Annotated in this window: 52 protein-coding genes, 1 tRNA gene and 2 pseudogenes (2 of these 55 only partly in view); 42 read left to right on the top strand and 13 right to left on the bottom strand. The window is 62.3% G+C overall.

What is annotated here, in order from left to right:
• Positions 1 to 685, top strand: partial view of a YheT family hydrolase gene (locus tag EUB48_RS20040; protein ID WP_142820829.1) — the 3' portion only. Its footprint begins 302 nt before the window's first position; only the last 685 of its 987 coding nucleotides appear in the window; its start codon lies off the left edge, out of view; the stop codon is at positions 683 to 685.
• 22 nt (positions 686 to 707) lie between these two features.
• A complete protein-coding gene (locus EUB48_RS20035) occupies positions 708 to 1,250 on the top strand; it encodes a DUF2946 family protein (protein ID WP_142820828.1) in 543 nt (180 codons plus the stop codon).
• 108 nt (positions 1,251 to 1,358) lie between these two features.
• Here the strand turns inward: EUB48_RS20035 and EUB48_RS20030 are convergent, their stop codons facing one another.
• From EUB48_RS20030 to EUB48_RS20015, 4 genes are all read right to left on the bottom strand, one after another.
• Entirely contained in the window at positions 1,359 to 2,219 is an 861-nt protein-coding gene (locus EUB48_RS20030) for a c-type cytochrome (protein WP_142820827.1), read from the bottom strand.
• Positions 2,220 to 2,291: 72 nt separating this feature from the next.
• Positions 2,292 to 3,728: an efflux transporter outer membrane subunit gene (locus EUB48_RS20025; protein WP_142820826.1), complete on the bottom strand. Its 1,437-nt coding sequence runs from the start codon at positions 3,726 to 3,728 to the stop codon at positions 2,292 to 2,294.
• Positions 3,725 to 6,901, bottom strand: coding sequence for an efflux RND transporter permease subunit (locus tag EUB48_RS20020; RefSeq protein ID WP_142820825.1), 3,177 nt, complete (start codon positions 6,899 to 6,901; stop codon positions 3,725 to 3,727). Before EUB48_RS20020 ends, EUB48_RS20025 begins: the two co-directional genes overlap by 4 nt.
• 12 nt (positions 6,902 to 6,913) lie before the next feature.
• On the bottom strand, positions 6,914 to 8,143 hold the full coding sequence (locus EUB48_RS20015) for an efflux RND transporter periplasmic adaptor subunit (RefSeq protein ID WP_142820824.1): 1,230 nt from the start codon (positions 8,141 to 8,143) through the stop codon (positions 6,914 to 6,916).
• Between the two features lie 168 nt (positions 8,144 to 8,311).
• Here EUB48_RS20015 and EUB48_RS20010 point away from each other — a divergent pair, with 168 nt between their 5' ends.
• From EUB48_RS20010 to EUB48_RS19900, 23 genes are all read left to right on the top strand, one after another.
• Complete coding sequence (locus EUB48_RS20010; protein ID WP_210411665.1) at positions 8,312 to 8,950, top strand: TetR family transcriptional regulator; 639 nt, start codon at positions 8,312 to 8,314, stop codon at positions 8,948 to 8,950.
• Positions 8,951 to 9,130: 180 nt separating this feature from the next.
• Positions 9,131 to 9,646, top strand: coding sequence for a 3-hydroxyacyl-[acyl-carrier-protein] dehydratase FabA (gene fabA / locus EUB48_RS20005; protein ID WP_077560637.1), 516 nt, complete (start codon positions 9,131 to 9,133; stop codon positions 9,644 to 9,646).
• A gap of 11 nt (positions 9,647 to 9,657) precedes the next feature.
• Positions 9,658 to 10,878, top strand: coding sequence for a beta-ketoacyl-ACP synthase I (fabB, locus tag EUB48_RS20000; protein ID WP_142820823.1), 1,221 nt, complete (start codon positions 9,658 to 9,660; stop codon positions 10,876 to 10,878).
• Positions 10,879 to 10,947: 69 nt separating this feature from the next.
• Positions 10,948 to 11,023, top strand: a tRNA-Arg gene (locus EUB48_RS19995).
• A gap of 177 nt (positions 11,024 to 11,200) precedes the next feature.
• Positions 11,201 to 12,424, top strand: a complete 1,224-nt coding sequence (locus tag EUB48_RS19990; protein ID WP_142820822.1) for a tyrosine-type recombinase/integrase — start codon at positions 11,201 to 11,203, stop codon at positions 12,422 to 12,424.
• 91 nt (positions 12,425 to 12,515) lie between these two features.
• Positions 12,516 to 13,598 (top strand): IS630 family transposase, encoded by a 1,083-nt coding sequence (locus tag EUB48_RS19985; RefSeq protein ID WP_142819806.1) that lies wholly within the window; start codon positions 12,516 to 12,518, stop codon positions 13,596 to 13,598.
• Positions 13,599 to 13,706: 108 nt separating this feature from the next.
• Positions 13,707 to 14,381, top strand: coding sequence for a hypothetical protein (locus EUB48_RS19980; protein ID WP_142820821.1), 675 nt, complete (start codon positions 13,707 to 13,709; stop codon positions 14,379 to 14,381).
• Between the two features lie 95 nt (positions 14,382 to 14,476).
• The gene (locus tag EUB48_RS21880) at positions 14,477 to 14,776 is read left to right on the top strand and encodes a helix-turn-helix transcriptional regulator (protein ID WP_142820820.1); all 300 of its coding nucleotides are present in this window, start codon (positions 14,477 to 14,479) and stop codon (positions 14,774 to 14,776) included.
• Between the two features lie 9 nt (positions 14,777 to 14,785).
• Complete coding sequence (locus EUB48_RS19970) at positions 14,786 to 15,112, top strand: hypothetical protein (protein WP_142820819.1); 327 nt, start codon at positions 14,786 to 14,788, stop codon at positions 15,110 to 15,112.
• Positions 15,109 to 15,315 carry a hypothetical protein gene (locus EUB48_RS19965; protein WP_142820818.1) on the top strand — a complete coding sequence of 69 codons (207 nt, stop codon included), beginning with the start codon at positions 15,109 to 15,111 and terminating at the stop codon, positions 15,313 to 15,315. The genes EUB48_RS19970 and EUB48_RS19965 overlap by 4 nt, the downstream gene beginning before the upstream one ends.
• Before the next feature lie 741 nt (positions 15,316 to 16,056).
• Positions 16,057 to 17,391, top strand: a complete 1,335-nt coding sequence (locus EUB48_RS19960; RefSeq protein ID WP_142820817.1) for a replicative DNA helicase — start codon at positions 16,057 to 16,059, stop codon at positions 17,389 to 17,391.
• Positions 17,388 to 17,570 carry a hypothetical protein gene (locus tag EUB48_RS19955; protein WP_142820816.1) on the top strand — a complete coding sequence of 61 codons (183 nt, stop codon included), beginning with the start codon at positions 17,388 to 17,390 and terminating at the stop codon, positions 17,568 to 17,570. The genes EUB48_RS19960 and EUB48_RS19955 overlap by 4 nt, the downstream gene beginning before the upstream one ends.
• 172 nt (positions 17,571 to 17,742) lie before the next feature.
• Positions 17,743 to 19,239 carry a sigma-54 interaction domain-containing protein gene (locus EUB48_RS19950; protein WP_142820815.1) on the top strand — a complete coding sequence of 499 codons (1,497 nt, stop codon included), beginning with the start codon at positions 17,743 to 17,745 and terminating at the stop codon, positions 19,237 to 19,239.
• An 88-nt stretch (positions 19,240 to 19,327) separates the two neighbouring features.
• On the top strand, positions 19,328 to 21,619 hold the full coding sequence (locus EUB48_RS19945; RefSeq protein ID WP_142820814.1) for a DEAD/DEAH box helicase family protein: 2,292 nt from the start codon (positions 19,328 to 19,330) through the stop codon (positions 21,617 to 21,619).
• A gap of 33 nt (positions 21,620 to 21,652) precedes the next feature.
• Positions 21,653 to 23,134, top strand: a complete 1,482-nt coding sequence (locus tag EUB48_RS19940; RefSeq protein ID WP_142820813.1) for a type I restriction-modification system subunit M — start codon at positions 21,653 to 21,655, stop codon at positions 23,132 to 23,134.
• A complete protein-coding gene (locus EUB48_RS19935) occupies positions 23,131 to 24,318 on the top strand; it encodes a restriction endonuclease subunit S (RefSeq protein ID WP_142820812.1) in 1,188 nt (395 codons plus the stop codon). The genes EUB48_RS19940 and EUB48_RS19935 overlap by 4 nt, the downstream gene beginning before the upstream one ends.
• Positions 24,315 to 28,304, top strand: coding sequence for an N-6 DNA methylase (locus EUB48_RS19930; RefSeq protein ID WP_142820811.1), 3,990 nt, complete (start codon positions 24,315 to 24,317; stop codon positions 28,302 to 28,304). Before EUB48_RS19935 ends, EUB48_RS19930 begins: the two co-directional genes overlap by 4 nt.
• A 37-nt stretch (positions 28,305 to 28,341) precedes the next feature.
• Positions 28,342 to 29,868, top strand: coding sequence for a P-loop domain-containing protein (locus tag EUB48_RS19925; RefSeq protein ID WP_210411664.1), 1,527 nt, complete (start codon positions 28,342 to 28,344; stop codon positions 29,866 to 29,868).
• Between the two features lie 178 nt (positions 29,869 to 30,046).
• Positions 30,047 to 30,871, top strand: a complete 825-nt coding sequence (locus EUB48_RS19920; protein WP_244618274.1) for a terminase small subunit — start codon at positions 30,047 to 30,049, stop codon at positions 30,869 to 30,871.
• Between the two features lie 117 nt (positions 30,872 to 30,988).
• Positions 30,989 to 31,441, top strand: coding sequence for a MarR family winged helix-turn-helix transcriptional regulator (locus EUB48_RS19915; RefSeq protein ID WP_142820808.1), 453 nt, complete (start codon positions 30,989 to 30,991; stop codon positions 31,439 to 31,441).
• A 53-nt stretch (positions 31,442 to 31,494) separates the two neighbouring features.
• Complete coding sequence (locus tag EUB48_RS19910) at positions 31,495 to 32,064, top strand: isochorismatase family protein (protein ID WP_142820807.1); 570 nt, start codon at positions 31,495 to 31,497, stop codon at positions 32,062 to 32,064.
• A gap of 1 nt (position 32,065) precedes the next feature.
• Positions 32,066 to 32,395 carry a hypothetical protein gene (locus tag EUB48_RS19905; protein WP_142820806.1) on the top strand — a complete coding sequence of 110 codons (330 nt, stop codon included), beginning with the start codon at positions 32,066 to 32,068 and terminating at the stop codon, positions 32,393 to 32,395.
• Positions 32,392 to 33,642, top strand: a complete 1,251-nt coding sequence (locus tag EUB48_RS19900; RefSeq protein WP_142820805.1) for an MFS transporter — start codon at positions 32,392 to 32,394, stop codon at positions 33,640 to 33,642. The genes EUB48_RS19905 and EUB48_RS19900 overlap by 4 nt, the downstream gene beginning before the upstream one ends.
• 531 nt (positions 33,643 to 34,173) lie before the next feature.
• Here the strand turns inward: EUB48_RS19900 and EUB48_RS19895 are convergent.
• On the bottom strand, positions 34,174 to 35,445 hold the full coding sequence (locus EUB48_RS19895) for an IS256 family transposase (RefSeq protein ID WP_142818696.1): 1,272 nt from the start codon (positions 35,443 to 35,445) through the stop codon (positions 34,174 to 34,176).
• A gap of 171 nt (positions 35,446 to 35,616) precedes the next feature.
• Here EUB48_RS19895 and EUB48_RS19890 point away from each other — a divergent pair.
• Positions 35,617 to 35,874: pseudogene (locus EUB48_RS19890) on the top strand (IS630 family transposase); the annotation flags it as partial.
• Between the two features lie 25 nt (positions 35,875 to 35,899).
• On the opposite strand, the gene EUB48_RS19885 reads toward EUB48_RS19890, so the two are convergent.
• The gene (locus EUB48_RS19885; protein WP_142820803.1) at positions 35,900 to 36,802 is read right to left on the bottom strand and encodes a competence protein CoiA family protein; all 903 of its coding nucleotides are present in this window, start codon (positions 36,800 to 36,802) and stop codon (positions 35,900 to 35,902) included.
• A 103-nt stretch (positions 36,803 to 36,905) separates the two neighbouring features.
• Between EUB48_RS19885 and EUB48_RS21875 the strand changes: the two genes are divergently transcribed.
• The 4 genes from EUB48_RS21875 (at position 36,906) to EUB48_RS19870 (ending at position 40,422) form a co-directional block, all read left to right on the top strand.
• Entirely contained in the window at positions 36,906 to 37,028 is a 123-nt protein-coding gene (locus tag EUB48_RS21875; protein WP_274595959.1) for a hypothetical protein, read from the top strand.
• 118 nt (positions 37,029 to 37,146) lie between these two features.
• Positions 37,147 to 38,640, top strand: coding sequence for an IS21 family transposase (gene istA / locus EUB48_RS19880; RefSeq protein ID WP_142817645.1), 1,494 nt, complete (start codon positions 37,147 to 37,149; stop codon positions 38,638 to 38,640).
• A gap of 65 nt (positions 38,641 to 38,705) precedes the next feature.
• Positions 38,706 to 39,461: an IS21-like element helper ATPase IstB gene (gene istB, locus EUB48_RS19875; protein ID WP_244618273.1), complete on the top strand. Its 756-nt coding sequence runs from the start codon at positions 38,706 to 38,708 to the stop codon at positions 39,459 to 39,461.
• Entirely contained in the window at positions 39,424 to 40,422 is a 999-nt protein-coding gene (locus EUB48_RS19870) for a hypothetical protein (RefSeq protein WP_142820802.1), read from the top strand. Before istB ends, EUB48_RS19870 begins: the two co-directional genes overlap by 38 nt.
• A 395-nt stretch (positions 40,423 to 40,817) precedes the next feature.
• On the opposite strand, the gene EUB48_RS19865 is transcribed toward EUB48_RS19870, so the two are convergent.
• A complete protein-coding gene (locus EUB48_RS19865; protein ID WP_142820801.1) occupies positions 40,818 to 41,261 on the bottom strand; it encodes a universal stress protein in 444 nt (147 codons plus the stop codon).
• 106 nt (positions 41,262 to 41,367) lie between these two features.
• On the opposite strand from EUB48_RS19865, the gene EUB48_RS19860 reads away from it, so the two are divergent.
• The 9 genes from EUB48_RS19860 (at position 41,368) to EUB48_RS19820 (ending at position 49,053) form a co-directional block, all read left to right on the top strand.
• Positions 41,368 to 43,668 (top strand): heavy metal translocating P-type ATPase, encoded by a 2,301-nt coding sequence (locus EUB48_RS19860; RefSeq protein ID WP_142820800.1) that lies wholly within the window; start codon positions 41,368 to 41,370, stop codon positions 43,666 to 43,668.
• Positions 43,668 to 43,805 (top strand): cbb3-type cytochrome oxidase assembly protein CcoS, encoded by a 138-nt coding sequence (gene ccoS, locus EUB48_RS19855; protein WP_142820799.1) that lies wholly within the window; start codon positions 43,668 to 43,670, stop codon positions 43,803 to 43,805. The genes EUB48_RS19860 and ccoS overlap by 1 nt, the downstream gene beginning before the upstream one ends.
• An 80-nt stretch (positions 43,806 to 43,885) precedes the next feature.
• On the top strand, positions 43,886 to 45,322 hold the full coding sequence (gene ccoN, locus EUB48_RS19850; RefSeq protein WP_142820798.1) for a cytochrome-c oxidase, cbb3-type subunit I: 1,437 nt from the start codon (positions 43,886 to 43,888) through the stop codon (positions 45,320 to 45,322).
• A gap of 11 nt (positions 45,323 to 45,333) precedes the next feature.
• Positions 45,334 to 45,960, top strand: a complete 627-nt coding sequence (gene ccoO, locus EUB48_RS19845; protein ID WP_142820797.1) for a cytochrome-c oxidase, cbb3-type subunit II — start codon at positions 45,334 to 45,336, stop codon at positions 45,958 to 45,960.
• A 19-nt stretch (positions 45,961 to 45,979) separates the two neighbouring features.
• Positions 45,980 to 46,117, top strand: a complete 138-nt coding sequence (locus tag EUB48_RS19840) for a cbb3-type cytochrome oxidase subunit 3 (RefSeq protein WP_142820796.1) — start codon at positions 45,980 to 45,982, stop codon at positions 46,115 to 46,117.
• A gap of 25 nt (positions 46,118 to 46,142) precedes the next feature.
• Positions 46,143 to 47,060 (top strand): cytochrome-c oxidase, cbb3-type subunit III, encoded by a 918-nt coding sequence (ccoP, locus tag EUB48_RS19835; RefSeq protein ID WP_142820795.1) that lies wholly within the window; start codon positions 46,143 to 46,145, stop codon positions 47,058 to 47,060.
• A gap of 34 nt (positions 47,061 to 47,094) precedes the next feature.
• Positions 47,095 to 48,549, top strand: coding sequence for a cytochrome c oxidase accessory protein CcoG (gene ccoG, locus EUB48_RS19830; protein WP_142820794.1), 1,455 nt, complete (start codon positions 47,095 to 47,097; stop codon positions 48,547 to 48,549).
• 9 nt (positions 48,550 to 48,558) lie between these two features.
• Positions 48,559 to 48,783, top strand: a complete 225-nt coding sequence (locus tag EUB48_RS19825) for a FixH family protein (RefSeq protein WP_142820793.1) — start codon at positions 48,559 to 48,561, stop codon at positions 48,781 to 48,783.
• A gap of 33 nt (positions 48,784 to 48,816) precedes the next feature.
• Entirely contained in the window at positions 48,817 to 49,053 is a 237-nt protein-coding gene (locus EUB48_RS19820) for a hypothetical protein (protein WP_142820792.1), read from the top strand.
• Between the two features lie 26 nt (positions 49,054 to 49,079).
• On the opposite strand, the gene fnr is transcribed toward EUB48_RS19820, so the two are convergent.
• Entirely contained in the window at positions 49,080 to 49,799 is a 720-nt protein-coding gene (gene fnr, locus EUB48_RS19815; RefSeq protein WP_142821414.1) for a fumarate/nitrate reduction transcriptional regulator Fnr, read from the bottom strand.
• A gap of 191 nt (positions 49,800 to 49,990) precedes the next feature.
• On the opposite strand from fnr, the gene hemN reads away from it, so the two are divergent.
• The 3 genes from hemN (at position 49,991) to EUB48_RS19800 (ending at position 52,574) form a co-directional block, all read left to right on the top strand.
• Positions 49,991 to 51,373 carry an oxygen-independent coproporphyrinogen III oxidase gene (gene hemN / locus EUB48_RS19810; protein ID WP_142820791.1) on the top strand — a complete coding sequence of 461 codons (1,383 nt, stop codon included), beginning with the start codon at positions 49,991 to 49,993 and terminating at the stop codon, positions 51,371 to 51,373.
• A gap of 9 nt (positions 51,374 to 51,382) precedes the next feature.
• Positions 51,383 to 52,060 carry a sulfite exporter TauE/SafE family protein gene (locus EUB48_RS19805; RefSeq protein WP_142820790.1) on the top strand — a complete coding sequence of 226 codons (678 nt, stop codon included), beginning with the start codon at positions 51,383 to 51,385 and terminating at the stop codon, positions 52,058 to 52,060.
• Positions 52,061 to 52,169: 109 nt separating this feature from the next.
• The gene (locus tag EUB48_RS19800; RefSeq protein ID WP_142820789.1) at positions 52,170 to 52,574 is read left to right on the top strand and encodes a ribonucleotide reductase subunit alpha; all 405 of its coding nucleotides are present in this window, start codon (positions 52,170 to 52,172) and stop codon (positions 52,572 to 52,574) included.
• A 43-nt stretch (positions 52,575 to 52,617) separates the two neighbouring features.
• Here EUB48_RS19800 and EUB48_RS19795 read toward each other — a convergent pair whose 3' ends face one another.
• The 5 genes and pseudogenes from EUB48_RS19795 to EUB48_RS19775 form a co-directional block, all read right to left on the bottom strand.
• The gene (locus tag EUB48_RS19795; RefSeq protein WP_142820788.1) at positions 52,618 to 53,415 is read right to left on the bottom strand and encodes a peptidylprolyl isomerase; all 798 of its coding nucleotides are present in this window, start codon (positions 53,413 to 53,415) and stop codon (positions 52,618 to 52,620) included.
• Between the two features lie 12 nt (positions 53,416 to 53,427).
• A complete protein-coding gene (gene narI, locus EUB48_RS19790; protein WP_142820787.1) occupies positions 53,428 to 54,162 on the bottom strand; it encodes a respiratory nitrate reductase subunit gamma in 735 nt (244 codons plus the stop codon).
• A complete protein-coding gene (gene narJ / locus EUB48_RS19785; RefSeq protein WP_142820786.1) occupies positions 54,159 to 54,866 on the bottom strand; it encodes a nitrate reductase molybdenum cofactor assembly chaperone in 708 nt (235 codons plus the stop codon). Before narJ ends, narI begins: the two co-directional genes overlap by 4 nt.
• Positions 54,867 to 54,869: 3 nt before the next feature.
• Positions 54,870 to 56,385: pseudogene (gene narH, locus EUB48_RS19780) on the bottom strand (nitrate reductase subunit beta).
• 20 nt (positions 56,386 to 56,405) lie between these two features.
• A protein-coding gene (locus tag EUB48_RS19775; RefSeq protein WP_142820785.1) for a nitrate reductase subunit alpha crosses the window boundary here: on the bottom strand, positions 56,406 to 57,151 show its 3' portion. 3,037 nt of this gene lie beyond the right edge of the window; only the last 746 of its 3,783 coding nucleotides appear in the window; its start codon lies beyond the right edge, outside the window; it ends in the stop codon at positions 56,406 to 56,408.

Below are 57,151 nucleotides of genomic sequence, written 5' to 3'. Positions count from 1 at the left end.
CGAGATCAACCTGGCGCCGCGCGCCTACCACTCGGGCGACTTCGAGGAGATTGACTGGATCCTGCGGCGCCTGCATGCGTGCCAGCAGGCCGGCGGCGGCGCCATCATGGCGGCGGGGGTCTCGCTCGGCGGCAATGTGCTGCTGCGCTGGGCCGAGGAAATGGGCGCGCAGGCGGCCAGCGTGGTCGCCGCGGTGGCCGCAGTCAGCGCGCCGCTGGATCTCGCGGCGAGCGGCCGCGCCATCGGACGCGGCTTCAACCGGCAGGTCTACACGCGCATGTTTTTACGCACCATGGTGCCGAAGGCGTTGAAGAAGCTGGCGCAGCATCCAGGCCTGTTCAGCCGCGAGCACCTGCTGGCGGCGCGCGACCTGTATGACTTCGACAATGTCTTCACGGCGCCGCTGCACGGCTATCGCAATACCGACGACTACTGGGCCCGCGCCTCGGCCAAGCCGCATTTGCGCAAGATCCGCATTCCCGCGCTGATCGTCAACGCCCGCAACGATCCGTTTGTGCCGATCGGCTCGCTGCCGCGCGCGCAGGAGGTCTTTGAGCCCGTCACCCTGTGGCAGCCCGCGCAGGGCGGCCATGTGGGCTTTGCCGCGGGGCGCCTGCCGCCGGGCCATGTGCACACCATCCCGCAAGTCGTCGGGGGCTGGCTGGCGTCACGGCTCGGCCAGTGATATGGTCAGTTGGTGAAGCACCATGGATGACATCGTCAAACAAGCGCTGGCCAAGTGGCCCAATGTTCCCAGCTGCTATGGCTGGCTCGGGCTGGACGCGCGCGGCCAGTGGTACATGCGCGACGATCGCGTCCAGGCGGCCGGGCCGTTTGCGGGCGGCACGCCGGCCTCCAGAGGCTCCGTGCTCCGGCACGAAAAACTGCTCGAATTCATCGACCGCAACTACGAGGCCGATGCGCACGGCCAGTGGTTCTTCCAGAATGGCCCGCAGCGCGTGTACGTGGAGCTGGAGGCGACGCCGCTGATCTGGCGCGTGAATGCCGACTTCTCCATCGCCGCGCACACCGGCCGTGCGGCCCGCATGCAGCGCTGCGTGCTCGACGAGCAGGGCCACCTGTACCTCGAAGCCGACCTCGGCTTTGGTCTGGTGCATACACTCGACATGGGGCTGGCGGCCGATGCGGTGGAGCAGGGCTTGTGGGTGCCGCAGGAGATGGCAGCGCACGAGCTGCCGGGGCGCTTTGGCTATGTGTGCAGCCCCGCGGCCCGCCAAAAATCCGGTTAACTATAAAAATAATAGCTAACTGTCATTGATGGATATGGGTTTCTGGTCCATTTGACCATAAGAAAAGCCGGTCGAAGACCGGCTTTGTCAGGCGGTGCGGCGCGCGGCTTACTTGGCGGCGTTGACCATGTAGGCCACGGTGGCCTTGATTTCCGCGTCGCTCGCGTTGGAGCCCCCCCTGGGCGGCATGGCGCCCTTGCCCGCGATGGCCGTGGCCACCAGCGTGTCCATGCCGGTCGCAATGCGCGGCGCCCAGGCGGCCTTGTCGCCAAACTTGGGCGCACCGGCCACGCCCGTGGCGTGGCAGGCGAAACAGGTTTCCTTGTAGCGTGTCTCGCCCACATTGGCGGCCGCCGCGGCCGGTGCTGCAGCGGCCACTGCCACCGGGGCGGCAGGTGTCGGGGCAGCTGCTGGCGCTGCAGCAGCCGGTGCCGCCTGGGCTGGCGCGGCCTCGGCCGTCGCCGCCGGGGCAGCCTGGGGTTCCGGGAAGTGGCCACCCGCGGCGCTCGTCATGTACACCACGGCGCGGCCGATTTCCAGGTCTTCGAAGTCACCGCCGCCCTGCGGGCTCATGGCGCCCTTGCCGTGCAGCGCCGAGTTCAGCAGCGCGTCGTAGCCCTTGGCAATGCGCGGCGCCCACGCGGTGGCGTCACCAAACTTGGGGGCACCGGCCACGCCGGCCGTGTGGCAGGTGGTGCACTGCGCCTTGAACACTTCTTCGCCGGTTTTAAGCACGCGGTTGGCATCGCGGACCTCGACCGTGCCGACCTTCTGGATACGCTCGTTCGCCGATTTTTCGGCGTTCACGGTGCCGGCGGCCAGCATGTTGGCCGACGTCACGTAGTAAACAATGCCGATGATGGTGAAGATCGGAACCACGAAGGCGAAAAACACCGTGATCAGGAGCTGCTTGGGGTTCTTGATCGGGCCGGTGTGGACCGTGTCGTCGGCGTGACTGTTGTCGCTCATGGCGTCCTCAAAAGATCAGGGGCTGTGAAATCAGCGTTTGATTATACCGACCGCCCTTTGGGCAAAGCCGCTTCATGGGCTGGCTGCGCGCGTGTCGGCGCCCGCCGCCTCGGTCCAGCCGCCGCCCAGCGCCTTGTACAGCAGAACCTGGTTTTGCAGTTGCAGCAGGCGCGTCTGCACCACGGCCTGCTGCGCCGCAAACAGCGAGCGCTGCGCGTCCAGGTTGTCCAGGTAGCTGGCCACACCGTTGCGGTAGCGCAGGTCGGACAGCTGGTAGCGCACCGACTCCGCCTGGGCCTGGGCCTGCTGCGCGCGCAGTTGCTCGCCGAGCGTGGCGCGGCCCGCCAGCGCGTCGGCCACCTCGCGGAAGGCGCTCTGGATGGCCTTTTCGTACTGCGCGAGCGCAATTGCACGGCCTGCGTTGGCCGACTCGAGTCCGGCTTGCCGGCGCCCGGCATCGAAAATCGGCAGCAGCAGCTGCGACGCCAGGGTCCAGCCGTACGTGCCCGACTGGAACAGCCCCGACAGCTGGGTGCTGGCCGAGCCAGCCTGTGCGGTCAGCGTGATCTGCGGGAAGAAGGCCGCCCGCGCCGCGCCGATATTGGCATTCGCCGCGATCAGCTGCTGCTCGGCCTGGCGCACGTCGGGGCGGTTGATGAGCACGCTCGAGGGCAGGCCCGCCGGCAGATCCGTCAGCTGGGCCGCGTCGGCGAGCTGCGGCGGCGCCGCGGGGTTGAAGAAGCCCTCGGGCAGCGGCTGGCCCAGCAACAGCACCAGGGCGTTTTCGTCCTGCGCGCGCTGCCTCTGCTGCTGCGCCAGCGCCACCTGCGCGCCCTCGAACAGCGATTCGGCCTGGCGCGAATCGAGCTCGGATGCGGCGCCATGCTCGAAGCGCAGCCGCATCAGCTTCAGCGACTCCTCGCGCGTGGCCAGGGTCTGGCGCGTCAGTTTCAGTAGCTCTTCGTCGGCCAGCAGGTTCAGGTAGCCGTTGGCCACCGAGGCAATCAAACTGATCTGGGCGGCTTTGCGGCCCTCCTCGGTCGCGAGGTACTGCGAGCGCGCCGCCTCTTTCAGGCTGCCGAGCCGGCCGAAGAAATCGAGCTCCCAGTTCGAAATCCCCAAGCCGGCGCTGTAGACGTTGATGGTGCCGTCCCCGACTGCCGCGGGGGTGCGCGCCGCGGCGAGGCCGACGGTCGGGAACTGGTCCGCACGCTTGATCTGGAACTGTGCACGGGCCTGCTCGATGTTCAGCACCGCCACGCGCAGGTCGCGGTTGTTGGCCAGTGCCAGCCCGATCAGCTGGCGCAGCCTGGGGTCGGCGAAAAACGTCTGCCATGGCACGTCGGTCGCGGCCGTTGTGCCCACGGCCGCGGCCGGTTCGCCGGGCTCGGCCGGCCAGGTGGTCGCCACCGGGGCGGCAGGCCGGTGGTAGGCCGGGATCATGGAGCAGCCGCCGAGCAGCGTGGCCGCCAATGTCAGGGCCAGAGGGGTCAGGATCGGGTGTTTCATGGCTGCGAGCCTTCCTGTACAGGCGCGGCGGGTGTGCTGGTGCCCAACTGTTCGTGGGCGTACATCTTGCGTTGGCGCTCGCTGCCCTTGAACAGGCCCCTGACCGCGACGAAAAAGACCGGCACGAACAGCACCGCGAGCGACACCGCGGTGATCATCCCGCCGATCACCGCCGTGCCGATGGCGCGCTGGCCGGCCGAACCCGCGCCGCTCGCGATCGCCAGCGGCAGGGTGCCCAGGATAAAGGCTACCGAGGTCATGATGATCGGGCGAAAGCGCAGATGCGCCGCTTCAATCGCGGCCTCGACGGCACTCTTGCCGCGCGCCTGCGCGTCTTTGGCGAACTCGATGATCAGGATCGCGTTTTTCGCCGACAGCCCGATGATCGTGATCAGGCCGACCTGGAAGTACACGTCGTTCGAATAGCCGCGCAGCAGGGTGCCGAGCACGACCCCGAGCACGCCCAGCGGCACCACCAGGATCACCGACAGCGGAATCGACCAGCTTTCGTACAGGGCGGCCAGGCACAGGAACACCGAGAGGATGGCGAAGCCGTACAGCAGGTAGGCCTTGGAGCCCGCGAGGCGCTCCTCGCGCGACTGGCCGGTCCACTCGAACGCGAAGCCGGGCGGCAGTTTCGCGGCCAGTTGTTCCATCTCGTCCATGGCCTGGCCGGTGCTGTGTCCGGGCGCGGCATCGCCCGAGATGCGCATCGTCGGGTAGCCGTTGTAGCGGATGGTCTGCATCGGGCCGGTGATCCAGCGCGTCGTGGCAAAGGCCGACAGCGGCACCGCCTGGCCCTGACTGTTCAGCGCGTTGATGCGCAGCAGATCGTCGGGCTGCATGCGCTCGCGCGCATCGGCCTGCACCACCACGCGCTGCAGCCGCCCGGCATTCGGGAAGTCGTTCACATAGGCCGAGCCGAGCGCGGTTGAGAGTGCCGCATTCACCGCATCGAAGCCCACGCCGAGCGCACTGGCCTTGTCGCGGTCCACATCGAGTTGCAGCTGCGGCGCGTCTTCCAGGCCGTCGGGCCGCACCCCCGCGAGGATCTTGCTCTGCGCCGCCATGCCCAGCAACTGGTTGCGCGCGGCAACCAGCGCCGCGTGGCCATTGCCGCCACGGTCCTGCAGGCGGAAGGTGAAGCCGGTGGCGTTGCCGAGTTCGGAGATCGGCGGCGGACTGAGTACGAAGATGAAGGCATCGCGCACGCCCATCAGTGCGCCCATGGCCCGCCCCGCAAGGGACTGCGCGGAATGCTGCGGGCCATCGCGGTCGCTCCAGTCCTTCAGGGGGACGAAGGCCAGGCCGGCATTCTGGCCGGTGCCCGAGAAGCTGAAGCCGAGCACGCTGACCATGCTCTGGACTTCGGGCTGACGCAGGAAGAAGGCTTCGGCCTGCTTCATGGCCTGCAGCGTGCGCCCCTGGGTTGCGCCCGGCGGCAGCTGCACGTTGGCGATGATGTAGCCTTGGTCTTCATTCGGCAAAAAGGAGGTCGGCAAACGCGCGAACAGCAGACCGGCCACGGCGGCGATCGCCACGTACACCAGCATGAAGCGGCCGGCGCGGCGCAGGATGCGCGTGACCCAACCCTCGTAGCCCTTGGCGGTCGACTTGAAGCCGCGGTTGAACCAGCCGAAAAAGCCGCCCTTTTCCAGGTGATGCCCGGCCTCGACCGGCTTGAGCAAGGTGGCGCACAGTGCCGGTGTCAGCGACAGGGCCATGAAGGCCGACAGCGCGATCGCCGACACCATCACGGCCGAGAACTGCCGATAGATGTTGCCCACCGCGCCGCCAAAGAAGGCGAGCGGCACGAACACCGAGATCAGCACGACGGTGACGCCGATGATGGCGCCGTAGATCTGGCCCATGGCCTTTTTGGTCGCCTCGCGCGGCGGCAGGCCTTCCTCGCTCATGATGCGCTCGACGTTCTCGACCACGACAATCGCATCGTCGACCACGATGCCGATCACCAGCACCATGCCGAACATGGTCAGCACGTTGATCGAAAAACCCATGGCCAGCAGCGCGCCGAAGGTGCCGAGCAGCGACACCGGCACGACGATGGTCGGAATGATCGTGTAGCGGATGTTCTGCAGGAACAGGAACAGCACCAGGAACACCAGCACCACTGCCTCCAGCAGCGTCGTGGCGACCTGAATGATCGAGATCTTTACGAAGCGCGAGCTGTCATAGGGAATCGAGTACTTCACGCCCGGCGGAAAGTAGCGCGACAGCTGTTCCATGCGCGTGCGCACGGCCTTGGCCGTGGCCAGCGCGTTGCCGGTCGGCGAGAGCTGCACGCCGATGCCGGTGGAGGGTTTGCCGTTCAGGCGTGCCGAGGTCGCATAGGTCTGGGCGCCGAGTTCGATGCGGGCCACGTCCTTCAGGCGTACCGCCGACCCGTCGGCGTTGGCGCGCAACACGATGTTGCCGAACTGTGCGGCCGATTCGAGCTGGCCCTTGACGACCACGGTGGCAAAGATCGACTGGCCCGGCACGTTGGGCAGGTCGCCGATGGTGCCCGACGACACCTGCGCGTTCTGCGCCTGGATCGCCTGCGCCACGTTGGTCGTGGAGAGGTTGAAGCCGACCAGCTTGGCCGGATCGATCCAGATGCGCATGGCACGCTCGGTGCCGAACAGCTGGGCCTGGCCGACGCCGGGCAGGCGCTGGATCTCGGGCAGCACGTTGCGCGAGGCATAGTCGCCCAGCGCGATGGGATCGAAGCGGGGGTCGTCGCTCGAGAGGATCGTGAACAGCAGGAAGTTCGAGCGTGACTTGTCGACCCGCACGCCCTGCTGCGTGACCGCCAGCGGCAGGCGCGGCGTGGCGCGGCTCAGGCGGTTTTGCACGTCCACCTGCGCCAGGTCGGGATTGGTGCCGGCCTCGAAGCTCAGGGTGATGGAGCCGGTGCCGTCGGCCTGGCTGACCGACTCCATGTAGATCAGGCCGGGCGAGCCGTTCATCTCGCGCTCGATCACGCTGATGACCGCGTCTTCGAGCGTCTGCGCCGAGGCACCGGGGTAGGCCGTGCTGATCACGATGGTTGGCGGCGCCACCGGCGGGTACTGTGCGATCGGCAACTGTGTGATCGCGACGCCGCCGATCACCAGGATGAACAGCGCGATGACCCACGCAAAAATGGGCCGGTCAATAAAAAACTGGGGCATGAGCGGCGCCCCTTATTTGGTGGACGCGGCGGACGCCGGCGCGCTGGCAGGTTTGGCCGCGGCCTGCCACGGGACGGCCTTGACGGTTGCATTGGGGCTCAGCTTCTGGAAGCCGTCCACCATGACCTGCTCGCCAGCCTTGAGTCCGCTTAGCACCACCCACTGCGCACCCTGCGCATTGCCGATCTTGACCGGGCGCGGGCTGACCTTGCCGTCGCTGGAGACCACCATCACGCTGTCACCCTGGTTCGATCGCGTCACCGCCTGTTGCGGCAGCAGCACCGCGTCGCCGGCCTGGGCCTGCTCCAGCCGCACCCGCACATAGAGTCCCGGCAGCAGCACGCCGCCGGGATTGGGCACTTCGGCGCGCAGCATGATCTGGCCCGTCGTGGGGTCGACCGTCAGGTCCGAGAACAGCAGCCGGCCGGGCCGGGCGTATTCGGTGCCGTCTTCCAGCACCACGCGCACACTGGCCGCCGCACTGCCGCTGGCGCGTTTGAGCCGTCCATCGTCCAGCGCCTTACGCAACTTCATGACCTCGCCGGCAGACTGGGTGAAGTTCACATACACCGGGTCGATTTGCTGGATCACGGCCAGCTGCGTGGCCTCGCCCTGTCCGACCAGCGCGCCCTCCGTGACCAGTGCGCGGCCAATGCGCCCGGAGATGGGCGCGGTCACGCTGGCGTAGTCAAGGTTGATTTTGGCGGTCTGCACGGCCGCCTTGCCGGCGGCGACGTCGGCCTCGGCCTGCTTTTGCCCCGCCACGGCATTGGCGTAATCCTGCTTGCTGACCGCATTGGCTTCCACCAGCGGTTTGTAGCGCTCGGCCAGTGCCGCGGCTTGCGCCAGATTCGCCTGGGCCTTGCCCAGTGATGCCTGCGCGCTCTGGTAGGCCGCGGCGTAGGGTGCGGCATCGATGCGGAACAACAGCTGGCCCGCCTTCACGTCGCTGCCCTCGACAAACACGCGCTTTTGCAGGATGCCCGCGGCCCGGGCCCGGACCTGCGCGACGCGCGAGGCTTCGAGCCGGCCCGGCAATTCGGTGACCAGCCCCACATTGCCCGGGGTGACCGTGACCACGCCCACCTCGGTCGGCGGCGGTGCGCCGGGGGCTGCATTGGCCGACGTACTGCTCTTGCCGCAACCGGTCAACAGCAGGGCCAGCAGCAAGCTGCCCGACAGCAACAGACGACTCGTGGGAGTCAGCAACGAATCAGGCTTGGCGAGGCGCAGGGCAGGCATGCGATTCCTTTGGTGAGAGGGGGCCCGATCGGGGCCGGAGCCGGGTTATTTTGGCAGCAGCACAGGTACAGAGCAGGCAAGCCGGTGCGGCGATCGATACAATCCAGGATTACATACATCCGTGAATGTATGTTCGAGGGTCGTGAGTTTAACCGAGAGGGTTCCATTTTGGCTCGCCGCACCAAAGAAGAGGCGCTCGCCACCCGCCATCGGCTACTGGACGCCGCGGAGTTGCTGTTTCAGGCCCAGGGGGTGTCGCGCACCTCGCTGAACGACATCGCGCTGCAGGCGGGTGCCACGCGCGGTGCCATTTACTGGCATTTCAAGGACAAGGCGGATCTGTTCAACGCCATGATCGAGCGCGTCACGCTGCCCCTGGAAGAATCGTTCCAGCGCATGGGGCAGGGCACGGAGCTGGACCCGCTGCACGACATTCGCGGAGCCATGCTCGACGCGTTGCGCCGCACAGCCACCGACGCACAAACGCGCAGGGTGTTCGAGGTGGCCACGCACAAGGTCGAGTATGTGAACGAGATGCGCGCGGTGCGGCTGCGGCACCTCGCGGTGCGCGATGAGTGCGTGGCCCAGCTTGCGCACGGTCTGCGCCAGGCGGCCAAAATACGCGGCCAGCGCCTGCCCGTGCCCGCGGCGGCGGCGGCGCGCGGCCTGCACGCCATGATCGACGGACTGATCGGCAACTGGCTGCTCGAGCCGGCGGCTTTCGATCTGCCCAAAGCGGGCCGCCATGCACTCGACGCCTATCTGGCGGGCCTGGGTCTGTCGCCGCACCCAGCCGGCGCGCGTTGAGCGCAGCGCCGGGGCCCAATCGACCCCCCATCAATAAGGGATAATCGGCGCCAGCCTGCTGCAGACCACGCGGGTGCAGTCCGCAGGAGGGTGCCAGCCCAACTTCCTGGCAAACGCGGGCTGACTTTCCCGGGTATTTTGCGAAGCGGCAAACTTTAAATGATCAAGGCGACAGGCCATATGGAAAAGCAGCACAGTTTTACGCGCGAAGAATTGTTGAAGTCCGGCCGGGGCGAGCTGTATGGCCCGAAGAATGCGCAATTGCCGCTGCCCAACATGTTGATGATGGATCGCATCACCCTGATTACGGATCAGGGCGGTGCTTATGGGAAAGGCGAAATCGTTGCCGAACTCGATATCCACCCCGATTTGTGGTTTTTTGCCTGTCATTTCCAGGGAGATCCCGTCATGCCTGGCTGCCTGGGCCTGGATGCGATGTGGCAACTGCTGGGGTTTTATTTGTGCTGGATGGGCGGCCCGGGCAAAGGCCGCGCCCTGGGCGTCGGGGAAGTCAAATTCACCGGGCAAGTGCTGCCCACCGCGAAAAAAGTCATCTACCGGATCAATATTAAAAGAGTGGTCATGCGCAAGCTGGTGCTGGGCATCGCCGACGCCACCATGGAGGTGGACGGCAAGGTTATTTACGAGGCCGCTGATCTGCGCGTTGGCTTGTTCACTTCCACGGAAAGCTTTTGAGGACACCAACGATGAAACGAGTCGTCGTCACCGGACTGGGCATTGTTTCCAGCATCGGGAATAACCGCCAGGACGTTGTCGATTCCTTGAGGCAGGGGCGCTCGGGCATTGTATTTTCCGAGGTGTACCGCGACATGGGCTTTCGCAGCCATGTCCATGGCCCGATCAATATCGACCTCGATCAATTCATCGACCGCAAAATCAAGCGTTTCATGGGCGATGGTGCGGCATTCAACTACATTGCCATGCAGCAGGCCATCGATGATTCCGGGCTGGGTGAATCCGAGGTATCGAATTTCCGCACCGGCCTGGTGATGGGCTCGGGCGGCCCTTCGACCTCCAATTTGGTCGAAGCGGCCGATATCCTGCGCGCCAAGGGTATTCGCAAAGTGGGTCCTTACATGGTGCCACGGACCATGTCCAGTACCACCACGGCCTGCCTGGCCACGCCGTACAAAATCAAGGGCGTGAACTACTCCATCAGCTCCGCCTGCGCCACCAGCGCGCACTGCATAGGCCATGCGATGGAATTGATCCAGATGGGCAAACAGGATGTGGTGTTCGCGGGGGGCGGCGAGGAAGTGCACTGGACCATGTCGCTGCTGTTCGACGCCATGGGCGCGCTGTCGTCCAAGTACAACGACTCGCCTGCCACGGCGTCACGCCCCTACGATGAAACCCGGGACGGGTTTGTCATCTCCGGCGGCGGCGGTGTGCTGGTGATGGAAGAGCTGGAGCACGCCAGGGCGCGCGGCGCCGAAATTTATGCGGAGCTGACCGGTTATGGCGCCACCTCCGATGGCTATGACATGGTGCAACCTTCGGGCGAGGGCGCCGTGCGCTGCATGCAGCAGGCCATGGCCACGGTTACGGGCAAGATCGATTACATCAATGCGCACGGCACCAGTACGCCGGTCGGCGATACCCGGGAACTCGAAGCTCTGCGGGCCGTGTTCGGCAAGGACGGGGTGCCTGCGGTCAGCTCCACGAAATCGCTGACGGGCCACGCGCTGGGTGCAGCCGGCGTGCATGAGGCCATTTATTCCTTGTTGATGATGCAGGAAAACTTTCTCAGTGCGTCGGCCAACATCACCCAACTCGATCCGGGCGCCGAAGGTATTCCCATCGTGCGCGAACGCCAGGACAACGTCACGTTGAATACGATCATGTCGAACAGTTTCGGTTTTGGTGGAACCAACGCCACTTTGGTCTTCCAGCGCTACAACGGCTGACCGCATTCGCGGAGCACCGGCCCCGCGCGCCAGAGCGCGCCGGACCCCACAGGTACAATCCCCCAGGACGCGGCTGTAGCTCAGTGGATAGAGTATTGGCCTCCGAAGCCAAGGGTCGTGGGTTCGATCCCCGCCAGCCGCACCACTTCGCTGCCTCACACAGCATCAAGAAGCCTCAAAACCCGCATATTTCCTAGCATTTATCGGGTTATTGTCATCTCACGACGTTTCACCCCTTATCATGAAATACCAACAAAAAGTTGGTATTTCTGCGGGCATCCGAAGATACCAGCGCCAGACGTACCAACAAAGAGGAGAGTCTATGGCGCTGACAGACACGTTCGTGAGGAACATCAAGCCCGGCGGGTTAGCGACAGGCGAAAAGCATGCCGACGGCCAAGGGCTGTATCTGCACGTCAAGCCTGCCGGCAAGTACTGGCGCATGAGCTACCGGTTCATGCGCAAGCAAAAGACGCTGGCGCTGGGTGTTTACCCGGCGGTATCGCTGGCAAAAGCACGACAGCGCCGCGACAAAGCACGGGAGCAATTGGCGGATGGCATTGATCCGGCCAATGCCAAGCGTGAAGAAAAGCAAGCCCAGGCGGACGCCGCAGCTCACACTTTTGAGGCAGTTGCCCGTGTCTGGCTGACCAAGACCGTGTCCAAGCGCGCAGAGGTTACTCAGTCCAGAATCACCACTTTGCTGGAAAAGGACGTTTTTCCTTTCATCGGCAAGATGCCCATATCCACCATCAAAGCGCGTGACGTGCTGGACAAAGCGGTTCGCAAGATCGAAGCCCGGGGATCTGTAGACACGGCGCACCGGGCCAAGCAAATATGCGGACAGATTTTTCGCTATGCCGTGGCGGTTGGTCTGGCCGAACGCGATGTGACGACTGACCTGCGCGGTGCGCTGGCGGCGATACCTGAATCGCACTTTGCGGCGATCACCGAGCCCAAGCAGGCCGGTGAGTTGATGCGCTCAATATTTGATTACACCGGTCATCCGAGTACCGTAGCGGCGCTGAAGCTGACCCCGCTGGTGTTCGTGCGCCCCGGCGAGCTGCGCACGGCGGAATGGGCAGAGCTTGATCTTGAGGCGGCGGAATGGCGCATCCCCGGCCGCAAGATGAAAATGAAAAACGACCATATCGTGCCGCTGTCCACGCAGGCCGTCGAGATTCTGCGCAGCGTGCAGCCCATGACCGGGCATGGCCGCTATGTATTCCCCAGCCTGCGCACCGGCGAGCGCCCCATGAGTGAAAACACCATCAACGCAGCCTTGCGCGGCATGGGCTACAGCAAAGAGGTTCACTCTGCGCACGGGTTCCGGGCGATGGCGCGCACCATCATGGATGAAGTGCTGGGCGAGCGCGTGGACCTGATCGAGCATCAATTGGCCCATGCGGTGAAAGACCCGAACGGACGTGCCTATAACCGCACGGCACACCTGCCGGCACGGCGCAAGATGATGCAAAAGTGGGCGGACTACTTGGACAAACTGCGCATCGGCGCGGACGTGATACCGCTGCGCGCGGCGACATAGTAAAACAGTTTTGCCAGTCCTAGTGCAGTGCGCCAAAAGTTATAGAACTTATTCGTTCCGGCATACTCCAACCGCCCAGGAGGCTGGACCGATGCGAGTTGCCGAAACGATTGAGCTTGATGTCACGACCGAGCGCGAGTTGCGCGCGCTGTCCAAGCGGCGGCGCATCGAAGCCAGACTCCAACAACGCGCGCGCGTGATCCTGCTGGCGGCCCAGGGCTGGCAGAACAAGGACATCGCGGCACAGGTTGACCTGGATCGCCGCCAAGTCGCGCTGTGGCGCCAGCGTTTCCTCTGCGGCGGGATCGATGCGCTGCGCCAGGACGCGCCGCGCTCGGGGCGCACACCCACGTTTACCCCCGAAGTGCACTCGCGCATTCTTCAGGTGACGCTGCACACCAAGCCCGTGGCGGGCACGCACTGGAGCACGCGCACGCTCGCCGAACATCTGGGCTTGAGCGCCACCACCATCCGGCGCGTGTGGCAGCGCAACGGCGTTAAACCGCACCTGCAGCGAGGCTTCAAGCTCTCGCGCGACCCGCGCTTCGAGGACAAGCTGCTGGATGTGGTGGGTCTGTACTTGAACCCGCCCGAGCACGCGCTCGTGCTCAGCTGCGACGAGAAGAGCCAGATCCAGGCGTTGAACCGTACGCAGCCAGGCTTGCCGATGAAGGCCGGGCGCGCCGGCACCGTTACCCACGACTACAAGCGCCACGGCACCACGACACTGTTCGCTGCGCTGAACACGCTGGACGGCACGGTGATCTCGATGTGCCAACCGCAGCACCGCCACGAAGAGTGGCTCAAGTTCCTGCGCCTGATCCAGCGCAATACGCCCAAGCAATTGCAGTTGCATCTGATCGTGGACAACTACGGCACCCACACCCACCCAGACGTTCAGGCCTGGCTGGCCAAGCACCCAAGGTTCGTCATGCACTTCACGCCGACCAGCGCATCCTGGCTGAACATGGTCGAGCGGTTCTTTCGCGACATCTCCGAGAACCGCATCCGGCGCGACAGCTTCACCAGCGTAGCGGAGTTGGAGTTGGCCATCGACCTGTACGTCGTGCATCACAACGCCCACCCCAAGCCCTTCATCTGGACCGCCAGCGCCAAGGACATCCTGGCAAAGGTCACGCGGGCCAAAGCCGCGTTGGCAGGGGCAACGAGATAAGTACAGAACAGTGTGGCGCACTACACTAGGCTGATCCCCGATCGTGAAAATCGGGGACCCTGGCCCGACTGTTTTAGCTAGTACTCGGACACCATTTAAGGGGGTGGCATGGGCATCGTATTTAAGCGCCAGTTTTTGCAGGCAGATGAGCTTTTGCAACGATGGAAGTGCAGCGAACGTGATTTGAAGTATGAAGTGATCGAAGGTCAACTACGCCCAATCATTTTTGTTAGTGACCCCGAGAAATTTACCGATCTTGAGAATCGACCTACGTTCGGACCTGATGAACACTACCATAACCCCGCTGACGACGATGACGTATTGGGTCCAACATTCGTTAATCGGGGGTACTTGGTTCTTAGACATCCAATCCGTGACGGCATTGACAGTTGTTATTTTCCTTCTTTCAGCAGACACGATGAGCCATCGCCGCACATTGCATCTATTGAGTTTGGGATTCCGCTGGAAAAATATTGGAGTGAATTGCTTTTTGACTTGCCCAGCATTTTGAGGTTTGAAGCAGAGCGAACGGAGGGTATGACCTCCAAACAATTGGACGAAAAATCGTTATCGACGCGAGAGCGCGACACCCTGCTAAAACTGGTAATTGGTATGGCCGTAAAGGGCTACAACTACGATTCCGCAGCTGCAAAAAGCCGTGCGCCAAAAGAGATCGCGGACGACCTAGCGGATCTTGGAATTGGCGTTTCTGATGACACGGTGCGCAAGTATTTGAAGCAGGCGACGGATACTGTGCTACCTACAAAGCCGCACCAGCCCTAGCGGAAAACCGAATTCGGGAACGACAAACCGAATTCGGGCACAGCGACACCCAAACCCGGCATCGTCGGGCCTTCATTCACAGGAAGGCTCGCACAATGCCACACAAACCCACGTCACCTAAAACGCCTATCGCCTCAAGCATCCCGGCGCAAAAGGCACCCATCCTTCATTCGGTTTTCGATGCGCTCCCAAACAGCGCATTTATTCGGGAATCGCAGCTCGTCCAAAGTCCCAAAAGACCCGAGACGCCGGCGCCGTTGCCATTCAGCGCGCCCACCTTGTGGCGCATGACAAAAGCCGGCACATTCCCAAAACCCGTGAAATTGTCCGAGCGCGTAACGGCATGGAAAGTGGGCGATGTGCGGGCCTGGATCGAAGCTCAGAGCGCAGCGTGAGGTGCAACCATGGAACACCCCACCAGCGCCTACACGGCGGGGCGCAGCGCGCCCGCAAATGACGAGGCCCGCAGCACACCACATGCTGCAGGCCCCTTGAATCAAAAAACTCTGTGCGTGAATTCTAGGCAGAATCGCGGGGCCCTGCAAGCTATCGCCGACGACTTCAGCACATTCGCAAGGCTGGCACGCCAGTTCGAGCGGATCGGACTGCGCCTGTACCCGCTGAGCGGCGCGTCGGTGCTCGTGAGCGCTCCTCGCTTGGGCATATCGCGCGCGCTGCCGAACCTGCGCGCGGCAAAAGTGTACCTTGGCCAGATCGGGGGTGCCGCATGACGCGCCCACCGGAATCTCCCGATTCAAAACGCTTTGCGACCCTGCAGGCGCGCGCGGCCCTGGCCGGCATTTCGCTGCACCGCATCGAGGGGGACCTCACTCCCGTGGTGTACATCGCCACCCGGTGGGCACTGACCCGAGAGCTCCGCGGCCTGGACGCTATGGAGCAGTGGCTTGATCGGGTGATGGGCTTGACAGAATGAGCATCCAGGTCATGTCTCAGGTCTGGGCCGGCTCGCAGCACGGGGGCAGCCCGTTACTCATGCTGTTGGCCATTGCGGATTTCGCTGACGATGACGGCCGGGCCTATCCAGCCGTCGCCACGCTGGCCAGGAAGTGCCGCGTCCAGTCACGAGCAGCAAATTATCTTTTGCGTCAGCTTCAGGACTCTGGTGAGTTGAGTGTGCATGTCGCTCAAGGCCCCAAGGGCTGCAACCTCTACAAAATTGACATCAAAGGGCTGCAAAAATCTGCAGGGGTGCAAAAAATTGCAGGGCTGCAAAAGATTGCCGTGGGGGCTGCAATAAATTGCGCGAAACCCCTGCAAGAAATTGCAGCCAATCCATCATTGAACCATCAAGAACCGTCAGGTCCGCAGAAAACCAAGTTTCCTGCCTGCCCGCACCAAGCCATTCGCGACCTGTACCACGAGGTCCTGCCCGAGTTGCCCACGATCAAACTGATGGGCGACGACCGCAAGAAGTACTTTGGCATCTTCTGGAAATGGGTACTCACGGAACCGAGGTCGGACGGCACCCCACGGGCAACCACGGCAGGCGAGGCGTTGGCCTGGCTCCGCGGCTACTTCACCCGGGCCCGCGACAACGACTTCGTCATGGGCCGCGTGGCCCGAAGCGCAGGGCACGAGAACTGGCGCGCTGACATCAAGTACCTGTTTTCCAGCAATGGCCGCTCACAGGTCATCGAGAAAACCCGGGGGGCGCATGATCCCGCACAGCATCGAATCGGAATGGGGCCTGCTGGGCAGCCTGCTGGCCGACAACGCGGCCGCCACGCGCATCTCAGGGCTGGACCCTACAGCCTTCTACGTCGAGTTTCACCAGGACATCTATCGGGCCATGCTGCAGCAGGTGGCCGCCGGCAAGGTCTTTGACATCATCACGCTGCACAACGCATTGTCCGAGGCGGGAAAGGCCGACGACGAGAGCCTGATGGCGCTGAACGAGATCGCGCAATACGTCACCGGCGCGCGCAACGTGGTGCGCTATGCCGAAATCGTGTCCGACCACCACCGCAAGCGTCAGCTGCTGGCCGCCTCGGACGAGATCGCCGAAATTGCCCAGGGCAAGGGCACGCCGGCCGAACAGGTCGACCGCGCCCAGATGGTGCTGGCCAAACTCGCGACCGTGAAGGCACAGCGCGAGCCCCAGCACATCAACCAGTCGCTCGCGGACTACCTGACGTTGCTGCAGGACCTGAGCGAAGGCAAGAACCCGGCTATCCCCACCGGCATCGCCGGACTGGACCGGATCCTGAACGGCGGCCTGCGTCGCGGCGGGATGATGGTCATCGGCGCCCGCCCCAAGCACGGCAAGACGGCGCTGGCGCTGGCCCTGGCGCGCAACATGGCGCGCCAGTACACCGTCCTGTTCCTCAGCCAGGAAATGTCGGTGATGGAGCTCATGCACCGGCACACCGCGGCGATGAGCTCCATCGACCTGGGCCGCATCGTCGGTGCTGACGCATCGGATCAGCCCATGTGGCAGGGCGTGACGGAGGCGGCGCACCGGCTCGGCAAGCTAAAGCTGGTCCACGACGAGCAATGCGCCTTGAACCTGCTGGACATCCGGCGCAAGGCGATGAGCGTCAGGCGCCAGCATGGGCTGGACGTGCTCTTCGTCGACTTCCTGCAGCTCATGCAGGGCGCCGGGGAAGAAAACCGGAACCGCGAGCTGGACGTGATCGTGAACGGCATCAAGGCGCTGGCCATGGATCTGCAGATCGCGGTGGTGGTGATGTCGCAGATGAGTCGCAAGGCCGACGAGAGCTACCACCGGCCCACGATGACTCATCTGCGCGACTCTGGGGCCATTGAGGCCGCTGCCGACCAGATCGCGCTGCTGTTCAACGACCATGCCCATCCCCTGAGCAAGAAGGGCCCGGACTTCAAGGGCTTCTCCGAGCTCGAAATCGTCGCGCACCGCAACGGGCCGCAGGGGCTAGTGCCTCTTCACTTTGCCGGTGAGCTGCAGCAGTTCAGCGACTGGGCGGGGCCGATTCCCAAACGCGGAAGCAGGAACTCGGGAGACTTTGAATGAGCGCCATGAGCCGCAACAAAATGGCAGCGACCGCAACGCTGCGATCGATTCACGCGAGTGACAACATGAAAAAAATCGAGAAGGAAGCGCCGATCCGGCTGACGCACGAGGGCATTTACGGCGAGACCGAAACTGGGGCCAAGGGGAGCGCAGCACCTGCGCGAGTTCCAGCACAATGACAAGGCCATACCGAGCATTCTGGCCACATCGCAGAGGCTCCACACCGGCGTGGATGCACGCAAAGTGCGCAACATTGTGCTGATGCGGCCGGTCACGAAGCCAAGCTGCCGTTCAAACAAGTCTTATCAAAGTACAATATTTTTTATGAATGTGACAAAGAACTTCTGATCCATGGCGATATTGCTGGCGTGGCTGGGCAATACAGACTTGCGCGCATCAGAGTGCGGTGATGTCGATTCACAAGGCCCTATCTTGGGCGCGATGAAAGCGTTTCGATTTGGTTCGGTGCACTTATTGTCAGATCACAGTGTGCAGAAAACCCACGCTTTTGCGTTGTGGCTTGGTGAGCAGGTTGAGGTACCAGTTGTGCCACACCAAGTCAAGCTCACGAGCCCCACCAGCTTCGAAGAAATCTTTCGTGCAGCCACGGACGTAATCGAGAAGGTCAAGCTAGCGTCACCCTCGGCCGCCCTCACATTCCATCTAAGCCCAGGCACGCCGGCCATGGCGGCTATCTGGCTCTTGCTTGCCAAGACGAGGTATCCGGCTAGACTGATCGAGTCTTCGCGCGAGCAAGGCGTCAAAGAGGTCAGCATTCCATTTGAGTTATCGGCCGAGTTTGTACCAGTTGTCAGCAAACAGGCGGACGACTCACTTGCTCGTCTGATGCTGGGCTTGCCACCCGAAAGTCCGGCTTTCACATCTATTGTTCATCGCTGCGCAGCGATGAAGCGTACCGTCGCAATGGCGCATCGCCTCGCGGTGCGCGAGGTGCCCGTGCTCATTCAGGGCGAATCCGGCACCGGTAAGGAATTGTTCGCGCGCGCGATCCATCAGGCCAGCGCGCGCAACAGCATGCCTTTCGTCGCCGTCAACTGCGGCGCGATTCCTCAAGAGTTGGTCGATGCGGAGCTGTTTGGCCATGAAAAGGGCGCTTTCACAGGGGCAACGTCCGCTCGCGCCGGCTATTTCGAATCCGCCGATGGCGGCACCCTGTTCCTCGATGAGATCGGCGAACTGCCCTTGGCCTCCCAGGTCCGTCTGCTGCGAGTCCTGCAAGAGCGCGAAGTCACCCGGGTCGGCGCCACCCGGGCCAAACCCATCGACATCCGGGTTATCGCTGCCACCAATCGAGTCCTGCCCGATGAAATCAGGGGTGGCCGATTCCGGGAAGACCTCTTCCATCGCTTAGCGGTGGGTGTGCTGCTCCTGCCTCCTCTGCGCCAACGCGAAGGTGACCTCAACATCCTGATTGACTCGCTGTTGGCGTCAATAAACGCCGAAGCCGCATCCCAGCCGGGTTATAAACATAAAAAATTGGATGTTGCCGCAAGAAACCTTCTTGTCCAGCACTCCTGGCCTGGCAACGTCCGGGAACTTCACAACACGTTGCTGCGTGCCAGCATCTGGGCCGTTGGCGGCAGGATCACTAGTCAAGACGTGGCTGAGTCCCTGGCAGTGACGGTCGCCCCCAAGGCTGAAACGATCCTCGGTCGCCCTCTAGATCAGGCAATTCAACTCCCAGACATCATTGGGAGTGTCGCGCGCCACTACCTTGAGCGAGCCATGGCTCAGACGCATGGGAACAAGTCTGAAGCTGCGCGCCTGCTCGGAATTGGCAGCTACCAGACCCTGAGCTACTGGCTGCGAAAGTACGGGGTTGGATAATTGGCACGCATCCTGCTTATTGGTACTTGATCACAACTTTTTTTATGGCTCCGGCTAACACCGGGAACTGGATAACAAGGCAACTTCAATGGCACGCAACGAACGACTGACCTGCAAAGAACTCATCGAGCCCCGCTTGGCGGCGCTCGGCTGGGCGTGGCAGGAGCAGCTGCGTATCGGGCCCGGGCGCGTCAACTTGACCGGCGACACGATGTACGACGAAACCCAGTCGATCATTGCCGACTACCTGCTGCGCTGCCGGGGTGTGCCGCTGGCCATCGTGGAAGCCAAGTCAGAGTCCGAAAGCGCTGCCGATGGGATGCAGCAGGCCTCCCGTTATGCACGCCGACTCTCGCTGCGGTTCTCGATTGCCTCCAATGGCGATGACTGGATCTTGACGGACAACGAAACCGGCGCTTTCGAGTCACTGAGTGCACCGCCGTCGCCCGACGAGTTGGTCGCCCGGATGGGCGTGTCGGTTGACTGGTCCCGCTGGGAGGGCGCGTTCGCCGCTGGCTATCACATGGACCAGGTGTCACGCAGAGGCGTGCGCCCGTATCAAGACATCGCTATCAATAAGGCGCTGTGGCAGTTCGCCCAAGGTGACGACCGTGTGCTGTTGCTGATGGCCACCGGCACCGGCAAGACCTTCACCATCTTTCAGCTCATTTGGAAGCTGCTCAACGGCAAGGCGCTCAAGCGTGAACACGTGCTGTTCCTGACCGATCGCAATAGTCTCAAGGATCAGGCCTATCGTGCCTTCTCGGCCTTCACGGCCTCGGAGCGCGTGCAGATTGACAAGGACACCGTTGCGCAAGGGCAGCATCTGGTCGGTAAGGTCTTCTTTGCAAATTACCAGAGCCTCGATGAGGAGCTGGAAGGCAAGAAGGTCTATGAACACTACGACCCGGACTTCTTCGATCTGGTGGTCATCGACGAATGTCATCGCTCGGGTTTTGGCGACTGGTTCGGCGTTCTCAAACATTTCGGCGGCGCGCTGCAGCTGGGCCTCACGGCCACCCCGCGCGAACTCGAAGATGGCGACCGCTCGCTGACCGCAGAGGAAAAGCGCCGCGACACGCAGCACTACTTCGGTGACCCGGTTTTCATCTACAGCCTCAAGCAGGCCATCGAAGACGGCTTCCTGGTGCCCTACCTGTTGGAAGAGCGCATCACCAACGTCGATGAGGACGGTTACACGGGCCCCGATGGCAAGCGCTACACCACGGCCAACTTCGAGCGTGATATCCGCATGCCGGATCGCACCAAGGCCATTGCGGAGGACCTCTGGGAGGTGCTGGGCAAGTACGAGTTGCGCGACGAGAAAACCATCATTTTCTGCGTGGACGACACCCACGCCGCCTTCATGGCGCAGGAGCTACGCCGTCTCTCGGGCAGCGCCGACTACGCCGCGCGCATTACCCGGGCTGAACGCAACAGCCACCAACTCGAGCGCAACTTCGCCGTGGTGGGACCCAGCAACCCGCGCGTGGCCGTGACAGTGGATCTGCTCACCACGGGCTTTGATGCGCCCGACGTGAAAAACGTCGTCTTCGTGCGCCCGCTGCGCAGCGCCATTCTCTACAAGCAGATGAAGGGGCGTGGCACCCGGCTGTGCGAGGACATTGACAAGCGCTATTTCACCATCTTCGACTACTCCGGCGCTAGCCAACTGGAGGATGCCGAGTTCGATGGCCACCCGGCAAACCGCCAGAAAGGCTACGAGCAGAAGCGGACTAAACCGTCAAAGGCAGCGGAGCCCAGCGCCAAATATCTGGCGCAAGGAGTGCGGGTGGTCATCTCTGCCGAGAACCGCTACGTCTGCCTGGCCGACGGACGCAAGGTGCCGTTCGAGGAATACACGCAGCAATCGCGCGAGTTCATCCTCGACGTTAGCCATAAGGGCTTGGATGAGCTGCTGCGCATCTGGATAGACAAAGGCGGTCGTCAGGAGCTGCGCGAGGCCTTGCGCGACCGCGACATCTACCCAGCGGCCTTCCGGCATTACCTCGACCTGCCCGATGCCGACGATGTCGACATCCTAGCCAAGATCGGCTTTCAGCTGCCTCGCGTGCCGAACCGCGCTGACCGCGCCAATCGACTGTGGGACCAAGATCAAATTTGGCTGCTGGACCATCTGGGCGAAACCGCGCAGCCTGAGAGCCAGCGCTTCAAAACCCATGTGTGGCAAACCGCGCTGGATCACTACCGCCTGTTCGGCATCGACGACCTTGAACAGGCACGCACCTACGGCGCCCCGCAATTTGCCGAGCAGTTCGGCAGTTTCACCACGCTGACTCAGCGCTACGGTGGGCCGGCGCTGCTCAAGACCGACCTCGAACTGGTCAAGCAGCATCTTTACGTGGCTATGGCCGCCTGATGCGGCCGGCCCAGAAGAACAACAGGAACCGACATGACCGAAAACAACTCCGATCACCGCCGCCAGGAAGTGCAGCAGATCGTCAAGAACGCCTGCGACCAGCTCAACGCTGAGGGCGTGGATGCCCGCAACTATGTCGAGCAACTCGCCTGGCTGTTTTTCCTCAAGGCCTTCGACGAAACCGAAACGCGCAAGGAGCAAGAGGCCGCCTTCGACGACACGCCCTATGAGCGCCGCCTGACGGGTGACTACGCCTGGAGCCACTGGGCGAAAGACACCGACCACCCCGACGAGATGCTCGAATTCGTCGATGGCAAGCTGTGGATCAAGCTCACCAGCCCGGACCCGGCCAAAGGCCTGGGCAACGATGCGCTGGCGCAGCGCTTCCGCCGCATCTTCGACAACGTGCGCAACTACAGCCGCCGGGGCGTGAGCTTCGCCAAAGTCGTGCAGCAAGTGGACAAGCTCCACTTCTCCAGCGAGACCGATGTCATCGTGTTGTCGGAAATCTACGAAGACCTGCTCAAGCGCGTGGCGGCCGACTCAGCCGGCTACGCCGGCGAGTTCTATACTCAGCGCCACATCATCCGCGCCATGGTGCAGGTAGTGCAGCCGCAACCCGGCGAGCATGTTTACGACCCTTGTTTTGGTACAGCGGGTTTCCTGGGCGAAGCCGCCGACTACTTGCGCCATCACAATACCCTCAGCGGCAAGCAGCTCGACGACCTGCAGCACAAGGCGTTCTTTGGCCTGGAGCTCAAGCCATTGACCTACCTGCTGGGCTCGATGAACATGATCTTGCACGGCATCGAGGGCGCCAATCTGGAGCTGACCAACACGTTAGAGGTGCACAGCCAGAACGTGGCCGAGAAGGACAAGTACCGGGTCATCCTTGCCAACCCGCCCTATGGCGGCAAGATGGCGCAGGAGCTGCAAACAAACTTCCGTGTACGCTCCAGCGCTACCGAGTGCCTGTTCCTGCAGCACATCATGGCCAACCTGGCCAAAGACGGTCGCGCCGCAGTGGTCATCCCCGAGGGTGTGCTGTTCCGTGGCGGCCCGGATCAGAAGGTGCGCAAGGAGCTGCTGGAGCAGTTCAAGGTGCATACCATCCTGTCGCTGCCGGCAGGCTGCTTCCTGCCCTACACCGGCGTCAAGACCAATGTGATCTTCTTCGACCGCGCGCAAGACGGCTCGGGCACCGAGTCTGTCTGGTATTACGACCTGGCCAACGACGGCTTTGAGCTCAAGCAGACCCGCAAGCCGATTGCAGGCAACCAGCTGCCCGACTTCGTAGCCAAGTGGAAGGACCGTGTGGAAGGCGACAACTCCTGGACGGTGCCCTTGGCCGACATCGTGGCCAAGGGCTATGACCTCTCGGCCAAGAATCCGAACAAGGTCGATGATTACGAGCATCGACCGGCGCTGGAGCTGGTGCAGTCGATCAAGACCAAGGAAGCTCGAATCACCGAGTTGCTGGACGAGCTCGAAACGCTGCTGGAAAGTGGCTTGTGATACCAGCCGGCTGGAAGAAGAGCAAGCTCGGTGAGCTTCTTGATGTACAGAACGGATTTGCCTTCGACTCCGATCTCTTCTCGGAATCTGGGGGCGCACCTTTAATCCGCATTCGTGACCTGAAGAACGGCTCTGCAACAGTTGTTCGATACAACGGCACCTATGACCAAAGGTTTGTGGTTCGCAGCGGCGATCTGCTAGTTGGGATGGACGGTGAATTCCGTTGCTACACTTGGCGTGGCGATAAGGCTTTGCTGAACCAACGAGTCTGTCGGCTGATCGATTTTTCGGAAGATATCGATCCTGAATTTGTTGGATTCGGCATCAACAGCCACCTCAAACAGATCGAGGACGCCACCCCCTACGTGACTGTCAAGCACCTGTCTGCGAAGTCGATTCGCGGAATCGACTTCGCATATCCAGATCGCGCAGAACAGCGCCGCATCGTCGCCCGCATCAAGCAGTGCATGGAGCGAGTAGAGGAGATCAACGGGCTTAGGCGGGAGACGTTTCAGGAAGCAAGCGCGGTTCTGCCTTCCGTGCTAAACGAGGTCTTCGCATCACAAGTGAGCATTGCCCCATTGATGACCATCTCTGAAATTGCGATGGAAACAAGGTACGGCACCTCGCGGAAGTGCCATTCCGAACCGAAAGGTTTGCCGATTTTGCGTATCCCAAATGTCGCTCGGGGTGCGGTGAATTTTGACAACCTGAAGTACTGCAATCTGATTGATGCCGATGCGGAACGTGTTCGTCTCTCGACTGGCGACCTGCTGTTTGTTCGAACCAACGGCAGCCGTGAATTGGTCGGACGCTGCGCCGTGTTTGATGGAGGGAATCAAGAGCTGGCCTATGGCTTTGCCTCGTACCTGATCCGTGTTCGTGTTGATCAGACAAAGGTGTTGCCGCGTTACCTCGCGTATTTCTTGAACAGCACGAATGGTCGATCAGAAATCGATAGCCGTCGGCGCACATCCGCTGGACAGTTCAACATCAATTCTGAGAATTTGCGCTCGATTCCATTTTCGGTGCCGACCATTGCTGTGCAAGAGCGGTTGCTTGGCCAGATGGAACAACGCGAAGCGCAGGCGAACCAGCTTGTATCTGAATTGAAAGCTGCCAGGGCTGAAAGCCAAGGGATGCGCGAAGCCATCCTCCGCAAAGCCTTCGCCGGGGAGCTGTGAGCATCGTGCAAGACAAGCACCTGCGCGAAGCCACCTCCCAGTGGGTCGCCGCCTTGGACGTGCTGCGCAACGAAATGCCCGCCAGCGAGTCCAGGTCGCTGATCCGCGAGGTGTTCGCCGCTTTTCTGTTGCTGCGCTGGGCTGACCTGCAGGATGTGGAGCAGGAGGCGATGGCGGTCTTTGAGGATCGAACTTACCAGCCGCTGTTGCCTGGGCCGCTGCAGTGGCGACACTGGGGGCGTCTGGAATCCCCTCTAGCCATCGCCGACCGGCTGCAGGAGCTGGCGCGGCACGTCGAAAGGCTGCGCGGCGATGCGGCGCACCCTGTGGCAGCCTATCTGCACGCGCTAACTGAGCCACTGCGCCGCGTTTTGAAAGTGAATTTCGTATACCTACACGACTTCGTACGGTGGGTGGCCGATCTGCCGTTCGAAACCCCGAGCGAGCGCCGTGCGCTGCTGGATGTGTTCGATCAGGCCATCGCTGAAACCGGCGATCCCTACGATGGCCAGTACGCTACGCCGGTCAACATCGCCCGCCTCGTCGCTGCATTAGCCAACCCGCAGCCAGGCGAGCGCGTGTACGACCCGTGCTTTGGCTCGGGCAACTTTCTGGTGGCGGCCTGGCAGCAGGCCGAGCGCAGCCGCAACGAACTGCGTCGCCCGGGTGCGTTGCTGGAAGTGGCGGGTATCGAAATCAATGCCAGCGCTTTCCTGATCGGTCTGACGCGCATGCTGCTGGCGGGTATCGAAGCGCCCCGCTTGGAGCTGGGCAACAGCCTGGAGCGCGAGTCGCTGAGCAGCCCCAGCCGCCAGGGCTTTGATGTGGTGCTGGCCAACCCGCCCATCGGCGCCAAGACCAGCCGCGAGCCTTGGCGTTACCAGCACTTCGCCATTGCCACCAACGACAGCACGGGTCTGTTCATTCAGCACGCGCTGTCACAGCTCAAGGCCCACGGACGTGCGGTGATTGCCGTGCCCGAGGGTTTTCTGTTTCGTGGTGGGGCAGAGCGTGAGTTGCGCCGCTCCCTGCTGGAACAGGGGCAGGTTGAAGCCGTGATCGGGCTGCCCGCTGGCGCCTTTGCACCCTACACCAGCGTCAAGGGCAGCCTGCTGGTGTTGAGCAAGCAAGGCGGAACGAGCCGGGTTCGCATGGTAGATGCTGCCCCTTTGTTCGAGCAGCGTTCAGGCCGCAAGGCGCCGCTGATCCACGCCGCCATCGCGGCGCAATTGGCGGACGAGGTTCGTCGCCCTGAACTGCGTAAGCCGCGTGAACTTCCACCTGGTGGCGCTCCGGAGGGTGAGCCGGGCATAGGCGGGCTGGCGAGGTCGGTATGGGACGTGGGTATGGAACAGTTGGCTGCGGCCGACTGGGACTTGTCGCCGCGCCGCCGTGAAAAAGGCGGACTGGACGAGCTGCTGGCCAGCCTCAAGGACGTGTTGGGCGATAGCGGGTTGGTGGCGCCGCTGTCGACCGTGGCCAAGGTATCAGCGGGCCGCTCCATCAAGTCGGCCGATTTACTGGACGAGCCACCGTTCGAGCGCGCCGTGGGCTATGTGCGCATTAGGGACCTGAGCCAGGGCAAGGTTGAACGCACCTCAAGTTGGTTACGGCCGGAGCTAGCCAGCCTCGAACAACGCTGGGCACTGCTGCCGGGTGATGTACTGGTATCCAAGTCGGGCACCATCGGTAAGGCTGCGCTGGTGCGCAACGGCGCTGTTGGTGCCGTCGCTGCGAATGGGCTCTACGTGCTGCGTACCGATCAAGATCGGCTCGATGCGGGATATTTGCTGGCCTATCTGGCTAGCCCGGCGTGTCAGAACTGGTTGTCGGCGCAGTCGCGTGGTGCCGTGATTCAGCATCTCAACCGGGCTGTACTGAATGAGCTTCCGATACCGTTGGCAGCCCTGCCGATACAGGCCAGAGCTGCGGCCGAGTTCCGCGATTTCGGCACTGATGCACTGACTTTCCTGGCTCAGGCTACGGACAGTAGCGAGTCTGATCGCCTCGCCAACTGGCTGGCCGATTTGGATGGCAAAGTGCCCAAGTTTATAGGCGGCCTGGACGACACACCAGCACTGGCGCACTTCGAACCCGTCGCTGCGCTGGCAAGCACTTCGTTGCGTTGGCTGGATCAGGATCAGGTGAGCAGTCAGGCTGCCCGCTGGCTAACGCCGCTCACTCATACTCTACTGGCAATGGCAGGGGTGGCCCAGATTCCGCCCAGCCCCGGGCTGCTCAACGTGCTGGAGAGTGCCGAGCGAGCCGTGCAGGCGGTGTTAATTCAGACCACGGGCCACCGGCCCGCTGAATCGCAAGCACGCGCCATTACTGAGCGTCTGCGGGAATGGTTGCGCGCTGCCATTGCGGACCTGGTCGATACCGTTGGGCTACAGGTGCGGACCTCGCCGGGATCACTGGAGGCGGGTAGCTTCGCCGAGTTCTCCGTTGAGATGGAAAACATAGGGCCTTTGCCACTGCGCAATGTGCGTGTGGAAACGCAGCCAGACTGGGGCATCGTCGAGGTTCCTTATCTCGGGGGGCGGGGCATTTTCCCCATCCATTTGCGTGGTGACGTATCCAAACAAGGCGGCGACCTGTCATTGCGCCTGCTTTGGCGCGCAGGGGTCCTGACCGGGCCGATGGTCGAGGGGGAAATCGAGTTGGCGATCCGCGTCGCCGAACCCGAGAAAGCGGCCAACTCGTTGCCCGCTGAACTGGGTGGCAGCCCCTATGTGACCGGCAGCCCGCTGGAGCCGATGCATGGCCACAGTGTCTTTTATGGGCGTGATGAACTGCTTGGCAAGATCAGCCGGCAGATCGCGACCCACGGCAACGTTGTACTGCTCGAAGGCAATCGACGGGCAGGCAAAACTTCGATTCTCAAACATTTGGAAGGGCGCTCCGCGATCCCGGGCTGGCTGGCTGTCTATGCCAGCCTCCAAGGGGCCGAAGGTGCTGCAAAAGTCGTAGGTGTGCCGACGGCAGAGGTGTTTCGCGAGATCGCCCGCAGCATCGCCACGGCGCTGACCAAACTGGGCATCGATGTCCCGCTGCCCAACGGCGAGACCTTTGCCGCCGGTAAGCCGCCGTTGGGTGTAGCGCGGGCCTGCCGTGAGGGCATCGGCGCCGAATCACCATTTGCCGATTTCCGCGAGTATCTGGAACTGGTGCTGAGCGTTCTGGAGCCCTTGGGCATTGGCCTGGTGCTGATGCTCGATGAGTTTGACAAGCTGCAGGAGGGTATCGACAACGGAGTGACATCACCCCAGGTGCCGGAGAACATCCGCTTCCTGATTCAGACCTACCCGAAGTTCTCGGCGATCCTGACAGGATCGCGCCGCCTGAAACGACTGCGCGAGGAATACTGGTCTGCGTTGTATGGTCTGGGAACAAGCATCCCGGTGACAGTACTGGATACGGAGAGCGCACGCAAGGTGGTCACCGAGCCCGTGCGTGATCAACTGGCGTTCTCTCAGGAAGCGATTGAGCGGGTGATCGAGGTCACGGCACGGCACCCTTATCTGATGCAGTGCCTGTGCAACCGTGTGTTCGACTACGCGGTGCAGACCAAGAGCAGGTCGATCACCGCGAGTGTGGTTAACGACGCAGCCCATGGGCTGGTGCGGGACAACGAGCACTTCGCCAGCTTGTGGGATTACGCAGCCTTGGGCCCGGAGGCCGGCCGCCATCGCCGGCAGCTCATCTTGTTGCTGTGCGCGCGGAGCTTCAAGCAGGGAACGCACATCGGATTCGGCACGCTGCACGAGCAATTGGCTCAAGTCGGCGTGGATGTCGAAGATGAACCTTTGGATGCCGATCTGAGCTATCTGCGCGAGCTCGAGCTAATTGAATTCTCGGGGGAGATCGGCGATGGTGAATATCGCTTGGCCATTCCGCTGATGGCGGACTGGATCGAACAACAACAGGATGCAGACGTGGTGGCCAGCCGCGCCCGCACGGAAGCGGAGGAAGAAAATGCCTGAGAGGCGATTTCCCATACTGGGCACGACGGTGCCCCCCATGTTGGGGCGGGCAGCCATTCTGCAGAAGATGACGGGCGCGTTGACCAAGGCGACTCCGGATCATCTGCAAGTGGTCGGACCCAGGTTTGCGGGCAAGACAGTGATCCTGCATGAACTGGCTGCGCGCTTGCGGCAGGCGGGCTCAACCTATTCGGCCGTCCTCGTGTGGGATCTTGGCCATCAAACACCTGAAACTGATGCGCTGTTCATGCAACGGCTGGCGCGTGAGCTCTCCGCTGCATTGAAGGCCAGCCACCCCGACTATGCTGATCATCTCAGGAACACTCAGGACAACCATTACCAGGACATTGCCGAGGTACTGAACGCACTGAAGGACGAAAGTGCCAAGGTGCTGGCGATCATGGATGGCTTTGACAAGCCGCTGTCCAACGGCCAGCTGACGCGCAACCTGTGGGATCAGCTGCGAGAACTGGCGCACAAATCCAGTCTGCGACTGGTGACGGCCAGTCGTCGCACGCTGCGCGACTTGATCCGCCATCCAGACGCTCAGACCAGCGATTTTTGGAACATCTTCGAACCGAATCCAGTGCGAGTGGGTTGCTTCGATGAGAACGACTTGACGGCTGTTCTGGCAACGATGCCGGAACAGCAGCTTGCGGCTGGCGCCCAAACAGAGCTGTGGAATGCCAGCAACGGCTTCCCGGTACTCATGCTCGGCGTCCTCAACGCCGTTTGCGAGATGGGCACAACGGGTGCCGTGAGCCCCGAAGCCATGAAAGCCGCGTGCGACAGTGCATTCCCGGCGGTGCGTGACGAACTGGATGCACTCTGGATCGACTGCCCCCCTTGTTGCCAGGATCTCATTCGGCGAGTTCTAGACGAAGGCTCTGTCGCAAGGACCGGTATCGCGGCCGCTGACGCGGAGACACTGATCGAGCGCGGGTTCGTGCATGCAGCGGCAAACAAGCTGCAAAGCCCGAGCCGCTTGCTTGGCAGGTACTTAGAGGAGCAGCCGAACGAGGGCAGTGCGCTTGTGCGATTATTCGGCACGGCCGATGCCTTCCAGAAGAATCTCAGGGGTGTGCTGGAGCGCCGGCTCGGGCAGCTCAACGGCATAGACTCGGCGCTGAAACGCTACCTTGAACGTGGAACCGAGGACCTGCCCGACCATCCGGAAGTGTTCCTCAGCAACGTCCGTGGCATCGCGAACCAGGCGTTCGAGCTGATCTGGAAGGGTGAGGTTCCGGACAAGCGGATACCTTCCGAGTGGATGGCAATCTGGAAGCGTAACGAGGGCGACTGGGTCAACCAGTGGGAGACGACGTTCCCCGACGGGGGCCAACGACTGCGCCTGCTCGACCTCATGACAGGTGGAGGCATTAGCGCTCCGTGCGCCAAGCGTGTTACGAGAGGAACCTATTTCCTGATAAATGCGGTGCATGCCTTTGGTAACTTCGGGCAACACCTGAAAGGGGTGCCGATCGATGCTGGCGCAGCATACGCAGTGCTTCATCTTTGCGTCGAACTGGCTGCCGCGCTTGCGCGTGAAGTACCGGATCGTTAGTGCGTCCGCACCCCCTGTAAGGTTCGACACACAGGCCACGGTCCGGAATCATCGGGGCATGGCAGCAAAACCGACGGGGAAAAAATCCATCCCCCCCAAACCCCGCCCGCAGAAGGCACCGGCGCTCGCACCCCGTCACAAGGCTGCGGGCGTTGCCACGTCCAGTCCCAAGGTACCCATGAAGCGTACAGCCATCAATGAGGATGGCGACCCCGCAAGGCATGTCTTGACCTTGAAGCCCAAGCAGCAGAAGTTTGTAGACGAATACATGATCGACCTGAACGGGACGCAGGCGGCGATTCGGGCAGGCTACCGGGCGAACTCGGCGGCAGAACTTGCTTACGAGTACCTCAGAAAACCTCAGATTCAGAGCGCCATCGCCGCCGCCCGCAAGGCGCAGCAGGAGCGCACGCAGATCGATGCCGACCGCGTGATGCTGGAGGCCTGGCACATCATGATCGCCGACGCCCGCGACCTGGTGCAGGTGAAAGTCGGCTGCTGCCGCTACTGCTGGGGCGAAGGCCACAAGTTGCAGCGCACCCTGTCCGAGTTCAACAACGAGCGCGAGAAGCACTTGAACAGCGGCAAGCCGATCGAGGACTGGGACGAGCAGGGCGGCATTGGCTACAACCCCATCAAGGCGCCGCACACCGGATGCCCCGAGTGCCACGGTGACGGGCAGGCCCGTGTCGTGCTGGGCGATACGCGCACCCTGTCGGCGCGCGCGCTGGCGCTGTACGCCGGCGCCAGGCAGGGCAAGTACGGCATCGAGGTGCTGATGCACTCCAAGATGGACGCGCTGGAGAAGCTGGCCCGGCACCTGGGCCTGTACGAGCGGGACAACCAGCAAAAGACCGACCCGCTGGCCACCTTGCTGCACGCCATCGCCAAGGGCAACGGCAACGGGTTCTCGCCGGTGGCGCTGGATCCCGAGCGCCGCGCTGCACTGGCCGCGTCCAGCGCCTTCACCGCGCGCGAGTACGCGCCGGGCGAGGGGGACTGACCGTGACCGCACAGCCCACAATTGACTCCTCTCGATGCCACCGCCACCGCAGGATAGTAAAGTAAATTAGACAGACAATCTTTACAGTTTGGCTGTCTATATGTTAAACTGTCTGACATGGATGCCTTGCCAAACGCTCAGCAAATCATGCGTGCCTCAGCCCTGGCGCAGGACCTGCGCGCCTTGCTCGGCAAGCTCAAGCGCCGCCTGCGCGAGCAAGCGCAGGGAGAAGATCTGACGCCGTCCCAAGTGTCCGTGCTATTGCGCCTTGAGAAGGACGGCCCGGCGACAGCTTCCGCCCTGGCGCGAGCGGAAGGCATGCGACCGCAGTCCATGGGCTCGCTCATCGCTGCGCTGGAAGGTGCTGGATTGGTCAGCGGGGCGCCCGACCCCAGTGACGGCCGGCAAACCCATCTTTCGCTGACGGCGGCCTGTCGCAAACGGGTTCAGGACGGGCGAGCCGCGCGGCAGGATTGGCTGTCCCGCACCATCCGGTCCCGGCTTTCCCCGCAGGAACAAACCGAACTCGCAAAGGCCATTGAACTGCTCAAGCGGCTCCTCGATGACTGATGCTCTGGCGGATCGTCCGACCGGGGTAGCTAAACCTTTCAAAGGAAATCCCTATGGCGCTGACCACGCTTGACGCGAACACTGCCCTGATCATCGTCGACCTGCAAAAGGGCATCATCGGCCTCGTACCCGACACCCACTCCATGGGTGATGTCATCAAGCGATCGCGCGCCCTGGCCGACGCTTTCCGCGAGCGCGGCCTGCCGGTGGTGCTCGTCAACGTCGTCGGCGGGGCGCCAGGCCGCACGGAACAGCCGCCACGCCAATCAGGCCCCCGGCCCCAAGGCTGGGCCGACCTGATCCCGGAGCTGAACCAACAGCCTGGCGACATCGTCGTGACAAAGCGGACGTGGGGCGTGTTCGCCAGCACCGATCTCGAAGCGCAATTGAAAGCGCTGGGCGTCACCCAAGTGGTGGTGACAGGCGTGGCTACCGGGACCGGCGTGGAAGCGACGGCGCGCCAAGCCTATGAGGCGGGCTTCAATGTCACCCTCGCCCTCGACGCCATGGCCGACCCGCGTTCGCAGGCGCACGACTACAGCATCAGGAATGTCTTTCCGCGGCTCGGCGAGATGGGCACGACCCAAGAGATCATCGAACTCCTGCGCAACAGGAGCGCCTGAAATGCCGGGGCTTCATCTCCTGTCCTACTTCTTCGGCGGCGCATTCCTGGCGAACGCGATCCCTCATATCGTCAGCGGCATGATGGGCAGGCCGTTTCAGAGCCCGTTCGCCAAGCCGCCAGGGCAGGGGCTGTCTTCGTCGACCGTCAACGTGCTCTGGGGGTTTTTCAACATCGTCGTAGGTTATGTCCTCGTCTGCCGTGTCGGTGATTTTGGATGGAGGAACACAGGCGATGTCCTTGCCTGTGGCATTGGCGCGCTCCTGATCGCGCTCTTTCACGCCCGGCACTTTGGCCGCTTCCACGGCGGCAACATGTCAGAGCGCCAATGAGGGCTCCTTTTGCGGGCGTCTTTCGGTCCCTGCGCGGCTTCAACTATCGAGTCTGGGTCGCCGGCGCCTTCATCTCAAACATCGGCACTTGGGTGCAGAGAACGGCCCAGGACTGGCTGGTGTTCACTCAGCTCACGCATCACGATGCTTCGGCCGTCGGCCTGGTGATGGCACTGCAATTCGGGCCGCAGCTTCTGCTGCTGCCCTGGACGGGCTTCGCCGCTGATCATTTCAACCAGCGCAAGCTGCTGATGGTGACGCAAGCCACGATGGGCTTCCTCTCCTTGGCCCTGGGGATACTCACCGTCACTGGCGTCATCGAGCTCTGGCATGTCTACATCTTCGCCTTCCTGTTCGGCAGCGCGGCGGCCTTCGACGCACCGGTGCGTCAGACCTTCGTCGCGGAGCTGGTCGGCGACGCTGATCTGCACAATGCGGTGGCGCTCAACTCGACCTCGTTCAACGCCGCGCGGATGATCGGTCCGGCCGTCTCGGGCATGATCATCGCCGCCATCGGCACCGGCTGGGCCTTCCTGATCAATGGCGTCTCCTTCGTGGCCGTGTTGATCTCCCTGGCATGCCTTCACCGCTCCGAGCTGCGTCCGAATGCCAGGGCCCAGCGCATCCGGGGTAGCTTCACCGATGGGTTCCGGTACGTGCGGGGGCGCCCAGACCTCAAGGCCATCCTGGTCATGCTGTTCCTGATCGGGACCTTCGGCCTGAACTTCCCGATCTTCATATCGACCATGGCGGTGGGGATTTTTCATGCCGACGCCCGCGGATATGGCCTGCTGTCGTCGATCATGGCCATCGGTACGGTGGCGGGCGCGCTATTGGGTGCCGGCCGCGACAGACCGCGATTCGGTCTGCTGCTGGTCGGCGCCGTGGGTTTCGGGGTCGGCTGCACGTTGGCTGCCATTGCTCCCAGCTATTGGTATTTCGCCGGCGCGCTCGTCATCATTGGCGTGTCCGCTCTGACCCTCATGACCACCACGAATAGCCTCATGCAGCTCTCGACCGAGCCCGCCATGCGCGGCAGGGTGATGGCGCTGCGCGTCGGGGTCGCGCTCGGGGGCACGCCGATCGGCGCGCCGATCGTTGGTTGGGTGGCCAACACGTTCGGCCCCCGCTGGGCGCTGGGCGTTGGCGCGGCGTCCGGTTTCGCTGCTGCTGTCGTGGCCGCTTGCTTTCTGGTGCGGCAGTCGGATCGTGAAGCGGGGCCGGCCTTAACAGATCATTCGCCCTGAGCGCCCCAACGGGTCCCAGAACCAGGGCACGACCGGACAGGCCCTACTTGAACGAGTCCTTGAAGGCTAGGGAGGGGGTTCAAAACGAGTGCACTGCGCGTGGAGCTATAGAACTTATTTGCGCTGGGCTATTCCAGTCACCCATGAGGCTGGAGTGATGCGCGTTGCCAAGACAATTGAACTGGATGAGCACACCGAGTGGGAGATTCGTGTGTTGGCATAGCGCCGGCGAGTGGAGGCTCGGACTCAACAGAGGGCGCTCGTGGTTTTGCTAGCCGCCGAAGGCTGGCACAACAAGGACATCGCGGTCAACGAGGAACTGGATCGCCGCCAAGTGGCATTGGGGCGCCAGCGCTTCCTAGACGGGGGATTGATGCGCTTCGCAAGGACGGGGCGCGCACGGGTCGACCTGCCACGGTCACGGTGGGGCTGTCTGAATTTTTGTGTTCAAGGCGCTGGGTAGACTTGTCCACGGCGGCGAGCGTCGCTTGCGACGAACGCACGCCGCGGTGGGCAAGTCGGTGCCACATCTTAAGCGGCAACCTTCGTGAAGCGATCTTCATAGAGGATCGCAAATTGGTTCATTGCCTCCTTCCAGTCGCGAGCCGCGTGGCCCCAACCAACGGTGATGTTGCGCAGTGCCAGCCAGATCAGCTTCGTGGCCGCGTCGTCGCTCGGGAAGTGCCCGCGCGTCTTGATGATCTTGCGCAGGCGCGCGTTCACGCTCTCGATCGCGTTGGTGGTGTAGATCACCCTGCGCACCGCCGGCGGGAAGGCGAAGAAGGGAATGACGTGCGCCCACGCTCGACGCCACGAGGCGACCACGGTGGGGAATTTGCGGCCCCACGCTCCCGTCTCGAAAGCATCGAGCTCGGCCTGCGCCGCCTCGGCGCTGGGCGCGGTGTAGATCGGCCGGATCGCTGCGGCCAGCGCCTTTCTGTCCTTCCAGGTCGCGTAGTCGAGGCTGTTGCGGATCAGATGCACGATGCAGGTCTGCAGTGTGGTGGCCGGGAACACGGCAGCCAGGGCCTCGGGCATGCCCTTGAGGCCATCAGTGACGGCGATCAGTATGTCATTGACACCCCGGGTCTTGAGGTCGTTGAACACTTTCATCCAGAACTTGGCGCCCTCGGTGCCCTCGATCCACAACCCCAGGATGTCGCGCGTGCCGTCGGGCAACACGCCCAGGGCCAGGTAGATGGCCTTGTTGCGCACCACGGCATCCTCCTTGATCTTCACGCGCAGGGCATCAAAGAACACCACCGGGTACAGCGGCTCGAGCGGGCGGGCCTGCCAGGCCGTGACCTCAAGCATCACAGCCTCGGTCACGCTGCTGATGAATTCGGCGGAAACCTCGGTGCCGTAGGACTCCAGCAGGAAGCCCTGGATCTCGCGCATGGTCATGCCGCGCGCGTACATGGCGATGATGTGGTCGTCGAATCCGGTGAAGCGCCGCTCGTGCTTGGGAATGAGGATCGGCTCGAAGCTGGCGTCGCGGTCGCGCGGCACCTCGATGCGCACCGGCCCTTCGCCGGTGAGCACGGTCTTGGCGCTGCGCCCGTTGCGCTGGTTGGCCCCTGCATCGGGCCTGGCGGCGCCGGCAGCGTAGCCCAGGTGATGGCCCAGCTCGGCGCCCATGGCGCGCTCGATCAGGGCTTTCTTGAAGGCCATGGAGGCCGCATTCACGGCCTCCCCGGTCATCGGACCAGTGACAAACTGGTCAATCAGTTCCTTGGGGATCTTCGGCAGCGCCGCACTCTTGGCCGCGATGGCCGCATTCTTCAATTTCGTCTTGCTTGGCATAAATGGTCCTGTAGGTCATATTTATGCCTCAAACACAAAATTCAGGACAGGCTCGTCACGGTCGAAGTAGAGCCGCGGATCGTGCATGCCAAGCTGCATGACAAGCCGGTCAACGCCACCCACTGGAGCACCCGCACGCCGTCCGAGCACCTAGGCCTGGGGGGCCACGACCACCCGCGCTTCGTCATGCACTTCACCCCGACCAGCGCATCGTGGCTGAACATGGTCGAGCGCTTCTTTCGCGACATCACCGACAAGCGCATTAAGCGTGACAGTATCACCAGCGTTACAGAACTGGAACTGGCCACCGATCTGTATGTCGCCCATCCCAACATCGATCCGAAGCCGTTTATCTGGACCGCCAGCGCCAAGAACATCCTGGCAAAGGTCTCGCGGGTAAAAGGTACCCTCGCCATCACCGCTGGATAGGGACAGAACAGTATGGCGCACTGCATTAGGGGGATGTTTTCCCCATGGAAATCTGCAAACTCTGGGCATGGTCACTCAGGTGCCGCCTAACCATGCGCGCACTCCAGCGAGGCACATTCCATGTCTTGTACTGGGGGTTATATCGGCCGCCATGGGCTTTAGCCACACTTCGCACCAGTGATACCAGGTCGGGATCGTAGGCAACAACCCGGACGGCGATGTCGCCGCTCGGGAACTGCTTGACGGACACCCAACGCCCTGAGAAATTGATGATTTCCTCGGGCAGGTGCTTCTTGACGATGGGCACAGGTGGCATATCGGGGGTTGGTGATGTGTCGGTGACGGGTGGCGGCTCGGTCGGCCAGACCCAGGCTTTCTCTGTCACAGACCGAATGACAGCCTCCTTGACCGCGACCGGATCGAAGTTGTCTGGGGTAAAGCGGCTCAGGTCAATTTCCAGTGCCGGCAGGTTCAGGCTCTGAAATGCGGCGACTTTGATCAAGTCACAAAACGATGAATACGCGATTTCGATGGCGACTTCCACCCCATCGGGGGTCACCACGAGCAGGTCCGGTCTGATAGTGCCGATCGTCACCTCCTCCTGGACGGACGAGAGCGACTGCAGTAACTCCACCGGCTGTTGATCATTGATGCCCAGGAAATGGGCGACCGCTGGCGTCATCGGAGCGACCAGGCCTCGCGCTTGAACAATCAGCTGTTTGGCATACCGGTGCAGCAGCGACTCGTGGCTGGAGTCGCACGGCTCCCGGTTGGAGGCATGGGCGAAATGATGCCCCCGGACGTTACCTTGGCGCGCGACCAGCGGCTCTTCGCACACGACGCAGCGGCACTGACAGGCCAGGCCGCGGTCGACCTCGCCGACATGAACAAGATGATTAAACTCGTTGAGACCAAAAAGAGAAGACATGAAACACTCCTTGTAAAACTAGGTATGGGGTGGTTCTCAGTGTTCCGGGTTGCTGGGGCTGGAACCAGCCCGCAACCATCCGCATACCGGTTCAAGGGGGGTTATGAAAGCGCTGATTCAATGCCTGATCGACTGGCTGAATGAAAATCGTTCCGAGATACACGCTTGGCGCATCGTGGATGCCTTGGCCCGCGATTCGCTCAAACGGGCGGACAGCTCTGGTTGACGACAATTACCCTGGCCGGTTGACGACAACTATGTTGGCCGGGTAGAGGCCGACACCGGGCGGGTCCGGGAGGCGGGGCTACCGTTGGACCTTCGAACAGATATCGAAGGTAGGCGGCATGCCCGGCAAGAGAATCACGGACCACCAAGTGCACAAGTACAAGCAACACCGCAACAAGCTCAGCCAGGCAGCTTCTGCCGCCAAAGCCGGCATCAGTGAGAGAAGCGCCCGGCGCATCGAAGACGCGCAAAGCCTGCCCTCGCAACGTCCCGCACGAAACTGGCGTACCCGGGAAGACCCGCTGAGTTCCGTTTGGGACAGTGAGGTCGTGCCCCTGCTGCAAGCCGATGCCAGGCTCAATGCCGTCACCCTGCTTGAAGAACTCCAGCGCCGCTATCCAGGCCGCTGGGACACCAGCGTGCTGCGCACCCTGCAGCGGCGCATACGCCTATGGCGTTCCAAGTTTGGTTGCGAGCGCGAGGTCTACTTTGCCCAGGAACATCCACCGGGGCGCCAAGGCCTGTCGGACTTCACCGTAGCCGACGACCTGAATGTGGAGATTGACGGCGCTGTGTTTGCCCACCGCCTGTATCAATTTGCACTGGCCTATTCCGGTTGGCGCCACGTCACGGTCATCGATTCCGGCGAGAGCTTCATGGCACTGTCCACCGGACTGCAGGCAGCTCTGTGGGCCTTGGGCGGCGTTCCCGAAGAACACCGCACCGACAGCCTGTCGGCAGCATTCAACAATCTGGCCGAACAAGAGGCGCTCACCCAGCGCTACGCCGACCTGTGCAGCCACTACGGGCTGCGTGCCACACGCTGCAACCCGGGCCAATCCAACGAGAACGGCTCCATTGAATCACGCAACAACTCCCTGAAGACGGCACTGGACCAGGCATTGCGTCTGCGTGGCAGTCGCAGCTTTGATGCGCGCAGTGATTACGAAACGTTTGTCGATACCATCGTTCAACGCATGAATGCGCGTGCGGCCAAGTTCCTGGTCACCGAGCGCGCCATGCTCAAACCCTTGCCGGTGCGCCGCACCGCCGAGTTTGAAGAGATTCCTGCCAGGGTCAGCAAATACGCCGTCTTCACCCTCAAGGGGGTTCTATACAGCGTGCCGAGCCAGCTCATTGGTCACCGGCTGATGGTGCGCCAGTATGCCCAGCATGTGGAGTGCTGGCTGGGCGGCCAATGCGTCCTCAAGTTACCAAGGGCAAGGCCTGCTCAGGGGCAGCGCGTTGGGCGCGCAATCGACTACCGGCATTTGGTGGGTGCTTTGAAACGCAAGCCTGGTGCATTTGCCCGCTGGGTGCTGCGCGATGCCGCCTTCCCTCGTGCGGTGTATCGCCAGACATGGGAGCGACTGGCCGCCCAAAGGCCTGAACGCGAAGCTTGCAAAACAATGGTGGGCCTGCTGGTCCTGGCCGCTGACGGGCATGAAGCCCAATTGGCCCAGGAACTGGAGCAGTTAATTGAGCTGGACCAATTGCCGGACCTCAACGCCTTGACTCAGTTGCTGGCACCGCCCAAAGGAGATGTCCCACAGGTGGTCGTGACACTGCCAACGCTGGCCGTTTATGACGACCTGTTTGAGGTGGCCCTATGAGCACGGCGTCAATTACAGCGTCAACAACGACAACTACAGTTATTCCAACTTCGCCCCGTCTGGGCATGATGCTCACGGATTTGCGTCTGCCCACCATCAAACGGTTGGCCGGTGACCTGTGCGCACAGTGCGACACCGAGGGCTGGCCCGCACACCGGTTGCTGGAGGCCTTACTGGAACACGAAATCAACGAGCGCGAGGCTCGGCGCATCGACCGCCACCGCAATGAGTCCGCTCTGAGCCCGGACAAACGGCTCTCCAGCTTTGACTTCACCGCTGTGCCCAGTGTGTCCAAAGCACAGGTCATGGCGTTGACTGAGGGCACCGAATGGATAGACCGGGGCGCCAACGTTCTGTTGTTCGGGCCGCCCGGCGTAGGCAAAAGCCATTTGGTATGTGCATTGGGGCATGCCTTGATTGATACAGGTCGACGGGTGTTGTTCACACGCTGCTCCGACCTGGTGCAACGCTTGCAGGCGGCGCGGCGTGATTTGCGTCTACCGCAGGAGCTGGCCAAGCTGGACCGGTTTGACTTGCTGATTCTGGACGATTTGAGCTACGTGCGGCGCGACCAGGCCGAGACTTCGGTGCTGTTTGAATTGATATCCGAACGCTATGAACGCAAGAGTCTGGCCATCACCGCCAACACCCCGTTCTCGCAGTGGGGCGAGGTGTTCGTGGAGCCAGCCATGACGCTGGCTGCCGTCGACCGGCTGGTGCATCACTCGACCATTCTGGAGATGAACGTGCAGAGCTACCGTCGCCGCGCCGCACAGGCGGGGCATGCCCCGCCTGTGCGAAAGGTTCACTCAACCACATAAACAATCAAATTCATTCCCCGCTTCCACCGGCCAGAATAGTTGTCGCCGAGCGGTCAAGATAGTTGACATCGACCACAGCTCCGATCCGACGCAGCGTGAATTCGATGTGCTGGAGCTGGCCGAGGCCTGTCAACCTGAACGTAATTGGGACTACGAGGCGGCCAAGCGTTGGTTCAATCGCGCCGCCGTGCCAAAGTATCTGGATGCTCGGCAGGCCGACCTGGATGCCTATTTCAGAGCCCGGGGACACGATCAGGCGTTGACCATCGAACAAAGGAAGTCAACAGGGCGCCATCGAGCGCCTTGGTATCTGAGCATCCAAGCCCTCAATCCAGTGGGTGACGACGCTCAGCCTGGCGGGTTGACGGCGGCCAACCCATCCGAAACCGGTTCCGGTACGGTTGAACCGGATCTGACATACGAGTTCACCCCACCCGGCGAGATCAAGCTCAGCTTTGTCGGGCGCCTTCTACTGGGACAGGGAGCGTTTGTGACGCTGTCCGCCCGGGGCCTGGTGTGGGGCATTTTGATGCTGGGGCCGGTTCTCTTTTTGATGCTTTGCGTTTATCTGCTCTGGAGCATGAGGCTGATCAACCGTCCTTTGCTCACCAGCGATCTCATGCTTGCCTTGATGCTGATCTGCACATGCTGGATATGCTGGAGGCTGCTCATTCGGCCTTGCCTCTGGTTGCTGGAGGACCGGATTGTTCCGGCGGCGGTCGTTCTGTACGCTCTCAAGGAAGACCCTGCTCAGCTCGACATGGCGAAAGATGACAAGCACCGGTATCTCCGGCTGGTGCGCTATGGCGGCATCTGCCCTGTCTGCGCCGGCACGATCGAGCTGCGATATGGGGTGGGTGTGAATTCCAGGCGTCTTTTTGGGTGCTGTGGCGAGGCGCCGCAAGACCACGTTTTCACTTTTGATCGCGTCACGCGGACTGGACAGCGGTATCTCGTGTGATCAGGCGCCGACCGGCGGCATAGGATTACACCCGCATACTGTGGTCTAGGCTGGACGCATCGGCGGGTGATCTGAAGCGGATGCGTTGGCGGCCCGACTATGCGTCCCAATCCTGCAACAACCGGGGACACTTCGAGAAATGTTGGTATTTTTGTTGGTAGTTCCAATAATGTGAAACAGAAAGCCTAGTGTTCATGCGGCCTGTAGCCTAAGTTTCGATCCCCGCCAGCGCTCAGGGTACCGAAAACAGAGATACCGTTAAAAAGAGGGTCGCAATGGCACTGGCAGATGGCGTTCTAGTGACAGCGCTCCGTATTCACGGGTTCGCTTGATGGATTGGTTTGCTATGCTAAGCATAGCGTGATGCGCTGATGCAATATGGGCTTACGACCGATTTACCTTAGAACCAGCACCGGAATATGCGAGTGCGTCAGCACATGCTGCGTCTCGCTGCCCAGCAGCAGGCGCTTGATGCCGCGCCGGCCATGCGAGGCCATCACGATCAAGTCGCACTTGTATTTCTTCGCGGCCGAAATCACTGCCTCGGCCACCAGATCGGACCTGGCTGTTACCGCCTTGACCCGCACGCCGCTGGCCAGCGCTGTAGTTTTGACCGCATCCACGACGGCCTGGCCTTCTTCGGCCCATTGCGTTTCAACCCGCGCCAATTCCTCTGGGCCGATCGCCAGCGAGCCTTCAAAGTAGCTTTGCGGGTAGCGTGGCACGACTTTCAGTGCCACCAGCTCCGCACCCAGCGACAGGGCCAATTCGATGGCGCTGGAGACGGCCTTGCTTGACAAGGGCGAGCCATCGGTGGCGACAAGAATGCGTTGGTACATGGAGCGGGCTCTTGGGTTGGAAATGATTCAAGGGTATCGCGGACATTGGCTTTTGTGTTGATTCAGGTCAAGCCCCTCGTGTGCAATGCCTTGTAGGCTTGCCAACATGCAGTCTGTCAGCCTTCCAATCCCGGGCGCGACTGCGGTTCCGTGCGAGTCTTTGCGCTTGCTCGACGACCCGCAGGAATGGTCGTCATTCAGCCGGCCGGCCGGCTCGGGCGCCGCTTCCTGGGAGTCCAGCGTCATCATCGAAGGGATGCACTGCGCGGCCTGTGCCCTGACGCTGGAGCGTGCGCTGCTGGCGGTACCGGGTGTCGCCAGCGCGCAGGTCAGCGCGGCCAGTCACCGGGCCCGGGTGATCTGGTCCGCCGAGCGGGTGCAGCCGTCGGGCTGGATACAGGCCATCAAAAAAGCCGGCTATCAGGCGCTGCCTGCGAATGACGCGTTTGCCAGCGAGCGGCGCCGGCGCGAGAGTCGCCAGGCGCTGTGGCGCTGGCTGGTGGCGGGTCTGTGCATGATGCAAGTCATGATGTACGCCCTGCCGGCGTACGTGGCCCGCCCGGGAGACATGACGCCGGACGCCGCCGGGCTGCTGCGCTGGGCTTCATGGGTGCTGACGCTGCCCGTGATGCTGTTTTCGTGCGGTCCGTTTTTCGCCAGTGCGCTGCGCGACGTGCTGCATCGCCGCATCAGCATGGACTTGCCGGTGGCGCTCGGCATCGCGGTGACGTTTGCCGTCAGCAGCATGGGCACGTTCGATGCCGCGGGCATTTTCGGTCGCGAGGTCTACTTTGACTCGCTCACGATGTTCGTGTTTTTCCTGCTGACGGGGCGCTGGCTTGAACTGCGCCTGCGCGATCGCACCGCCGGCGCGCTGGAGGCCTTGATGAATCGCCTGCCCGACAGCGTGCAGCGCCGATGCCCGGATGGCCGCTTTGAACGTGTCGCCGTTCGCCGCCTGATCGCCGGCGATGTCGTGCGTGTCTTGCCCGGCGAGTCCTTTCCTGCCGATGGCGTTCTGACGCAGGGCCAGACCCTGGCCGATGAAGCCCTGCTGACCGGCGAGTCGCGGCCTGTGCCCCGCTGCGCGGGCGAGCGGGTGATGGCGGGCAGCCACAACCTGTCGGCGGCCGTGCAGATGCGGGTCGAGCATACCGGCGAGGGCACACGTTTCGCCCAGATCGTGGCATTGATGCAGAGTGCATCGCTCGACAAGCCCGCGCTGGCGCGGCTGGCAGATCGCATTGCCAGGCCATTCCTGGTCGCCGTGCTGCTGGCGGCTGCGGGCGCCTGCCTATTCTGGTGGCCGCGCGATCCGGGCCATGCACTGATGGTGGCCGTGGCGGTGCTGATTGTGACCTGCCCCTGCGCCTTGTCGCTGGCCACGCCGGCCGCCATGCTGGCGGCGGCCGGTGCGTTGGCGCGCCGCGGCGTTCTGGTGCGCCGCCTGCAGGCGCTGGAGACTCTCGCCGGTATCGATACCGTCGTATTCGACAAGACCGGCACGCTCACCAGCGACGCCATGGTGCTGTGCGCCACCCGCACCCGTGACGGCGTCAGTGAAGCGTGGGCGCTCGGCATGGCGGGCGCGCTCGCGCAGCATTCGCTGCACCCGGTATCGCGCGCGCTGGTAGCGGCCGGGCTGGCCCATGCGCAAATCGGCGAATGGGTCGCCGACTCGGTCGACGAAGTCGCGGGGCGGGGGCTGTCAGGACCGGTGCGCCGGGGTGCTGGCGCTGCTGCGGCATGGCTGCGCCTGGGCTCGGCATCGTTTTGTGGCGTGCAGGTGCCCGCGGTGCAGGCATTGCACGCCTGTCTGAGCGATGGGCTAGGTTGGCTCGCCACGTTCGAGCTGACCGAGGCGGTGCGTCCCGATGCCCAGGCGATGCTGCAGGCGCTGCGGGCCGACGGGATCGACGTCTGTCTGCTGTCGGGCGATACGCCTCTGGCTGTGGCGCGCCTTGCGGCGCGAGTCGGCATTGAGCAGGCCAGGGGCGGTTGTTCTCCTTCGGACAAGCTGGCATTTTTGCGCGAAGCCCAACAGCGCGGCCGCAAGGTGGCCATGGTGGGTGATGGCCTCAACGATGGTCCCGTGCTGGCAGGCGCACATGCGTCATTTGCGGTTGGCCAGGCGGTTCCGCTGGCGCAGGCGCAGGCCGACTTCGTGGTCATGGGCGACCGGCTGGAGCCTGTGGCGCAGACCTTGCGGCTCGCGCGCCGCACGATGCGCGTCGTGCGTCAAAACCTGGCGTGGGCCGCGATCTACAACGCCGTTTGCATCCCTCTGGCGGTACTGGGCTGGCTGCCGGCCTGGCTTGCCGGGCTCGGTATGGCCCTGAGCTCCCTGATCGTGGTGCTCAACGCTTTGCGCCTGTCGAGCGACCCCAAACCGCTGAAGGCAAGTTGATGGACATCCTGTTTTTGCTGATTCCGTTGTCTGTCGTCCTGGTGTTCGTCATTCTGGGCGCGCTCTGGTGGGCCGTGCATCGTGGGCAATTTGATGACATCGAGGCGGAAGGCGAGCGAATTCTCCACGATTCTTGAATGCCCTTGATATGCCTCAAATTCAAAACAACATCGTTCTCCGAAACTCGAAACGAAGCCACTAATTCGAGGGGAATTTGATGAATTTGCCAAACAGGCAGGCAACTGAATACAACGATACGGTGGTGCGGCAATTCGCCATCATGACGGTGATCTGGGGTGTCGTCGGCATGTTGGTTGGCGTGTTCATCGCGTCCGAACTGATCTGGCCTGATATCAACATGGGCATTCCCTGGCTCAGCTACGGCCGGCTGCGCCCGCTGCACACCAATGCGGTGATCTTTGCGTTTGGGGGGTCCGGCCTGTTTGCCGCCTCCTACTACGTGGTGCAGCGCACCAGCCAGGTTCGGCTGTTCGGCGACAAGCTTGCGGCATTCACTTTTTGGGGCTGGCAGGCCGTCATCGTGGCGGCGGCCATTTCGCTGCCTCTGGGCTATACGCAAGGCAAGGAGTATGCCGAGGTGGAATGGCCCATTGATATCCTGATTACCCTGGTCTGGCTGGCGTACGCCGTTGTGTTCTTTGGTACGGTCGGGACCCGCAAGGTCCGCCATATCTATGTGGCCAACTGGTTTTTCGGCGCCTACATCATCGCCATTGCGCTCTTGCACGTGGTCAACAGCGCGGCCATTCCGGCCGGGTTCATGAAATCCTACTCAGCCTATTCCGGCGTCCAGGACGCCATGGTTCAGTGGTGGTATGGCCACAACGCGGTGGGATTTTTGCTCACGGCGGGTTTCCTGGGCATGATGTACTACTTCATTCCGAAGCAGGCGGAGCGGCCGATTTACTCGTACCGGCTGTCCATCGTGCACTTCTGGGCACTGATCTTCACTTACATGTGGGCGGGCCCGCACCACCTTCACTACACGGCGCTGCCGGACTGGGCGCAATCGGTGGGCATGGTGTTTTCGCTGATTCTGCTGGCGCCCAGCTGGGGCGGCATGATCAACGGCATCATGACGCTGTCGGGCGCCTGGCACAAGCTGCGTGACGACCCGATCCTGCGCTTCCTGATCGTCTCGCTCTCGTTCTACGGCATGAGCACGTTCGAGGGGCCGATGATGTCGATCAAGACCGTCAATGCGCTGTCGCACTACACCGACTGGGGCATTGGCCACGTGCACTCGGGGGCCATGGGCTGGGTCGGCCTGGTCACCATGGGCAGCATGTATTACCTGATTCCGCGCGTGTTCGGGCGCAGGCAGATGTACAGCGTGAAGGCCATCGAGCTGCATTTCTGGATCGCGACCGTCGGCATCGTGGCCTACATCTCCGCCATGTGGATTGCCGGCGTGATGCAGGGCCTGATGTGGCGCGCCGTGAATCCCGACGGCACGCTGACCTATACCTTTGTCGAAGGCGTGAAGGCAACGTATCCGTTCTACGTGTTGCGCATGCTGGGCGGCCTGCTGTACCTCAGCGGCATGCTGGTCATGCTCTGGAATACGTTCAAGACGGTGGCCGCGGGTCGTTCGGTCAATGTCACCATTCCCGCCGCCGCGGCGCACGCCTGAGGAAACGCATCATGTCGAACAACAACAATGCCGGCGGTTTCTCCCATGAGAGGATCGAGACCAGCAACTTCCTGATGATCGTGATGATCCTGCTGGTCCTGGCCGTTGGCGGGCTGGTGGAGATCGTCCCCTTGTTTTTCCAGAGATCCACCACCGAGCCGATCGAGGGGGTGCATCCGCGCACGCCGCTGCAGCAGGCGGGATTTGACATCTATCTGCGCGAGGGCTGCTATGGCTGCCACTCGCAAATGATCCGTCCGTTCCGCTCTGAAACCCTGCGCTATGGCCACTACTCGGTGGCCGGTGAATCGGTCTATGACCACCCGTTTCAATGGGGCAGCAAGCGCACCGGACCGGACCTGGCTCGTGTCGGCGGCAAGTACAGCGACGAGTGGCAACGCATCCATCTGAACAATCCGCGCGATGTGGTGCCTGAGTCCAACATGCCGGCGTATTCCTGGCTGGCCACCAGCAAGGTGGATGCCGATGCGCTGCCCGGGCACCTGAAGGCGCTGCGCAGCGTGGGCGTGCCCTATACCGATGCCCAGATTGCCAGCGCCGCGGAGGAGGTCAGGGGCAAGACCGAAATGGAAGCGTTGATTGCCTATCTGCAAGGCTTGGGCCTTGCCCTCAAATAACCATCAGGGAGATCACCTCATGAGTGCCAACACCGTGCACGCCATCGCCTACCTCATCAGCTTTGCCACCTTCATCGGCATCATGGTCTGGGCCTGTTTGGGGCGCAATGCGAAGGCTTTCGAGGAAGCAGCCAATTTGCCGTTCGAGCAGGATTGAGTAACCGCGAAAAGGCAATCAACAAATGAGTGATTTCACAAGCAACTTCTGGTCGGTCTATGTCGCGGCCATCACCCTCATCGGGATCGTGGCGTGCTTGCTGCTGCTGTGGTTCAGCGGCAAGGCCAAGGCGAACACGGCCGGTGACAACACGACGGGCCATGTGTGGGACGGCGACCTGCGCGAAATGAACAACCCCTTGCCGCGCTGGTGGGTCGGGTTGTTCATCATCACCGTTGTGTTTGCGCTGGTGTATCTGGCCCTGTACCCGGGACTCGGAACGTATCCGGGCCTGCTGGGCTGGACCTCGCGCGGCCAGTATCAAACCGAGGTGAGCAAAGGCAACGCAGAAGTGGCGCCCTTGTATGCCAGGTATTCCAGCATGAAGCCTGAAGATGTTGCGGCTGACGCGCAGGGCATGGCGATTGGCGAGCGCTTGTTCATGAACAACTGTGCCCAATGTCATGGATCGGATGCGCGCGGCGGCAATGGCTTCCCCAATTTGACGGACAGCGACTGGCTGTATGGCGGCACGCCCGACAAGATCATCGAAACGATCACTCATGGCCGGATCGGCAACATGCCGCCCATGGCCGCCGCCGTGGGCTCGGCGGACGATGTGAAGAACGTGGCCCAGTATGTCCTGAGCCTGTCGGGGAGCCCCCATGACTCGCTTCGGGCCGCGCTTGGCAAGCCAAAATTTGCGGTCTGCGCCGCCTGTCACGGCGCCGATGGCAAGGGCAATCAGGCCATCGGCGCGCCGAACCTGACTGATGACATCTGGCTCCACGGGTATGGCGAAAAGGCGATCGTGGCGATGATCAACAACGGCATGACGAACCAGATGCCGGCGCAGGAAAACAGGCTGACCGAGCCCCAAATTCATGTGCTTGCGTCTTATGTCTGGGGGTTGTCCAACAAGCCATCCCCTGTCTCCCGGTAGGCTGTCTGGTGATCGCCTGGCACGCCTTTTGACCATGTCCGACCCGAGCACGAGAAAGATCATCCCGATCACGGTGCAGTCCGCGCCAAAAGGCGGCCCCGCTGAACCTGGCCCTGCCATGCACTCGTTGTACGAGGCCCAGAAGAAGATTTACCCGCGCAGCGTCGTCGGTTTGTTCACCCGCTGGCGCTGGGTCATGGTGGCTTTGACCCAGTTGGTGTACTACGGCCTGCCGTGGCTGGACTGGGGGCAGCGCCAGGCCGTTTTGTTCGACCTGGGGACACGCCGGTTTTACATTTTCGGGCTGGTGCTGTATCCGCAGGACTTTATCTACCTGACGGGCCTGCTCGTGATCTCGGCGCTGTCATTGTTCCTCTTTACAGCGGTTGCCGGGCGGTTATGGTGCGGCTACACCTGCCCGCAAACGGTTTACACCGAAATATTTTTGTGGATCGAGCACAAGCTCGAAGGCGATCGCATGGCGCGCATGCGGCTGGATGCGGCGCCCCCGTCGGCCAACAAGCTGCTGCGCAAAGGCAGCAAGCATTTCGTGTGGATTGCCCTGTCGTTGTGGACGGGCTTCACCTTCGTCGGCTACTTCTCGCCGATCAGGGCGCTTGGGACTGAATTTCTGCATGCCCAGGTGACGTCCTGGGAAGTGTTCTGGACGTTCTTTTATGGGTTTGCAACTTATGGCGCCGCCGGGTTCATGCGCGAGCAGGTCTGCAAATACATGTGTCCCTACGCCCGCTTTCAGAGCGCGATGTTCGACCGGGACACACTGATCGTGACCTATGACACCGCACGCGGAGAGCCACGGGGCCGGCGCGCACGCAGTGCCGACCCGGCGACGCTCGATCTGGGCGCCTGCATTGACTGCACGCTGTGTGTGCAAGTGTGTCCCACCGGCATCGACATCCGCAAAGGGCTTCAATACGAATGCATCGGTTGCGGAGCCTGCGTCGACGTGTGCGACACAGTGATGGACAAGATGGGCTACGCGCGCGGGCTGATCAAATACTCGACCGAAAATGCCATCGAGCAGCATTGGTCGCGCACGCAGATATGGCGCCGGGTACTGCGTCCACGGGTCCTGGTGTACAGCGCCATCCTGGCCGCCATCTCCCTGGCCGTGGTGTTCAACCTGGCGATGCGCACCCCGTTCCGGGTGGATGTGGTGCGGGATCGGGGCACGCTGGCGCGCGTCGTGAACGGCGGCCTGGTGGAAAATGTGTACCAGCTCCAGATCATGAATGCCACCGAGTCGGCCCAGCGCTACCGCATCACGGCCACCGGCTTGCCGGGATTGAGCGTGGTGACCGACGACACCGTGATGGTCGATGCAACGCAGTCGCGCTGGGTGGCGCTGCGCCTGCAGCTTCCCCCGGATGCGGCCCCGGCGGGATCCCACCCGATCCGGTTGGCCATCGAGGCGCTGGATTCACCGGGGCGGCTGGTCGAAAAATCTGCGTTTCTGGTCCCCCGGTAAGGAGTCAATATGAAAGACGATTGCGCGCGGCGACCCTGGTGGAAATTTGGCCTTCTCTGGATGGTGATTGCGGGCCCTGCCTTGATGGTCATGGTCAGTTTCGCGTTGGCCTACCTTGCCGTCGCCTTCCCCGACCCGGTGGAAGACAGTTACTACCACCAAAGAGTCGAAACCCACCGCGACCGGGCTACGCTCGGGGCTGTGCCCAAGGCGCCCGTGGCGGCCAAACCCTGAGGTGCGGCGGTGCACCAGCAACGGGAGAAGAGCATGTGGACGCGACGGTTGATGTGGATCGTATGGCCGGCATTTCTGGTGGCCGGCGCGCTGGAGACGCTGGTGTTTGCTATGGTGGATCCGCAAGACCTGCGCTGGTTTGGCCAGCCGGTCGCAATGTCCAGTCTGGGGGTTTACACCCTCGCGTTCTTCGCCTTCTGGGTCATTACCATGGTGTCGAGCGCGCTGACCGCGCTGCTGGCGATGTCAGCGGCCGAGGTCAATCACTGAACCCTGGCCGGTGTCGGCGCGCCGGTTTAGTGGCAGGCCACGGGATGGGCCATGTGTTGCAAGGCGGGCGCATCGAGTATGCGGATATGGCGCTGCCTGACCTCGACGATGCCGTCTTCCGCAAATTTCGAGAATGTGCGGCTGACCGTTTCGAGCTTGAGGCCGAGGTAGCTGCCAATTTCTTCGCGCGTCATGCGCAGTACCAGCTCGGATGGCGAGAAGCCGCGTGCATGCAGGCGCTGCGCCAGATTCAGTAAAAATGCCGCCAGGCGCTCTTCGGCCCGCATGCTGCCCAGCAGCAGCATGACCCCGTGCTCGCGCACGATCTCGCGGCTCATGATCTTGTGGACATGGCGCTGCAGGGCATTGACTTCGCGCGACAGCTCCTCGATCCGCTCGAATGGCATGACGCAGACTTCGGCATCCTCCAGTGCGATGGCATTGCAGGTGTGATGATCGTTGACGATGCCGTCGAGCCCAACGACTTCTCCGGCCATCTGGAAGCCCGTGACCTGATCGCGCCCGTCCTCGGCCGCCACACAGGTTTTGAAGAAACCGGTGCGAATGGCATAGAGCGAGTTGAACTTCTCACCATTGTGGAACAATGTGGCCCCGCGCTTGACCTTGCGCCTCGTGGTCACCAGCTCGTCGATACGGCGCAATTCTTCGGCATTCAGGTCCAGGGGCATGCACAACTCCCGCAGGTTGCAGTTGGAGCAGGCGACCTTGATGGTTTGCGGCTTCATGTTGAGCGGCACGACGCCACCTTTGAAAACTGCGACGGGCTCCTTTGTTGGTTCGGCAATGGGAATAAACATGCTGCCCTCCTGATGTGGCTCAATTGTTGACGAGCAAGTATCGCCTCAGGTTGACTTATGTCAATCAACTTTCGGGCAATTGACGGCACAGTTGGGCATGCAAGAAGAGGATGTCGTTGATGAATGTTGTTTCGCCCGAGCTGCTTGCCCAATTTGATGTGCCGGGGCCGCGCTACACCTCATATCCGACAGCAGATCGCTTTGTCGAGGCGTTCACCGTAGACGACTACGAGCTGGCACTCAAGCAGCGCCGCAACGGGGGCGCCGCGATGGCGTTGCCGCTATCGATTTATGTGCATATCCCGTTTTGCGAGTCACTGTGTTACTACTGTGCCTGCAACAAGATTATTACAAAACACCACGAGCGATCAGCACCCTATCTGCGTTACCTGAGTCGTGAAATCGATCTTCATACGGCGCAGTTGGGCGGCGGCCAGGTCGTTAGCCAATTGCATCTGGGTGGTGGCACCCCGACCTTTCTCAATGACGCCGAGCTGCGCGAGTTGATGGTCATGTTGCGGCGCAGTTTCTCGCTCGCTCCGGGGGGTGAGTATTCCATCGAGATCGATCCGCGAACGGTGAATGCCTCGCGTCTGGCGACGTTGGCGGAACTCGGCTTCAACCGCCTGAGCTTCGGGGTTCAGGACTTTGATCCGGCGGTCCAGAAGGCCGTGCACCGTGTGCAGCCCGCCGAACAGGTGTTTGCGCTGGTGGAGGCCGCCCGGCAGCAGGGATTTGAGTCGGTCAATGTGGATCTGATCTACGGTTTGCCGCAACAAACGCCCGAGTCGTTCGACCGCACGCTGGCCCAGGTGGTCGAGCTGCGGCCGGATCGCATCGCGCTGTATGCCTATGCCCACCTGCCGGAGCGCTTCAAGCCGCAGCGTCGCATTGTCACGGCGGATTTGCCCGCGGGGGCCGCCAAGGTCGAAATGCTGTCTCGCTCAATTTCGGCCTTTTTGGATGCTGGTTATGTTTATGTAGGCATGGATCATTTTGCGCTGCCGAACGACGCCCTGGCGGTGGCCAAGCGCCAGGGGCGGCTGCACCGCAACTTCCAGGGCTACAGCACGCAGCCCGATTGCGACCTTATTGCGCTGGGCGTGTCTGCGATTGGCCGCATCGGGGCCACCTACAGCCAGAACGCCAAGACCCTGAACGAGTATTACGACCATCTGGATCAGGGGCGTTTGCCTATCGTACGGGGCCTGGCGCTGAACCGCGACGATCTGGTGCGCCGCGCGGTCATCATGGCACTGATGTGCCAGGGGGAGCTTCAGTTTGAGCCGATCGAGCTGGCGTTCCTGCTGGATTTCCGGCGCTACTTTGCCGCCGAGCTCGAAGCCCTGCGGGCGCTGGAGGAGCAGGGTTTGGTGGTGTTCGGCGACGCAGGTCTCCAGGTCACTGCCCGTGGCTGGTTTTTTGTGCGGGCCGTGGCCATGGTCTTTGACCGCTATTTGCAGGCGGACCGCAACCGCGCGCGGTATTCCAGAATCATCTGAAGCGCGTCCATGCAAACCTCGCTTGCCGTGACCGCATTGCTGATGGGCCTGGTGGGCGGACCGCACTGCCTTGCCATGTGCGGTGCCGCCTGCGCGGGCCTTGGGCAGGCGGCCGGTGCGCGCCCATCCCTCGCCATGGGAGCATTCCAGCTGGGGCGGCTGTTGGGCTACTCCGCACTGGGTGCGGTTGCAGCCGCTTCGCTGCAGGGGGTTGGCTGGCTGAGTACCCAATCTGCAGCGCTGCGACCGGCCTGGACGCTCTTTCATGTGGCGGCCGTCGTGATGGGACTGGCCTTGCTGTGGCGGGCCCGCCAGCCGGTCTGGCTGGAGGCGCCTGCCCGCAAGGTCTGGAGCAAGGTCAGGGCAGTCAACGCAGCGTGGGGGCACGGCGGCCCCTTGGCGATCGGCGCGCTATGGACGTTCCTGCCGTGCGGCCTGCTTTATTCGGCGTTGCTGGTGGCCGCATTGACCAGCCGCCCGCTGGAAGGCGCAGCGGTCATGGCGCTTTTTGCGCTCGGCAGCAGCGTCTCACTCATGACCGGCCCCTGGCTGCTGCTGCACCTGCGTGGCGATGGCTCGGGCCGCTGGGGCGTCCGTGTGGCGGGCATGGCGCTGGCGGCCAGCTCGGGCTGGGCATTGTGGATGGGCTTTGCGCATAATACGGCGCCATGGTGTCTCACCTCCTGAGGGCCTCGCCCAGCTTGAGCACCAGGTCATTTGGGCGGCCGACGTCTCCAGAGAACAGGAAAGACATTTTTGTGGCATTCGCCGAACCTCAATTCAGTGGAGAGAACCGATGATGATTTCGAGCTTTGACGACTTGTTGCTGGCGACCCGACAGCAGGTCGAGCCGCAGCGCTTGCTGTTTGTATTCTCGGGTGCTGACCTGCCGGATGACGCCACACCAGAACAACATTCCCGCTTTCAGTCGGGAATGGGGGGCGCATTGACGCCGCTCATGTGTGTGGACAAGATGCCGGAAGAACTGGATACGTTTTCCGCACTGGTCGAGGAGTCGCGCGAGTTCGGACATGAATGGGCCATTGTGTTTGTCGCTGCGTTGGCAGGAAGCGGTGGACTGGCACCGACCAGCGAGGATGCGGAGGTGCCTTTGCAGCGCATGGTGGAATCCATCAAGGCCGGTTTGCTGGGATCCTTTATCCCGTTCGACCGCCAGGGACAGCCTGTGATACTGAGCTGACGCGGGTATCTGCCGCAAAGTCCGCCAGCCCGACTTGGTGGGGTTACTGGACCAGAGGCGTGTCGGCCGCGTCGAGGTCGATGCCTTCAAGACGGGCCGCACCGGCCAGCAGGCGCAGGTACTGACGCAGTGCGGTGACATACGCCTGTTGTCGCAGCGACATCGTCACCGCGCCGCGTACCGACTCAAACGGCTGCGCAGTGCCGGACTCGCGTTCCAGCACTTCCACAACGTGCAGTCCGAAGCGGCTGTGCACCAGACGTGGCAACACACCCACTTCGATGTGGCCGAATAATTCACGGGCGAATTCGGGGGCGCAGTCGCTGGCACTCAGCCAGCCCAGGTCGCCACCCTCGGCCCCACTGGGGCAGTTGGACAACTCGCGGGCTGTGCCCGCAAAGTGATCCATATCGCCGTTGTGGCAGCGTACGTCGAGCAATGCGGCTTCCGCGCGTTTGCGCAGTGCCACAACATCAACGCCCGGCGTCACCGCAAACAGGATGTGCCGCACGCGCACCTTTTCGCCCGTGCGGTAGGTGCCCTGATTCGCAGCGTGATGACGCCGACAGGCCTCCTCAGACGGGTCAGGCACCTTCAGTTGCTGCTCGATCAGGCTGTCAATGGCCTGTGCCGCCAATTCGCTGATAACGCCGTCAAAGGATGGTGCATCGTCGTCGGCGAGGAGTCCGGCGGCTTGTGCGGCCTGGCGCAACAGTTCAGTACAACCGCGCTGGCGCAGTTCGTCGGGCGCGACCATTTCGTCGGGGCGGTTCAGGGCCACGCCATTGACGTAGGCCACGGCAATGTTGGAGGCGTGAGATGTCAGTGTGTCGGTCGGCATGATGGTTCCTGGTTATACGCCGGCGCCGGGCTGGCGTGGCAGGTTCTGGTCCTTGGGGACGTTCAGCCTGCGGCTGCGCACCACCTGATATGGACGGACGAGATAAGTGATCGATGCAAATCCGCTCCACACGTGCACCAGTCGGGTGAACGGAAAGATCAGGAAAATGGTCATGCCCAGGAACATGTGGACCTTGAACACCCAGCTCGCACCGGCAAGAAGTTCAACGGCGCCGGTGCGGAAGGTCACGATGCGTTGCGCCCACTCGGCCAGAAGCAGCATCATGCTGCCATCCAGGTGTTGGGCCGAGAGTGGAATCGTGGCCAATCCGAGCGCGAGCTGGAGCCAGAGCAAGACGACGATCGTGATGTCGCTGGTTTTCGAAGTGGCCCGGATGCGCGGGTCGGCCAGGCGGCGATGCAGCAGGATCGTCAGGCCAATGAAGCCGAGTACTCCGGCGATGCCGCCGCTGACCATGGCCGTCAATTGCTTGGCGCCGGCGCCGATGAAGTGCTCGTACACGACGTGGGGGGTCAGCATGCCAAAGAAGTGGCCGAAGAACAGGAACAGCACACCGATGTGGAAAAGGTTGCTGCCCCAGCGCAGTTGCCCGGTGCGCAGGAGCTGCGACGAGTCGCTTTTCCACGTGTACTGGTCACGGTCAAAACGCAGCAGACTGCCAAGCAGAAAGACGGTCAGGCAGATGTACGGGTAGTAGCCAAACAGGAAGGTGTCGAGGGCGTTCATACGGAGGCTCCTTGCCCGGAAGCGGTCTTGGGCATGGAGCGGCCGGGCTCCGCTCTGACAATGTGAATGGGTTGCGGTTGGCCGGGTTTGGCCTGTCCCTGCGACGAGCAGCCATCGAACGCCAGGGGCTCGACCCAACTGGCATCCAGTGACTCCTCCGGCGCCTGCTTGACCGGCTGGGCCTTTTCACCCGCCAGCTCCAGCAAGGCGCCAAGGACGCTGGCATAAGCGCTCTGGCGTTGCTGAAGGGCGCCAAACAAGGTGTTGAAAATGTGCGCCATCTCGGCCAGAAAGGCCCGGGCTTCCTTCGGTGGCTGGGTCGAGACAAACTCCAGCACCGCGGGCAGATAGTCGGGCAGTTCGTCGGGCGCCAGGTACAGGCCGGCCTTTTCATAGGTCTGCGCCAGATCGATCATGGCCGGACCGCGGTCTCGTGAATCGCCGTGAACGTGCTCGAAAAGATGCAGCGAGGTGGAATGCCCGCGATCGAACAATTCCACATAGGCGGCTTCCGAGTTCATGGCGTCTGCCTGAATCAGCGAGTCGATCAGGGCGTCGAGTTCAACAAGCCGGTCGACGCCGATGGCGCGCTCGTTGTGCAACACGTCGCGCATGGCGGCCAGGTGTGCGTGCAGTTCCGCGCCCGGGTACGACAACAATCCGGCAAGGACGCGCAGGGTCAAACTTGTATTGTGGATGGCCATAATTCAAACCTCCGCCTTGATCGGGATCGTGCGTTTCTTGATGCCGCCAAACAGGCTCGTTTCGCTGGCACCGTCCGAGCATCCGTTGCCGAACGAAGCCCCCCCGCATGTCGAACGTGTTCTCCGCGTATTCACGGTGCGAGGTCGGGATGACGAAGCGGTCCTCGTAGTTGGCAATCGCCATGGTCTGGTACATGTCTTCCACCACGGCCTGGCTCATCTGGACCTGGTTCAGCGCCGCGAGGTTGATGCGGCCGTCCACATGCTTTTCGCGCTGGTAGGCCCGCATGGCCAGCATGCGCTCGAGTGCACGTACCACAGGCATGGTGTCGCCGGCGGTCAGCAAGTTGGCCAGGTACTTGACCGGAATTCGCAATTGGCTGACGTCGGGAATCTCGCCGTTGATACCCACTTGTCCCGCGTTGGCTGCGGCCGTGATAGGCGACAGCGGCGGCACGTACCAGACCATGGGCAGCGTGCGGTATTCGGGGTGCAGCGGCAGTGCGACTTTCCATTGCACCGCCATTTTGTAGACGGGGCTCTTGCGCGCCGCATCCATCCAGGCGTCGGGAATCCCGTCAGCGCGCGCCTGCTCGATCACCTTGGGGTCGAACGGGTCGAGGAAGATATCGAGTTGCGCCTGGTAGAGGTCGCGGTCGTGTTCCACGCTGGCCGCTTCCTGGATGCGGTCGGCGTCATACAGCAGCACGCCCAGGTACCGGATGCGCCCCACGCAGGTCTCGCTGCACACGGTGGGCTGGCCCACCTCGATACGCGGGTAGCAGAAAGTGCACTTCTCGGCCTTGCCGGATTTCCAGTTGTAGTAGATCTTCTTGTAGGGGCAGCCACTCACGCACATACGCCAGCCGCGGCACTTGTCCTGGTCGATCAGGACAATGCCATCTTCCTCGCGCTTGTAGATCGAACCCGACGGGCAGCTGGCGACACACGCCGGATTCAGGCAGTGCTCGCACAGCCGGGGCAGGTACATCATGAAGGTGTTTTCGAACTGGCCGTAGATGTCCTTCTGGATGTCATCAAAATTCCTGTCCTTTGAGCGCTTGCTGAATTCCCCGCCCAGTATTTCTTCCCAGTTCGGGCCCCACTCAATTTTTTCCATGCGCTGACCGGTGATGAGACTGCGGGGCCGCGCGGTGGGCGTCGCCGTCATTTCCGGTGCCGATTGCAGATGGGCGTAATCGAAGGTGAAGGGTTCGTAGTAGTCGTCTATTTCCGGCAGATTGGGGTTGGCAAAGATGCGCATCAGCAATTTCCACTTGACCCCCTGGCGCGGCTCGATCTTGCCGTTAGCCTTTCGAATCCAGCCACCGTTCCACTTGTCCTGGTTTTCCCATTCCTTGGGGTAACCAATGCCGGGCTTGGTCTCGACGTTGTTGAACCAGGCGTATTCCATGCCGGGGCGGCTGGTCCATACGTTTTTACAGGTGACGGAGCAGGTATGGCAGCCGATGCACTTGTCCAGATTGAGTACCATGCCGATTTGGGCGCGTATTTTCATGCGGATTCTCCTTGTGCGGGTCAGGCGGTCGCGGGCGTCGCAGGGGCGGGTGTATCCAGCCAGTCGACCTTGGCCATTTTGCGAACCAGCACGAATTCGTCGCGATTGGTGCCGATCGTGCCGTAGTAGTTGAAGCCGTAGCTGAACTGCGCGTAGCCGCCGATCATGTGCGTCGGCTTGAGCACGATCCGTGTCACCGAATTGTGAATACCGCCGCGCGCCCCGGTGATCTCCGAGCCCGGTGTGTTGATAATTTTCTCCTGGGCGTGATACATCATGACCATGCCGGGCAGCACCCGCTGGCTCACGACGGCACGGGCCGTGAGCGCGCCATTGACGTTGAACAGTTCGATCCAGTCGTTGTCCACGATCCCGATGCGTTTCGCGTCGTCTTCGCTGATCCACACACAGGGCCCGCCGCGGCTGAGCGTGAGCATCAGCAGGTTGTCGGTGTAGGTGGAGTGAATCCCCCACTTCTGGTGCGGCGTGATGAAGCTCAGCGCAATCTCGGGATTGCCGTTGGGCTTGATGCCCTGCATGCCAGCGGTCGTCTTCAAGTCCACCGGCGGGCGGTAGCTCGCCAGGCCTTCGCCGAACGCAATCATCCAGGGGTGGTCGAGATAGAACTGCTGGCGCCCGGTCAAGGTGCGCCAGGGAATCAGCTCGTGCACATTGGTGTAGCCCGCGTTGTACGAAACGGTCTCGGATTCGATGCCGCTCCAGGTCGGCGAGCTGATGATCTTGCGGGGTTGCGCCTGGATGTCGC

Origin of the sequence: Rhodoferax sediminis, from assembly GCF_006970865.1 — a bacterium.
In the GTDB taxonomy this organism is placed as follows: Bacteria; Pseudomonadota; Gammaproteobacteria; order Burkholderiales; family Burkholderiaceae_C; genus Rhodoferax_A; species Rhodoferax_A sediminis.
This window is presented reverse-complemented; position numbering and strand designations above follow the sequence as displayed.

Coding starts and splice junctions, on each gene's coding strand:
- EUB48_RS20035 (WP_142820828.1), top strand. CDS start 708: ATGGATGACATCGTCAAACAAGCGCTGGCCAAGTGGCCCAATGTTCCC.
- EUB48_RS20030 (WP_142820827.1), bottom strand. CDS start 2,219: ATGAGCGACAACAGTCACGCCGACGACACGGTCCACACCGGCCCGATC.
- EUB48_RS20025 (WP_142820826.1), bottom strand. CDS start 3,728: ATGAAACACCCGATCCTGACCCCTCTGGCCCTGACATTGGCGGCCACG.
- EUB48_RS20020 (WP_142820825.1), bottom strand. CDS start 6,901: ATGCCCCAGTTTTTTATTGACCGGCCCATTTTTGCGTGGGTCATCGCG.
- EUB48_RS20015 (WP_142820824.1), bottom strand. CDS start 8,143: ATGCCTGCCCTGCGCCTCGCCAAGCCTGATTCGTTGCTGACTCCCACG.
- fabA (WP_077560637.1), top strand. CDS start 9,131: ATGGAAAAGCAGCACAGTTTTACGCGCGAAGAATTGTTGAAGTCCGGC.
- fabB (WP_142820823.1), top strand. CDS start 9,658: ATGAAACGAGTCGTCGTCACCGGACTGGGCATTGTTTCCAGCATCGGG.
- EUB48_RS19990 (WP_142820822.1), top strand. CDS start 11,201: ATGGCGCTGACAGACACGTTCGTGAGGAACATCAAGCCCGGCGGGTTA.
- EUB48_RS19985 (WP_142819806.1), top strand. CDS start 12,516: ATGCGAGTTGCCGAAACGATTGAGCTTGATGTCACGACCGAGCGCGAG.
- EUB48_RS19980 (WP_142820821.1), top strand. CDS start 13,707: ATGGGCATCGTATTTAAGCGCCAGTTTTTGCAGGCAGATGAGCTTTTG.
- EUB48_RS21880 (WP_142820820.1), top strand. CDS start 14,477: ATGCCACACAAACCCACGTCACCTAAAACGCCTATCGCCTCAAGCATC.
- EUB48_RS19970 (WP_142820819.1), top strand. CDS start 14,786: ATGGAACACCCCACCAGCGCCTACACGGCGGGGCGCAGCGCGCCCGCA.
- EUB48_RS19965 (WP_142820818.1), top strand. CDS start 15,109: ATGACGCGCCCACCGGAATCTCCCGATTCAAAACGCTTTGCGACCCTG.
- EUB48_RS19960 (WP_142820817.1), top strand. CDS start 16,057: ATGATCCCGCACAGCATCGAATCGGAATGGGGCCTGCTGGGCAGCCTG.
- EUB48_RS19955 (WP_142820816.1), top strand. CDS start 17,388: ATGAGCGCCATGAGCCGCAACAAAATGGCAGCGACCGCAACGCTGCGA.
- EUB48_RS19950 (WP_142820815.1), top strand. CDS start 17,743: ATGGCGATATTGCTGGCGTGGCTGGGCAATACAGACTTGCGCGCATCA.
- EUB48_RS19945 (WP_142820814.1), top strand. CDS start 19,328: ATGGCACGCAACGAACGACTGACCTGCAAAGAACTCATCGAGCCCCGC.
- EUB48_RS19940 (WP_142820813.1), top strand. CDS start 21,653: ATGACCGAAAACAACTCCGATCACCGCCGCCAGGAAGTGCAGCAGATC.
- EUB48_RS19925 (WP_210411664.1), top strand. CDS start 28,342: ATGTTGGGGCGGGCAGCCATTCTGCAGAAGATGACGGGCGCGTTGACC.
- EUB48_RS19920 (WP_244618274.1), top strand. CDS start 30,047: ATGAAGCGTACAGCCATCAATGAGGATGGCGACCCCGCAAGGCATGTC.
- EUB48_RS19915 (WP_142820808.1), top strand. CDS start 30,989: ATGGATGCCTTGCCAAACGCTCAGCAAATCATGCGTGCCTCAGCCCTG.
- EUB48_RS19910 (WP_142820807.1), top strand. CDS start 31,495: ATGGCGCTGACCACGCTTGACGCGAACACTGCCCTGATCATCGTCGAC.
- EUB48_RS19905 (WP_142820806.1), top strand. CDS start 32,066: ATGCCGGGGCTTCATCTCCTGTCCTACTTCTTCGGCGGCGCATTCCTG.
- EUB48_RS19900 (WP_142820805.1), top strand. CDS start 32,392: ATGAGGGCTCCTTTTGCGGGCGTCTTTCGGTCCCTGCGCGGCTTCAAC.
- EUB48_RS19895 (WP_142818696.1), bottom strand. CDS start 35,445: ATGCCAAGCAAGACGAAATTGAAGAATGCGGCCATCGCGGCCAAGAGT.
- EUB48_RS19885 (WP_142820803.1), bottom strand. CDS start 36,802: ATGTCTTCTCTTTTTGGTCTCAACGAGTTTAATCATCTTGTTCATGTC.
- EUB48_RS21875 (WP_274595959.1), top strand. CDS start 36,906: ATGAAAGCGCTGATTCAATGCCTGATCGACTGGCTGAATGAAAATCGT.
- istA (WP_142817645.1), top strand. CDS start 37,147: ATGCCCGGCAAGAGAATCACGGACCACCAAGTGCACAAGTACAAGCAA.
- istB (WP_244618273.1), top strand. CDS start 38,706: ATGATGCTCACGGATTTGCGTCTGCCCACCATCAAACGGTTGGCCGGT.
- EUB48_RS19870 (WP_142820802.1), top strand. CDS start 39,424: ATGCCCCGCCTGTGCGAAAGGTTCACTCAACCACATAAACAATCAAAT.
- EUB48_RS19865 (WP_142820801.1), bottom strand. CDS start 41,261: ATGTACCAACGCATTCTTGTCGCCACCGATGGCTCGCCCTTGTCAAGC.
- EUB48_RS19860 (WP_142820800.1), top strand. CDS start 41,368: ATGCAGTCTGTCAGCCTTCCAATCCCGGGCGCGACTGCGGTTCCGTGC.
- ccoS (WP_142820799.1), top strand. CDS start 43,668: ATGGACATCCTGTTTTTGCTGATTCCGTTGTCTGTCGTCCTGGTGTTC.
- ccoN (WP_142820798.1), top strand. CDS start 43,886: ATGAATTTGCCAAACAGGCAGGCAACTGAATACAACGATACGGTGGTG.
- ccoO (WP_142820797.1), top strand. CDS start 45,334: ATGTCGAACAACAACAATGCCGGCGGTTTCTCCCATGAGAGGATCGAG.
- EUB48_RS19840 (WP_142820796.1), top strand. CDS start 45,980: ATGAGTGCCAACACCGTGCACGCCATCGCCTACCTCATCAGCTTTGCC.
- ccoP (WP_142820795.1), top strand. CDS start 46,143: ATGAGTGATTTCACAAGCAACTTCTGGTCGGTCTATGTCGCGGCCATC.
- ccoG (WP_142820794.1), top strand. CDS start 47,095: ATGTCCGACCCGAGCACGAGAAAGATCATCCCGATCACGGTGCAGTCC.
- EUB48_RS19825 (WP_142820793.1), top strand. CDS start 48,559: ATGAAAGACGATTGCGCGCGGCGACCCTGGTGGAAATTTGGCCTTCTC.
- EUB48_RS19820 (WP_142820792.1), top strand. CDS start 48,817: ATGTGGACGCGACGGTTGATGTGGATCGTATGGCCGGCATTTCTGGTG.
- fnr (WP_142821414.1), bottom strand. CDS start 49,799: ATGAAGCCGCAAACCATCAAGGTCGCCTGCTCCAACTGCAACCTGCGG.
- hemN (WP_142820791.1), top strand. CDS start 49,991: ATGAATGTTGTTTCGCCCGAGCTGCTTGCCCAATTTGATGTGCCGGGG.
- EUB48_RS19805 (WP_142820790.1), top strand. CDS start 51,383: ATGCAAACCTCGCTTGCCGTGACCGCATTGCTGATGGGCCTGGTGGGC.
- EUB48_RS19800 (WP_142820789.1), top strand. CDS start 52,170: ATGATGATTTCGAGCTTTGACGACTTGTTGCTGGCGACCCGACAGCAG.
- EUB48_RS19795 (WP_142820788.1), bottom strand. CDS start 53,415: ATGCCGACCGACACACTGACATCTCACGCCTCCAACATTGCCGTGGCC.
- narI (WP_142820787.1), bottom strand. CDS start 54,162: ATGAACGCCCTCGACACCTTCCTGTTTGGCTACTACCCGTACATCTGC.
- narJ (WP_142820786.1), bottom strand. CDS start 54,866: ATGGCCATCCACAATACAAGTTTGACCCTGCGCGTCCTTGCCGGATTG.